Source organism: Pseudomonas sp. Fl4BN1, from assembly GCF_009908285.1.
In the GTDB taxonomy this organism is placed as follows: domain Bacteria; phylum Pseudomonadota; class Gammaproteobacteria; order Pseudomonadales; family Pseudomonadaceae; genus Aquipseudomonas.
Map to the genome: position 1 here is coordinate 1 of NZ_JAAARM010000039.1, position 51569 is coordinate 51569.

The following is a 51569-nucleotide window of genomic DNA, read 5'->3' on the forward strand; positions in this document are numbered from 1 at the left end:
GGGGGAGGGAGTTTGTTCGTGCTCGGCCGGGTTGCGGTCGTGAACCTGAGGCTTCAGGTTTCTTTAAGGAGAAGCGGTTTTGCAGTTGTTGGGGGGGAATGTGTAGATGTCCGTTGCTGCGGTCACTGGTGGTTTTGTTCTGGGTACATATCCGTTGCTGCGGTTATGGCGACGATTGGTTTCGCTCTTACAGCGACTCACTTTTGAACAGCGCAAAAGTAAGCAAAACGCTTTGCCCCTCCACTCGGTGCCTCGCCTAGGCTCGGCATGCCCTCTCTCCGGCATTGATCCGTGGGCCGCCGCCACAGGCCATCCATGGCCTGGGGCGGCTAACCCGGCATCCCTGCCGGGTTACCCACGGATCAATGCCTGCGTTCGGCCATCGTGTTTAAGGGGGCAGGCAGATCAAGATCAAAATCTGACGGCGGCCTATCGGCCGGCCTGGAGATTGGTGTGCGGACACCTCGATAGCTACATTCCGTTGCTTGGCTTTTGATCTTGATCTGGCTCTGGCTCTGGCTCTGGCTCTGGCTCTGGCTCTGGCTCTGGCTCTTGATCTTCTTGCCCTGTCAGGAGGCCAAGTGGAGGTGCTGCGCAGTGGCCAACTCAGCAGGGATGCCGAGTTGGCCGCCCCAGGCCATGGAGCAGGACCCGACGCTGGGGCAAGAGCCCTTTGGTTGCTTTGGGCTGGGCCGGTGTTTCGGGTTTTTCCAAAGTGACCCGCCGTCAGGGCGGAACCCTAAGTGGCCGTTACCACAGCAACCTCATCCCTTATCCCCAACCCCCAACTCCAGCAACTGCCCCCGGGTCTCTTCTGCTGACACGTGCTGAATCGCGTGCCACCCCAGCGCCCTGGCCGCCACAATATTCGGCGCATGATCATCAATGAACACCAGTTCATGGGGCGCAACATCCGGCAACTGCACGCGGATCCGGTTCAATGCCGTCTGATAAATCTCGGCATCAGGCTTGATCTGCCGCTCCTGCCCGGACACCACAATGTCGCGAAAACACCGCAGGAAAGGATAATTATCCCAGGCATAGGGAAAGGTCTCCTGGGACCAGTTGGTCAGTCCGAACAGTGGCATCTGCGCTTCATGCAACTCCTCCAGCAGCGCCACACCGCCGTCCAGCGGCCCCTTGAGCATTTCCGGCCAGCGTCCGTAGTAGGCCTCGATCAACGGCGTATGCTCGGGATGCTCGGCCACCAGGCTGCGGGTCGCTTCGGCCAGGGGCCGGCCGGCGTCTTGCAGGGTGTTCCAGGCCTGGGTGCAGACGGTGTCGAGGAACCATTGGCGGCGGTCGTCGTCGGGGATCAGTTGGCGGTACAGGTGGTGCGGGCTCCAGTCGAACAGCACGCCACCAAAATCGAACACCACGGCACGAATCGTCATGAACACTTCCTGTTGAGCGGTTGTGGGCCAGGGCGTCATCCTGCGACGCTGCGCTGCGCAGCGCAATGCAATTTGCCGGTGACCATTGGTCCGCTGGCCGGCACCCTTGGAACGGATCGCGATCCAACGCCTGTACCCGTCCTTTTGCGGGCTAGCACAGGAGCTGACCATGGCTGCCAAGAACCCCACGGGGCCGTGCTCGTCCGAGCACGCCTCGAATCATCATGACCCGGGTTTCGACCCCGATTCGCCAGACCTGGCCGACCCCCAGGTCGATCCGGTAGGCCCGGCCAGGGCACCCCTGGACCGCCCTGAACCCGAGCGCCGGCGCAAACGCTCGCGGGCCTACGATCCCCTGGCCAACCTGAGGAAATGACCGCGGCACGCCGACATGCGGCCGTCGCCGGGCCGTTCTGCGGGTGTAAGGTAAAACGGCCAAGCCCCAGGCACGCTGACAAAAAGGAGGTGTCCATGAGTACGCCGCTGCTGAACAAGTTGCAGATCAACGGTTATCAGGTATTGAGCGTCAACCACGGCCCCTGGAAGGTCTGCACAGCGGGTGACCGGCTCGCCACTTTCGGCACCCGGGAAGAAGCCCTGGCCTTTGCTGCCGCCTTGCCGGTGCGCAGGGCGTCACCGGCCACCCAGCATCGATAGCGTCCGGCAGAAAAAAGCCCCGATCGGTGCGGGGCTTTTTTGTGTCCGGGCTGCTGCCAGCGGCGGGTTAGTCGACAATCACCGGCTCGTTCGGATCATCGCTCAGGCACACGGTCAATTGCTCCCCGGCTTTGTTGAACGCGCAGCGGGGCAGGGATTGCTGCTTGATGAAGCTCAGCGGTGGCAGGATGAACGCCGCCGCCAGGACCAGCGCCCACAGGGTTTGCAGAAACAGCACATCGGCGCTGGTGGCGGCGGGCCGTGAGACGAGGCGTCGGCGCCAGTAGAAGTACAGGCCGCTGATAACGAACAGGCACACGATGCCCATCATGTAGTCCAGTTCCCAGTCCTGGGGGCTGAAGGAGCGGCTGCCATCTTCATCATCCGGGTAGGTGAGCCGCCACCAGGCCCCCAGCAGCAAGGGCACGAGCCCGGCCATCAGCCAGGCCATGCGCGCGCCGGGCATCCGGGTCAGCAGGGCCAGGACCAGGCCGATCAGGCACAGTACCCAGGCAAACAGGTACAGCTGAAAACCCATGGCGCCGCCGAACAACGTGCCGCTGACATCCCGCGGTTGCATCATTTGCACGTCGCACAACAGCATCACCGACAGCGGGATGGCGACGACGATCCAGCACAGGGGGCGGTACAGCCACAACCACAGGGTAAACAGGCGAGACATGGGCACACTCATCAAGGTCGAGAAAAGGAGGAATGAAGTCAGGGGGACGCTCAGTCGACAATCACCCGGGTGCCAGGGCCCAGGCATAGGCTCAACTGATTGCCGGCCCGGTCGAAGGCGCAATAGGGCAGGGGCTTGCGGGTGATGGCCTGCAGCGGTGGAAGGATGAAGGCCGCCCCCAGCACCAGGGCCCACAGGGTCCGTAACAACAGCGCATTGCGATTGGCGGGCGGGCGCGGCTTGAGCCGCTGCTGGCGCAACAGATGGACGCCGCTGTAGACCAGGGCAAAGCCGAAGACCATCACATAGTCCAGCTCCCGGGCCTGGATGCTGAAGATCAGGTTGCCGTCGTAATCATCCGGGTAGTTGATCCGCCACCACAGGCCCAGCAGCAGTTGCACCAGCCCGGCGACGATCCAGGCCAGGCGCGCGCCAGGTACCCGGGTCAGCAGAGCCAGCACCAGACCCAGGACGCTGAGGGCCCAGCCGCCCAGGTACATCAGAAAGCCGATGGAACCGCCGAACAGGGTGCCGCTGACATCCCGGGGGACGATCAGGTGCAGGTTGCAATGGATCATGGCGGCCAGCGGCGCGGCGACGGCGATCCAGCACAGCGGGTAGTAGAGCCGGGACCAGAAGGTGTTCAGGCGGGACATGGGCAAACTCGGCAAGGTGGAGAAAAGGCAGAAAAGGGTGGGGTGGCGCTCAGTCGACTATCACCCGTTCCTCCGGGGTGCCCAACAGGCACGCGCTCAGTTGCTCGCCGGCCTTGTTGAAGGCGCAGTGGGGCAGGGGCGGCTTGCTGGCATTGACCAGCGGCGGGATGAAGAAGCCCGCCAGCAGCAGCGCCCACAGAGTCCGCAGCGCCAGTTCATGGGCGTTGGCGTGGGGCCGCGGCTTGAACCGCTGCTGGCGCAACAGGTAGATGCCGCTGTAGGCCAGGGCGAAGCCGAACACCATCACATAGTCCAGTTCCCGGGCCTGGATGCTGAAGGTCAGGTTGCCGTCGAAATCGTCCGGGTAGTTGATCCGCCACCACAGGCCCAGCAGCAACTGCACCAGCCCGCCGATGATCCAGGCCAGGCGGGCGCCGGGCACCCGGGTCAGCACGGCCAGGCCCAGGCCGATGACGCTGAGGGCCCAGCCGCCCAGGTAGAGCATGAAGTCCATGGAGCCGCCGAACAGCGTACCGCCGACTTCCCGGGGCACGACCAGGTGCAGGTTGCAACGGATCATGCTGGCCAACTGTGCGGCCACGGCGATCCAGCACAGGGGGTAGTAGAGCCGGGACCAGAAGGTGTGCAGGCGGGACATGGGCAAACTCGAAGTGGGTGATTCGGCCCCGGGCCATGGCCGGAAGCTGCGGGATTCATGGGTGTCGGGCAGGGCCGGGGCCGCTGCGCAATGGGGGCCAGTCAGCTGAAAAGCAGCAGGGTGCCGGCACTGAACAGCACCAGCGCGATGCTGATGCCTGCCAGGGGAATGCGAAACCAGTAACGGATGGCCAGGACCCAGAGGCTGGCGAGAAACCCCAGGCCGATCAGCAGCAGGCCACGGGCTTCCTGCAGCAGCGCCGGGTGTAGCCAGGCCAGGTAGCCGTAGACCAGGCCGAACAGCATGGCCCCCAGGCTATGGCTGGCGTTGAAGCCGACCCAGGCCCGCCACAGGCTGGTCTGGCGGGTGATCATCGGCGACACCTGGCGCATGCGTTCGGCCAGGGCCGGATCACGGGGCTGGAATTTGTCGGTGGCGAAGGTGTAGATCAGGTGCAGGGTGCCGAGCAGCAGCACGATGGCTGAGCTGGCGATGATCAGGGCGGGGGCCAACACGTTTCTTCCTTGGGCGGTGTCCGGGTGCGCGGAGTATGCAGCGGCGCCCGAGGTTTTGCACCTGCGGGCGCGGCTTTTTTACCCGCCAGGGGCAGGGCGTTCGGGCGCCCCGCCCAGGGGTTCAGAAGTGTTCGGCGTCGAGGCCGAACAACGAGGAACTGCCGGCGCGGATGCTCTGTTCCAGACTGAGGACGCGCGGCAGCATGCGGCTGAAATAGAAGCGCGCGGTGGCCAGCTTGGCGCCGTAGAAACCGTCGTCCTCGGAGCGCTTGTGTTCGGCCACCTGAGCCATGCGCGCCCACAGATAGGCGTAGGCCACGTAGCCGAACAGCTGCAGGTATTCGACGCAGGCGCTGCCCACCGCATAGGGGTTCTGCGCCGCCTGCTCGCGCAGCCAGTCGCTGAGGTCTTCCAGGCGTTGCACTGCGTCCAGCAGCTCGGCGGCGTAGGCGGCGCCAGGCAGGTAGGCGTAGTCGCGGATCTCGCCGGTGAACAGGCGCAGGGCCACGCCGCCGTTGCCCACCACTTTGCGCCCCAAGAGGTCCAGGGCCTGGATGCCGTTGGTGCCTTCGTAGATCTGCGCGATGCGCACGTCGCGCACCAGTTGTTCCTGGCCCCATTCGCGAATGTAGCCGTGGCCGCCGAAGACCTGCTGGCCGAGCACGCAGCTGTCCAGGCCGGTGTCGGTGAAGAACGCCTTGGCCACCGGGGTCAGCAGCGCCACCAGGGCCTCGGCGTTTTGCCGTTCAAAGGGCTGGTCGGCGAACTTGGCCAGGTCCAACTGCTGGCCGACGTAGCTGGCGAAGGCGCGGCCGCCTTCGGTCATGGACTTCATGGACAGCAACATGCGCCGCACGTCGGGGTGAACGATGATCGGGTCGGCGATCTTGTCCTTGGCCATCGGGCCTGCGGGGGAGCGGCTCTGGGTGCGCTCGCGGGCGTAGGTGCGGGCGTTCTGGTAGGAGTTCTCGGCGCAGCCGATGCCCTGGATGCCGATGGACAGGCGCTCGTAGTTCATCATGGTGAACATCGCCGCCAGGCCCTTGTTGGCCTCGCCGATCAGCCAGCCGCTGGCGCCGTCGAAGTTCAGCACGCAGGTAGCCGAGGCCTTGATGCCCATCTTGTGCTCGATGGAGCCGCAGCTCACCGCGTTGGCCGCGCCCAGGTTGCCGTCGGCGTCGACATGAATTTTCGGCACCAGGAACAGCGAGATGCCCTTGGGCCCGGCCGGGGCGTCCGGCAGCTTGGCCAGCACCAGGTGGATGATGTTCTCGGTCAGGTCCTGCTCGCCGCCGGTGATGAAGATCTTGCTGCCGCTGATGCTATAGCTGCCGTCGGCCTGGGGTTCGGCGCGGGTGCGGATGATCCCCAGGTCAGTGCCGGCGTGGGCTTCGGTGAGGCACATGGAACCGGCCCAGCGACCTTCGTACATCGGCGGCAGGTACAGCTGCTTCAGCGCTTCGCTGGCGTGGGCGTCGATGGCCAGGCAGGCGCCGGAACTCAGGGCCGAATACAGGGCGAAGCTGGAATTGGCGGCGTAGAGCATTTCCTCGAACTGCACCGCGAGCATCTTCGGCATGCCCATGCCGCCGTAGGCCGGGTTGCCGCTCAGGCCGACCCAGCCGCCCTGGATATAGGTGCTGTAGGCCTCCTTGAAACCGGCCGGGGTGCGCACCTGCCCGGCGTGCCAGCTGGCGCCTTCCTCGTCGCCGCTGCGGTTGAGCGGGGCGATCAGGTTGGCGGTGACCTTGGCCGCTTCTTCGAGAATCGCCTCGGCGGTGTCGCCGTCCACGGTGTCGGCCAGGGCCGGCAGCCGCGCCCAGAGCTTGGGCGCGTTGAACACTTCATGCAGGACAAAGCGCATATCGCGCAGCGGAGCGTTGAATTCGGGCATTGTAGGAACCTCGGGCAAAAGGAGAGGTTGAGCGGCCGTGGCCGCATGAATCAACAACGAAAACCCCGCCACCCTGTAGGAGCCGGCTTGCCGGCGAAGAGGCCCGCAAGCCTGGCGTCGCATGGGCCGACGCCTTCGCTGGCAAGCCAGCTCCTACAAGGGCTGGGTAGGTGTATTCAGGCTAGAGGTTTTTCGCCATGTCGCGCAGGACGAATTTCTGGATCTTGCCGGTGGAAGTCTTGGGCAACTGGCTGAAGACCACAGTGCGCGGCACCTTGAAACCGGCCAGATGCTCGCGACAAAAGGCGATGATCTCGGCTTCGCGCACGTCCTGCTGGTCGGCCTTTAGAGTGACGAAGGCGCAAGGCGTTTCCCCCCATTTTTCGTCGGGCCGGGCCACCACGGCCGCTTCCAGCACCGCCGGGTGGCGATAGAGCACGCCTTCCAGTTCGATGGTGGAGATGTTCTCGCCGCCGGAAATGATGATGTCCTTGAGCCGGTCGCGGATCTCCACGTAGCCGTCCGGGTGGGTCACCCCCAGGTCGCCAGTATGGAACCAGCCGCCCTCGAAGGCTTCGGTGGTGGCGCTGGGATTCTTCAGGTAGCCCTTCATCACGGTGTTGCCGCGCATGAAGATCTCGCCGATGGTCTGGCCATCCCGGGGCGTCGGTTCGAGGGTTTTCGGGTCGGCCACCATCAGCCCTTCCAGGGTCGGGTAGCGCACCCCCTGGCGCGACTTGATCTGCGCCCGCTGCTCCAGCGGCAACTCATCCCAGGCCGCGTGCCAGGCGCACAGGGTCACCGGGCCGTAGACCTCGGTCAGGCCGTAGACGTGGGTCACCTTGATGCCCATTTCCTCCACGGCGCCGATCACCTTGGCCGGTGGCGCGGCCCCAGCCACCATGGCGGTGACCGGGTGGTCGATGGCCGCCTTGGCGGTGTCGGGCATGTTCACCAGGGCATTGAGCACGATGGGCGCGCCGCACAGGTGGCTGACCTGATGCTCGCGGATCAGGTTGAGGATCTTCTGCGGGTCGACCCGGCGCAGGAACACATGCACCCCGGCCAGGGCGGTGACGGTCCAGGGGTAGCACCAGCCGTTGCAGTGGAACATCGGCAGGGTCCACAGGTACACCGGGTGGTTGCCCATGGCCCAGGTCATCTGGTTGCCCAGGGCGTTGAGGTAGGCGCCGCGGTGGTGATAGACCACGCCCTTGGGGTTGCCGGTGGTGCCCGAGGTGTAGTTCAGGGCGATGGCCTGCCATTCATCCTCCGGCCACTGCCAGGGATACTGCGGGTCGCCCTCGGCGAGAAAAGCCTCGTAGTCCAGGTCGCTGACCGCCTGGCCTTCGCCGTATTCCGGGTCGTCGACATCGATCACCAGCGGCGGGTGATCAAGCATGGCCACAGCGGCGTGGATCACCTCGTGGAACTCGCGGTCGGCGATCAGCACCTTGGCTTCGCCGTGGGCCAGCATGAAGGCGATGGCCTCGGCGTCCAGGCGCACATTGAGGGCATTGAGCACGGCGCCGATCATCGGCACGCCGAAGTGTGCCTCAAGCATCGCCGGAATATTCGGCAGCATCACCGCCACCGTGTCGTTCTTGCCGATGCCGCGTCCGGCCAGGGCCGAGGCCAGGCGCCGGCAGCGGCTGTAGGTCTGGGCCCAGGTGCGACGGATCGAGCCGTGGATCACCGCCGGGTAATCGGGGTAAACCGCAGCGGTGCGTTCGATGAAGCTCAAGGGGGAGAGGGCGATATGGTTGACGGCAGACGGCGCCAGGCCTTGCTCGTAGATGGACATGGTTCGGGTACCCGGTGGCTGATTATTAGCTCTATTGGCCGAGGCTCGGGTGGCGTGTGCTGTGTACCTGGGGGCACCTACTGTAGGAGCCGGCTTGCCGGCGAAGGCGCTCTCAAGAACACCTGCGCCTGTAGGAGCCGGCTTGCCGGCGAAGGCGCTCTCAAGAACACCTGCGCTTGTAGGAGCCGGCTTGCCGGCGAAGGCGTTCTCAAGAACACCTGCGCCTGTAGGAGCCGGCTTGCCGGCGAAGGCGATCTCACGGGCCCCTTCGCTGGCAAGCCAGCTCCTACGCTCAGGTACGCAGCACACCCAGCGAAAGCTCGGTGACTTATCCGGGGTCTTTTATATACTGTTTGTCGATTGATATGGAAGTACTACCTGAGTTGTATAGTATTTATACTATATAAAGAGTCCGCCACTCCGGCCCCGAGATTGATCGACCATGTCCGACTCCACCCACCTGCGCCGCTGGTTGCGCTTGCAGCGCGAAGGCCGCTTGCCGGACTCGCCCTGGCTCGGCCACGACCCGCAACCGAGCCTGCTGCTGGATGCCCAGGCGCAGCCGCTGGACCTCAATCCGGCGCTGCGCCAGTGGCTCGATAGCGCCGCGTCGGGCGATCTGGCGGCGCTGCTGCCGGTCAACCACCCGGCGCTGGTGCGGGCCTGCCTTGCGCAGCAGCGCGCCATCGAACAGGTGGAAGCTCAATGGGGCGAACGCATCCTGCTCTGGAGCTTTATTCCCGATCCGCTCCAGCAGCGGGTGCTGGCGCGCTGCCAGGACGCCACCGCCCAGGTCCTGGCCGAGCGCGAGTCGGCCAAGGCCCGGCGCCTGTACCGGCTGATCACCGAGAACACCACCGACCTGATTTCCCGGCACACCCCGGACGGCAGTTTCCTCGACGCCTCGCCGGCCTCCTGGACCCTGCTTGGCTACTGGCCCGAACAACTGCGCGGCCTGCTGGCCCGCAGCCTGTTCCATAGCCAGGACCTGGCCGGGTTGATGCAGCGCACCCAGGATGCCCTGGAGCAGGACGGCTACCACACCATGACCTACCGCATCCGCCATCGCGACGGCCATTACCTGTGGTTCGAAACCGCCTGCCGGGCGATCCGCGACACCTACACCGGCACCGTGGTCGAAGTGGTGGCGGTGTCCCGGGACATCACCGCCCGGGTCCAGGCCGAAGAGAACAAGCGGCGGCTGGCGGAAGTGGTGGAAGCCAACCCCGACCCGGTGCTGTTCATCCAGCCCGGCGGCGCGGTGACCTACCTCAACCCGGCGGCGCAGCGCACCCTGGGGCTGACCGCCGGGCAGGCGCTGCCGCAGCTGGCGAGCATTCTCAGCGAGCCGGTGCTGTGCAGCCTGCAGCGCGAAGGCTGGGAGTGCGCCGAGCGCAGCGGCCGCTGGAGCATTGAAGCGCGCCTGCAACCACCGGCCGGCGGCGCCTCGGTGCCGGTGTCGCTGATGCTCCTGGCCCATCGCGCCGCCAGTGGCGAGCGCTTCTATTCCCTGGTGGCCCACGATCAGAGCGAGCGCGAACTGCGCGAAGCCCAGCAGCGCCACCACCAGGACGAACTGGCCCACAGCGCGCGGCTGGTGACCCTGGGCGAACTGGCCTCGGGGATCGCCCACGAGATCAACCAGCCGCTGGCGGCGGTGGTCAATTACGCCAACGCCAGCCAGCGCTATTTGCAGGCCCTGGACACTCAGCCCGAGGCCGCCCGCAAGGTTGCCCAGGGCCTGGAGCGGATCGCCGAACAGGCGACCCACGCCGCCGAAGTGATCAAGCGTCTACGGGCCTTCCTGCGCAAGGGCGGGCGCCGGGTGCAGGCCCTGGATATCGCCGAAGTGGCCCGGGAAACCGTGCGCCTGTGTGCCTGGGAAGCCCAGGCCAGCCAGGTGACGATCGACTTGCGCCTGGCGGATAATCTGCCGCCGGTGTACGCCGACCGGGTACTGCTGGAGCAGGTGTTGCTGAACCTGCTGCGCAACGCCATCGAGGCCAATCGCGAAGTGCATCCGCAACAGGGCTCGCACATTGTGCTGGCTGCCGAGGCGACGGCCGAAGGCGGGGTGCAGATCAGCGTCAGCGACCAGGGCCCCGGGGTCTGTGCCGAACAGCTGCCTCAGCTGTTCACCCCGTTCTACACCAGCAAGGCCAACGGCCTGGGGCTCGGGCTGTCCATGAGCCGCAGCATCGTCGAAGGCTTTGGCGGTGATTTGCAGGCCCAGCCCCAGGACCGTGGCTTGAAGATGTGCTGCCGGTGGCCGGCCACGGCCCCGGCCGATCCCGATGCAGCTTCCCAGCCGATAACAGGAGCAAGGCAATGACCCGTGAAGCGCAGCAGTTGGTGTACGTGGTCGACGACGACCCGGGCATGCTCGACTCCACCGTCTGGCTCCTGGAATCGGTGGGGCTCAAGGCCGTGCCGTTTACCAGCGGCCGGGAATTTCTCGAACACTGCGACCCCAGCCTCAATGCCTGCGTGCTGCTGGATGTGCGCATGCCTGGCATGGGCGGGCTGAATGTCCAGGAAGAACTGCGCCAGCGCGATATCCAGCTGCCGCTGATCTTTGTCAGTGGCCATGCCGACGTGCCCATCGTGGTCCGGGCGTTCAAGGCCGGAGCGGTGGATTTCATCGAGAAGCCCTACAACGAGCAGTTGCTGTTGGACAGCGTGCAGCAGGCCCTGAGCCGTGCCGACCGGCATCAGAGCCAGAGTGCCGGCCAGGCCGGTGTCCAGGCGTTGCTGGAGAGCCTGACGCCACGGGAGAAGGACGTGTTGCTGCCCCTGGTGCAGGGTTATACCAACCGCGAGATTGCCGAGCAGTTGGGAGTCAGCATCAAGACCATCGACCTGTATCGCTCACGGGTAATGAAGCGCATGCAGGCCGAGCACCTGCCGGAGCTGGTGGGCATGGCCATCGCCGTCGGCCTGGTGGACCCGTTGCAATTGCGCTGAGGCTCAGGCCACCGCGCTGTGCAACGGCGTGCCACCCAGCAGCCGCTCGATAGCGCCGCTCAGCAGGTTTTCCAGCAGGGCTTCCCGTTCACGTTCGGGCAGCGGTTGTTCACTGAACCAGCTGGGGGCGCTGTTCAGCAGGTTGGCCAGGGCATGGGCAGCGACGCGCTGCGCCTGCGGGCCGAGGCCGGGCGGGGTGCCCAGCAATTGCAGCAACTGGTGCTCGTAGCGTTCGCGCAATTGCCCAACCCGCAGTTGCTGGTCGGGATTGAGGCAGCCACTGTCGCGCTCCACCAATCGAAAATGCCGTGGCAATTCCCGGTGCAGCTTCAGGTGGGCGCGGATCAGCGCCGGCAGGCAATCGCCCTGCACCTTACGCCGTTGCAGGCGCTTGAGGGTGCTGTGCAGCTCATCGAAGAACTCTTCGATCAGGTCCAGCAACAGGTGCTGCTTGCTCGGGTAATGGTGGTACAGCGAGCCCGGGGTCAGCCCCAGATGGCTCGCCAGCTCACGCATGCCGACCTGGCCGAAGCCCTTGCTGGCAAACAGCTCCAGGGCCTTGTCGCGGCTTTCGGCAAAGCGTGAGCAGCGCTCAGCCATAGGTATGGAAACCCCGACCGATCTTGCGTCCCAGGTAGCCGGCGGCAACCATTTCCTTGAGCAGCGGCGCCGGGCGGTACTTGCTGTCGTTGAAGCCGTCGTAGAAGGCTTCGAGGATCGCCAGCAGGGTATCCAGGCCGATCAGGTCGGCCAGGGCCAGGGGGCCGATCGGCTGGTTGCAGCCCAGGCGCATGCCGGCATCGATGTCCTCGGCGCTGGCCAGGCCTTCCTGGAACACCAGGATCGCCTCGTTGATCATCGGCACCAGGATGCGGTTGACCACGAACCCCGGGCGGTTGCCGGCGGTGATCGCGGTCTTGCCCAGGCGCTCGGCCATGGTCATGGCCAGGGCGTGAGTGGCGTCGCTGGTCTGCAGGCCGCGGATCACTTCGATCAGGCCCATCACCGGCACCGGGTTGAAAAAATGCAGGCCGATAAAGCGCTCCGGGGCACTGACGCTGGCGGCCAGCTGGGTGATCGACAGCGACGAGGTGTTGGAGGCGATCACGCATTCACTGCTGACCTGGGCGGCGATCTGTTGCAGCACCTTGAGCTTGAGGTCGAGGTTCTCGGTGGCCGCTTCGATCACCAGCTGGGCATCCTTGAGCACGCCGTAGTCGGTGCTGATGCGGATCTTGCCCAGCGCGGCGAGCTTGTCGTCTTCGCTCAAGGTGCCCTTGCTCACCTGCCGGTCGAGGTTCTTGCCGATGGTCGCCATGGCCTTTTCCAGGGCGCCCTGGGCGATGTCCAGCAGGGTCACCTCGAAGCCCGCCTGGGCGCAGACCTGGGCAATGCCGTTGCCCATGGTGCCGGCGCCGATCACACCGATATTCGCAAGATTCATCTTCAGCTCTTCCTTTGTTCATTGCCTTCGCGGAGCATGGCGCGGTTGCCTTGCACTGCGGGTTTTCCAGCGCGAGTCTAGAGCCCGGCACGGTGGCCGGCCTATGCCGAAAGCGGTCAAGGGTGCTGGCGTTTTTTGCCATAGTTCCAGCTACGGGAGCACAGCCTCTACATGCGTGAAACCGATTCGGTCGCGGTCTACTTTGTCCAGGTGATGACCCATGCCCTGCGCGAGCAGCCGCTGCGCCTGGCGGCGCTGCTGAGCGAGGCCGGCATCGACCCGGGGTTGCTCGACCAGCCCCGGGCCCGGGTGCCCGGCAGCGCCTTTGCCGCGTTGTGGTTGATCCAGATCCGTGAACTGCAAGACGAATTCTTCCAGCTCGACTCTCGCGGCATGCCGCCGGGGGCCTTTGCCCTGATCTGCCGCGGGCTGATCCAGGAGCCCAATCTGGAAAAGGCCCTGCGCCAGTGCCTGAACAACTTCAGCCTGTTCCTGCGCGACGTCGGCGCCAGCCTCAGCGTGCGCGGCAAGCGCGCGGTGCTCAGCCTCGACAGCCGCGGTGACGATCCGCTGCGCAGCCATTACGCCGAGGAAACCTTGCTGGTGCTGATCATCAGCCTGCTGTGCTGGCTCGGCGGGCGACGGATTCCTATCGACCGCGCCGACTTTCGCCATTCACGCCTGAGCCTGAGCGACGACCCGCTGCTGTGGGGCAGCAACCTGACCTGGAACGCCGGGCGCACCGAGATCGAGTTCGCCAGCCGCTTCTTGCGCCTGCCGGTGGTCCAGGATTTGGCCTCGCTCAAGGTGTTCCTGCGCAGCGCCCCGCAATGGCTGGTGATCCGCTTTCGCAACCAGCACGGCCTGACCACCCAGGTGCACCAGCGATTGCGGGGCAGCCACTACAGCCAATGGCCGACCCTGGAAGCCTTTGCCAGGGAAGTGCAGATGAGCCCCAGCACCCTGCGCCGGCGCCTGGAGCGCGAGGGTGGCGCTTATCAAGAGATCAAGGACGAAGTGCGCCGGGGCGTGGCCGTGGAACTGCTGCGCCGCTCGGCGGCCAGCATCAGCGAGATAGCCGAACTGACCGGCTTCCAGGAGCCCAGCGCCTTCCACCGCGCGTTCAAGAAATGGACCGGCGAAAGCCCCGGGCGCTACCGTGCGCGTTTCCAGCCCGCTCCTGCCTGACGCCACGACCTCACGGCTCCTACGGATCTCGCCACAGCGCGCAGCCTTGTGTAGGAGCTGGCTTGCCAGCGAAGGCGTCCGCAAGATCGACGCCCCATCCGAAGGCCTCTTCGCCGGCAAGCCGGCTCCTACGGATCTCGCCACACCACGGAGCCTTGTGTAGGAGCTGGCTTGCCAGCGAAGGCGCCCGTAAGATCACCGCCCCATCCGAAGGCCTCTTCGCCGGCAAGCCGGCTCCTACGGATCTCGTCACACCGCGTAGCCTCGTGTAGGAGCTGGCTTGCCAGCGAAGGCGTCCGCAAGGTCGCCGCACAATCCAGGGGGCCCCTTCGCCGGCAAGCCGGCTCCTACGGATCGCGTCACACCGCGCAGCCTTGTGTAGGAGCTGGCTTGCCAGCGAAGGCGTCCGCAAGATCGCCGCCCCATCCGAAGGCCTCTTCGCCGGCAAGCCGGCTCCTACGGATCTCGTCACACCGCGGAGCCTTGTGTGGGAGCTGGCTTGCCAGCGAAGGCGCCCGCAAGATCGACGCACAATCCGAAGGCCTCTTCGCCGGCAAGCCGGCTCCTACGGATCTCGCCACACCGCGTAGCCTTGTGTAGGAGCTGGCTTGCCAGCGAAGGCGTCCGCAAGATCGCCGTCCCATTCAAGGGCCTCTTCGCCGGCAAGCCGGCTCCTACGGTCGGTGTGGGTTAGGTCGGGTTTCTGCCGGGCATCTGGATGCCGTGCTGCTGCACGCGGCGGTACAGGGTGGCGCGGGAGATGCCCAGGGACTTGGCCGCCGCCAGGGGTTTCCAGCGGTGACGCACCAGGGCATCCAGCAGGGCCTGGCGCTCGGGGCTGGTGGCGGTTTCCGGGGCGGGCAGGGCGTCTGGCGCTTCGCCGCCGCGCAGTTGCTCGGGCAAGTCATGCAGTTGGATCAAGGGCCCTTCACACACGGCGCAGGCGTAGCGCAAGACATGCCGCAATTGCCGCACATTGCCCGGCCAGCGGTAGCCCAGCAGGCATTCCAATGCCACATCACCCAGTTGCACCGGCGCGCCGCAGCGTTTGGATTCTTCCTCGACAATCCGGGTGATCAGCGCCAGCCGGTCGCTGCGTTCGCGCAGGGGCGGCAGTTGAAAGCGTGCGCCCCCCAGGCGGAAATACAGGTCTTCGCGAAAGCTGCCCGCAGCCACCAGCGCTTCCAGGTCGCGGTGGGTGGCGCAGATCACCTGGATATCCACCGACTGGCGCCGCGAGGCCCCCAGCGGTGCCACTTCACCCTCGGCCAACACCCGCAGCAGGCGGGTCTGCAAGGCCAGGGGCATGTCGCCGATTTCATCGAGGAACAGGGTGCCGCCATCGGCCTGTTGCAGCAGCCCCTGCATGCCCTTGTTCGAGGCCCCGGTAAAAGCCCCGGCGACATAGCCGAACAGTTCGCTCTCGATCAGGCTTTCCGGGATCGCCGCGCAGTTCACCGCGACAAAAGGCCGGTCGCTGCGTTGGCTGGCCTGGTGCAGTTGGCGGGCGAAGACTTCCTTGCCGGAACCGGTCTCGCCCTGGATCAGCACCGGCAAATGCCGGTCCTTGACCCGCACCGCCAGGCGTAGGCTTTGCTCCACCCGCGGGTCCAGCTGTTCCCCGGCGAGGCTCAGGCGCGGGCGACTCTGGGGCCGGCGCGGCGCCTGCAAGCGGCCATGCAGCTCGGCGGACAGCGGGCACAGGCCTTCGTCGCGGGCGCGCTGCAACCGTTGCGGGTCGAACACCTGGGCAATGTGTTGCGGCAGCCGGCCATGGCGCCGCAGCAGGTAATGGCGCGCCGCCGGATTCAGGGCCCGCAGGCAGCCGTCGTCGTCCCAGGCCAGCAGGTAATCGGGCTGGCTGTCGACATAGCCCGGGCTGGCGTGGGCCCGCAGCACCCAATAGCCCTGGGCGCTGTTCATGAAGAACGCCTGTTCGATCTCCCGCGCGCTCTGCACCACCATCTGCCGGATCAGGTGCTGGGAACGGCGGTCGTCCGGGGAGCGCACCGCCGACACATCCAGCACCCCCAGCAACTCGCCCTGGGGGTCGAACACCGGGGCGGCGGAGCAGGTCAGGCCGATGAACGCGGCGCGAAAGTGGTCGCGCTTGTGCACCGTGATCGGCGCGCGTGCGGTGAGCACCGCCGCCACGCCGCAGGTGCCTTCTTCACCCTCCGACCAGCAGGTACCCAGGTACAGCCCGGCCTTGCGGCAGTCGTTGCGCAGGGTGGACTCCACCCGGTAGTCGATGGTCTGGCCCTGGGCGTCGGTGAGCAGCACGCAGTAGTCGGCATCGCGCACCCGGCCATGCAGGCGGGCCACTTCTTCGCTGGCAATGCGCAGGAACAGCTCGGAACGTTCGCGGCATTCCTTGAGTACGTTCTCGGACAGGATGCGCGGCCCCTGCAGCGAGCCAGGGTCCAGTTGGTGCTGCTCCATCGAGCGGCGCCAGGAATCGAGGATCAGGCTTGGCACTGGCGCCTGGGGCAGGTGCGCGGCGTTTTTCAGGACCCGGCTGACGCAGTCCACATGGGCTTTTGAATGTGCGGAAAGCATGAAGGCCTCCGGTTGCAGCTTCTTATCGTTGTCGGCGCATTAAGCGCTGTTCCGCGAGCCTCGACAAGCACTGGCTGCCCGGACGGCGGGGGTGAGACGGAACGTCTCAAGGTCTCGCCAAGAGCCCGTGCCGCCTGACATGCAACGTCTCAGGCGGGCCTGTGAGCAAGCCTTGCAGTCACCCAAGAGAAGCGCTCTGGAACAGCGTTTTTCAGGCTTTTCAAGGCAACTGGCACCGGCCTTGCTCTAGGCCTTGGCAGCCAGCGACCGACCATTCGCCGCGACTGGCCCATCGAACAATAAGAACGAGGTGCTGTATGTCTTTCCCTGCCTGTGAACCGCCAGCGGTGAGCTCATGAGTCGCCCCTTGAGCGTCGGCATCATCGCCAACCCGGCTTCGGGCCGCGATGTGCGTCGCCTCACCGCCAACGCCGGTCTGTTCTCCAGCACCGACAAAGTCTCGGTGATCCAGCGCCTGTTGGCAGCCTTCGGTGCCACCGGCATCACCCAGGTGCTGATGCCCACCGACATGACCGGCATCGCCGCTGCGGTGCAGAAGAACAGCCGCAGCCGCCAGGCCCGGGAGCAGCACTGGCCGGCCCTGGAGTTCCTCGACCTGACCCTGCGCCAGAGCGTCGAAGACACCCGCCAGGCCGCGCGCTGGATGGTCGAGCGCGGGGTGGCGCTGATCGCCGTACTCGGCGGCGATGGCACCCACAAGGCGGTGGCCGCTGAGGTCGGCGACATCCCATTGCTGACCCTGTCCACCGGCACCAACAACGCCTTTCCGGAACTGCGCGAAGCCACCAGTGCGGGGCTGGCCGGTGGGCTCTACGCCAGCGGCCGGGTGCCCGCCGAGATTGCCCTGCGGCGCAACAAGCGGCTGCTGGTGCGCGAGCCGTCCCGCGGCCTGTGTGAAGTGGCCCTGGTGGATGTGGCGGTGTCGCCCCTGGCCTTTGTCGGCGCCCGGGCCATCAGCCGTGCTAGCGACCTGGCGCAGGTGTTCGTGACCTTCGCCGAGCCTCAGTCCATCGGCATTTCCGCCCTCTGCGGGTTGTGGCTGCCGGTCACCCGCCAGGAGCCCCACGGCGCCTGGATGCGCCTGGACCCGCACTCCCCCCAAGCGCTGCTGGTGCCCCTGGCCCCCGGCCTGTTGCAGGGCTGCGGCGTGCTGGACGCCGGCTACCTGCAACCCGAGGTGCCCCAGCCGCTGTGCCTGAACGCCGGCACCCTGGCCCTGGATGGCGAGCGCGAGATCGAATTCAACCCCCACGACCGGCCCACGGTCACCCTGGATGCCGGCGGCCCGCTGAGCATCGACGTCAACTCGGTGCTGGAACACGCGGCGCGCCAGCGCCTGCTGGCCATCGACCGCCATCACCGGCAACACCCCGTGAACCTTCAGTCCGAAGACACCCTGGAGAATAAAAATGTCGACACCCCTGACCACTGACCAGTTGCTTCACGCCTACCGGGTGATGCGCACCATCCGCGCATTCGAAGAACGCCTGCACGTGGAATTCGCCACCGGCGAGATCCCCGGTTTCGTCCACCTCTACGCCGGCGAAGAAGCCTCGGCCGCCGGGGTCATGGCCCACCTGCGCGACGATGACTGCATCGCCTCCAACCACCGTGGCCACGGCCATTGCATCGCCAAAGGCGTGGACGTCTACGGGATGATGGCGGAGATCTACGGCAAGAAGACCGGGGTCTGCCAGGGCAAGGGCGGCTCCATGCACATCGCCGATTTCGAGAAGGGCATGCTCGGCGCCAACGGCATTGTCGGCGCCGGTGCGCCGCTGGTGGTGGGCGCGGCCCTGGCCGCGCGGCTGCAAGGCACCGACGGCGTGTCGGTGGTGTTCTTCGGCGACGGCGGCTCCAACGAGGGCGCGGTGTTCGAGGCCATGAACATGGCCTCGGTGTGGAACCTGCCGTGCCTGTTCATCGCCGAGAACAACGGCTACGCCGAGGCCACGGCGTCCAACTGGTCGGTGGCCTGCGATCACATCGCCGACCGCGCCGCCGGCTTCGGCATGCCCGGGGTGACGGTGGACGGTTTTGACTTCTTCGCCGTGCACGAAGCCGCCGGCGCCGCCGTGGAGCGGGCCCGGGCCGGGGAGGGGCCGTCGCTGATCGAGGTCAAGCTGACCCGTTACTACGGCCACTTCGAGGGCGACGCCCAGACCTACCGCGCCCCGGACGAGGTCAAGCATTACCGCGAGCACAACGACTGCCTGATGCAGTTCCGGCAAAGCACCAGCCGTTCCGGGCGGGTGCAGGCCAGCCAGTTGGACCAGATCGATGCAGAGGTGGAAGCGCTGATCGAAGACGCGGTGTGCAAGGCCAAGTCCGACCCTAAACCGAGCCCCGCCGACCTGCTCAGCGACGTGTACGTCAGTTACCCGTAACGCCTCCTCCCAGAACAACAAGAGACCACCATCATGGCGAGAAAAATCAGTTACCAGCAGGCCATCAACGAAGCCCTGGCCCAGGAAATGCGCCGCGACCCCAGCGTGTTCATCATGGGTGAAGACGTGGCCGGCGGTGCCGGCGCCCCCGGCGACAACGACGCCTGGGGCGGCGTGCTCGGGGTGACCAAGGGCCTCTACCATCAATTCCCCGGGCGGGTGCTGGACACCCCGCTGTCGGAAATCGGCTACGTCGGCGCCGCAGTCGGTGCTGCTACCCGCGGCGTGCGCCCGGTGTGCGAGCTGATGTTCGTCGACTTCGCCGGCTGCTGCCTGGACCAGATCCTCAACCAGGCGGCGAAGTTTCGCTACATGTTCGGCGGCAAGGCCCAGACCCCGCTGGTGATCCGCACCATGGTCGGCGCCGGCCTGCGCGCCGCGGCCCAGCACTCGCAGATGCTCACCTCGCTGTGGACTCACATCCCCGGGCTGAAAGTGGTCTGCCCGTCGTCGCCCTACGACGCCAAGGGCCTGCTGATCCAGGCCATCCGCGACAACGACCCGGTGATTTTTTGCGAGCACAAAATGCTCTACAGCCTGCAGGGCGACGTGCCGGAGGAGTCCTACGCCATTCCGTTCGGCGAGGCCAACTTCCTGCGCGACGGCAAGGACGTGACCCTGGTGTCCTACGGGCGCACGGTGAACACCGCGCTGGAGGCGGCCCGTAGCCTGGCCGGGCGCGGCATCGACTGCGAGGTGATCGACCTGCGCACCACCAGCCCCCTGGACGAAGACAGCATCCTGGAAAGCGTGGAGAAGACCGGGCGCCTGGTGGTGATCGACGAAGCCAACCCGCGCTGCTCCATGGCCACCGACATCTCGGCCCTGGTGGCGCAGAAAGCCTTCGCCTCCCTCAAGGCGCCGATCGAAATGGTCACCGCGCCCCATACGCCAGTGCCGTTCTCCGACGCCCTGGAAGACCTGTACATCCCCGACGCGGCGAAGATCGAGAAAGCCGTGCTCACTGTGATCGAGTGGAGCCGCTGATGAGCCAGATCCATACCCTGACCATGCCCAAGTGGGGCCTGTCGATGACCGAGGGCCGGGTCGATGCCTGGCTCAAGGAAGAGGGGCAGAGCATCAGCAAGGGCGACGAAGTGCTGGACGTGGAGACCGACAAGATCTCCAGCAGCGTCGAGGCGCCGTTCTCCGGCATTCTGCGCCGGCAGATCGCCCGCCAGGACGAGACCCTGGCGGTGGGCGCGTTGCTGGGCATCGTGGTGGATGGCGAAGCCAGTGACGCCGAGATCGACGCGGTGATCGAGCAGTTCCAGGCCAGCTTCGTGCCCGGTGACAGCGCCGACGAAGACAGCGGCCCGGCGCCGCAAAAGGTGGAAATCGGCGGTCGGTTGATCCGCTATTTCGAGCGCGGTGAAGGCGCCACGCCAGTGCTGCTGGTGCACGGCTTTGGCGGCGACCTCAACAACTGGCTGTTCAACCACGAGGCCCTGGCCGCCGGGCGCCGGGTGATTGCCCTGGACCTGCCGGGCCACGGCGAATCGACCAAGGCCCTGCAACGGGGTGACCTCGACGAATTGAGCGAAGTGCTGCTGGCGCTGCTGGATCACCTGGAGATTCCCGCGGCCCATCTGGTGGGCCACTCCATGGGCGGCGCGGTGTCCCTCAACACCGCGCGGCTGGCGCCAGACCGCGTGCGTTCCCTGACCCTGATCGGCAGTGCCGGGCTGGGCCGCGAGATCAATGGCGACTACCTGCAAGGCTTTGTCGAGGCGGGCAACCGCAATGCGCTGAAGCCGCAGCTGGTGCAGCTGTTCTCCAATGCCGAGCTGGTGAACCGGCAGATGCTCGACGACATGCTCAAGTACAAGCGCCTGGAAGGGGTGCAGGCGGCCCTCGGGCAGCTTGCTAGCAACCTCTTCGCCGACGGCCGCCAGCAGGCCGACCTGCGCCCGGTGGTGCAGGACGGCCCGCAGCCGGTGCTGGTGATCTGGGGCAGCGACGACCGGATCATTCCAGTGAGCCACAGCGCCGATCTCAAGGCGCAGATCGAGGTGCTGCCGGGGCAGGGGCACATGCTGCAGATGGAAGCGGCGGAGCAGGTCAACCGCCTGATCCTCGACTTCATCCAGCAGCACTGAGGTGTTCTGCGGCGGCCAGGGGGCCGTCGCAGCTCGATAACAATAAGGAGAAGCCAAGATGAGTGTTTCCCTCAAGCCGGTTCCCAGCATGCGTGCCGCGGTCTGGCACGGCCGCCACGATATCCGCGTCGAAGACGTGCCACTGCCCGACGCGCCAGCGGCCGGCTGGGTGCAGATCCGCGTCGACTGGTGCGGCATCTGCGGTTCCGACCTGCACGAATACGTGGCCGGGCCGGTGTTCATTCCGGTGGCGGCGCCGCACCCGCTGACCGGGATCAAGGGCCAGTGCATCCTCGGCCACGAGTTCTGCGGCGAGATAGTCACTCTGGGCGAAGGGGTCCAGGGTTTCAGCGTTGGCCAGCCAGTGGCCGCCGACGCCTGCCAGCATTGCGGCACCTGCTACTACTGCACCCACGGCCTGTACAACATCTGTGAAAACCTGGCCTTTACCGGGCTGATGAACAACGGCGCCTTCGCCGAATTGGTCAACGTGCCGGCCAACCTGCTGTACGCCTTGCCGGCCAACTTTCCCGCCGAGGCCGGGGCGCTGATCGAGCCGCTGGCGGTGGGCATGCACGCGGTAAAAAAGGCCGGCAGCCTGCTGGGGCAGAACGTAGTGGTGGTCGGCGCCGGCACCATCGGCCTGTGCACCATCATGTGCGCCAAGGCTGCCGGCGCGGCCCAGGTGATCGCCCTGGAAATGTCCGGCGCGCGCAAGGCCAAGGCCCTGGAGGTGGGCGCGACCCACGTGCTCGATCCCAAGGAATGCGACGCCCTGGCCGAGGTCAAGCGCCTGACCGGCGGCCTGGGGGCCGATGTCAGCTTTGAATGCATTGGTAACAAGCACACCGCCAAGCTGGCCATCGACCTGATCCGCAAGGCCGGCAAGTGCGTGCTGGTGGGCATTTTCGAAGAGCCCAGCGAGTTCAACTTCTTCGAGCTGGTGGCCACCGAGAAGCAGGTGCTGGGGGCCCTGGCCTACAACGGTGAGTTCGCCGATGTGATCGCCTTTATCGCCGACGGCCGCCTGGATATTTCGCCCCTGGTGACCGGGCGGATTCAGCTGGAACAGATCGTTGGCCAGGGCTTCGAAGAGCTGGTCAACAACAAGGAACACAACGTCAAGATCATCGTTTCGCCGGGACCGTTGCGACGCTCGTAAACGAGCGATTTGGCGATGGCCGGCAGCGGCCATCGCACTTTTTTACAGTTTTGCGTTCTATCACCAGGCCTGGCTACGCCGATCCCCGTCGCAGCCCGTGAATTCCGACCCGGTGCCGATGGCCTACGCTCCCTCTTCTTGCATGATGCAAAACCGCTTTCAGCGCCTGCTTCTGGCAGGGCTGCTGATGCTCAGCGCCACTGCCTGCACCCAGCAGCAAGGGCGCGATATCGCCAAACAGTTTCGTGAAGGCAAGCCTGACGAATTTTTCCAGACCAGCGTTGATCGCATGGCCACCATCGGCATGCGTGACAACCTGCAGAGCCTGTACCTGCTGATGGGCAAGCTCTATCTGCGCAACCCCAGCCAGTGGCGCAAGTCGGGGTTTGCCGATGGCACCACAGCCCAGCGGGAGATCCGCAATGCCATTGAACAACGCCAGCCATTGCCAGCCTTGGGCGATCGCCGCGACCTGGTGGCCCTGAGTTATTCCCTGAGCCCGGAGTTTCAGGGCGATCGGGTCGGGGCCTTCATCTATGCCATTGGCAGCATGCTGGTGACGGCCCACGGCGGGCGTACCGAGTTCTACATGACCGACAGCATCGATCCGCAGTTCATCAGCAACGCCGCGCGCAATATCGAGAAGGCCACCTGGCTGCTGAGCCAGCGTCAGGATGCCAACGGCGTGCTGTTGCTGTTCTCCAATGAGATTTCCGAGGAGGGCAGCAACCTGAGTTTTGCCGTGGAGTTCGGCAAGATCGTGGCGCGCCTGGATTTGCTGACGCAGATTCTGGATGAGCGTTATCGGCGGGTGGGGCTCAATTACGCGCAGAGCTTGTTGCTGATGAATTTCTTGCCGGTGCAGTAGCCGACAAGCGCCGCTACCGAAGGCTGCGATAAGGTCCGACGTCGAAGGGCTGGTGCTGTGAGGCGCGTACCGCGCAAAATACCGGGCGAGTGTGTGAAGCCTTGGCCAGGGCGGTTACTGGCAGCGCCGGGAACGCTGCGGATAGGGTCTTGGCTTTACGAAAAATGCGCCGGCACTGCGCTGGCGAAACAATCAACGTGTTGCCATAAGGAATAGCATCATGGTTGTTTTTGATGCCGCTGAATTTCACCGCCGAGTTGTCGCGGCCTCTCGTCAGGCGATAGCGAAATTTACAATGCAAATGCCCGAGTCTGAAGTGTGCGGCTTTGCGTTGTACTCCGACGCGGACGCAACCTCCCTGTCTGTATCGCTCAACTGCAAAACCCACCTGGCGAAGATGCAGGCCAAGTACCCTGAAGATCCCGTCTATTTCAAGTGGAGTCCCGGCGAATGGAGTCATGAGGGCTTTGGCGAGGAGTTTTTTGCGGACATATCCGAGGATATGCGGCGCTCCTGTGAGTCGGTCTCGGAAGGGCCCGACTTCAAACAGCATTGCGATGCTGTTTTTGGCCTCTGCGTCGACGCCCTTAAAGAGTTGCGCCAGACCGAGTTGGCTGGGGTCATTTTCGCTTTCTCGGTGACCGATACTCTCGACCCGGAGACGGAAATCCATTGGATCAGGGACACCAATTGCCCTTCGCAGGCGGCCGAGTTTGAGCGCTGGATTGTCCAGCAATAATGTCAAATGTTCCGGTCCAGGTATCGCACGGGTATCGAACAGGAACGCCTGCTCAAGCAACTGGTGTTGTTGCCGGTCGGCCTCAACGGTGAAGGTATTCACGGCCCGACCGATGATGTGGGATTTGGCGACAACGGCAAGCACATGACCTGCTGGCACCATGAGCACAGTCTCGATCATCAAAGGCTGGTGTTTTCCGATGATCAGACCGACTGCCCGATCTTTGGGGATGTGAAGCAGTCATCAGGTGCGGATTTGATACGGATATTAAAAGGAGTCGATGGATGCTGGATCACATTCAGGAAATCAAATCGATCATATTTTGTGAAAAGTATGAATCAATAGTGAATGCCATTAAGTCCGCTGCAGGGATTGAGATTTTTCAAGAGTATGAAGATGTAATGGTTGCAATAGACGCCAGAAGGATCGCCTTGTCTGGCGTGTCGTATAAAGAAATACAGGAAGCTTTGAATGATGGAGAGGGTTTATTGAAATTCTCAATCAATAAACTTGCCAAAAAAGACCAGGATGTGGAGCAGGAAGGCTATGAGCCCAGCGTGCTGGTCAAGTGTCACGGGTATTCAAAAGCCTTTCTCTTGATCAATCTTGTGGACCTCATAGTGGCTAGGCGGGGGAGTAAGGAACTTGAACAGTACTTTAAGTCCTCCCGTATTCCTGATTGGAAGAACTATGCGAAAGAGGTTTTGAACTTTGTGCCTTGAGGGTTTTTGATCCTGCGAAAGCCACCTGATCCATGCCCGGACCTGGCACACCGCAGGACATGACCGAGGTCGAAGGGCATAGCGTGTGGTGCGCTTACTGTAAGGTGCAGTGTTAAGCGTATTGAAATGTAGGTGGTGTATGAGTCTTGAAAATAGAGCGATATTTGAGCGGAAATTGCTTGAGAAATTGAAGGAGATTGAGCTTTCCAACTCAATGATAAAAGCCTCAAAAAACAAACTAAAATTCAAGAGTGGAAATAAATTTGTCGCGGAGCTGTATATTCAACACCTGGCCCGAGTTGACAGCTACTACCTTGGTGGGACTGTTTACGGGGGCGCGATTTTTGAGGGTTTGTCCAGCATTGAACCGCCCTACAAAAGTAATGTGTTCAATGACTCCTGTTGCTCATTTACGACGCTTGGTCAGGAGGATAAAAAATTCAGTCTGGAACTTGGAGGGGCCATAAAAACTCCCTCACTTGCTGACGTGGAAGCTGTTTGCGGGCATATTAAGAAAGTCCTTGAAGATCACTATGTGCCGAAAATCATCGCCTGCATCATTCCCGGCCAAAGAACCATTCGTGATGTGTTGGAGTCTCCAGACGAATACTCTTTTCCAGCGCCATTCATTTATTGTGCAATAAAAAATGACGCGAAAATTGTCGAGTGCGGCATGTTGGATAAGGTGCGCCAGAGTAAGCGGGTTATAAAAAATAAAGAATTTGATTTAAAACTGTTTGAAGGCTTTTAGCCCATGGGCAATACGCTGGCAGGTGTTTAAGGTGGTAGCCCGACTCTTTCCACGGCGCGCCGATGGCACGTCGCAGGAGTTGAGTAATGTCCAAGGGCATGTGGTGTAGCAACGGCAGCAGGAGGATAGATCATGATGGCCGCTATTCTGGATTCTAAAGGGCCTATTGCCCACGGCCCCGGGGGCAATCTTGTATTAATCAGATTGGACAATAACTCCCCGGAGATATTCTTCTGGGATCATGAGACCGAGGCAGATGAAGGTGAGGAGCCCAGCGCAAGCAATATGTACATGATCAGTGATGGTCTTCCAGGGTTTTTCACGGGTCTCTATAAACAAGCTATTTAACAATAAATGCCAGAGGTGTTTATTAATTGCCGGTTGCCCTGCGTTTTCATGGCCGCCCCTCTTGGGTGGAAGTGTCGCGCCACTGCAAGCGTTAGAGCTGATCGAGAGCCGGTTCAAGGAGATGGGCTGAGATGATGGGGCTGAGTGAAATACTCTCCAGGATAAATGACGGTGTTTTTCTTGAGCTGATTTTCCAGGAGAACACTGACTGGGATGCCAGGTTGGATTCACGGGATGGCATCGAGTTTGCCAGCGCGTGGAGCGCTAGCTATGAACAAGTGCTTTCGTCATGTCCGCCTGAAGATGAATCCATCAGGCAAGTCAGAGAGGCTGCCTTCAAGAAGGTCTATCAGATCACTGGCAATCCGGATCTTGCAGGCTATGTGTCGGATGATTTTGGCCTGATCGTGCAGGCATTCATGCACCAGGTCGATAGCGGTTTTATACACCGCCTTTGGCAGGCTTACGCTCAAGGAACATTTCCCCATTAAAGAGTCAGCGCACTCTTTCATCCGTCTGCGTGTGTTGAATGTCAGCTGGGGCATCAGTCCTGCACGGTGAAGTCCGTTACCACTACGCCGCCCTTGGGTGACGGAGTGGCAAGAACCTCAGCCGATGCATCCAGCCTCACTGCAACTTGAGTTTTCTCCCCGCCATCAAAATTGCACCAATACTCAAACAGGCTGCCAGCATCAGATAAAAACTGGGTGCCAGTTGCGAGCCGGTGAGGGCGATCAATCCGGTGGCGATCACCGGGGCGAAACCGCCGAAAATCGTCACCCCCAGGTTGTAGCTCAAGGACATGCCGGTGACCCGGGTGCGCACGGGGAAGATGTCCGCCATCAGCGACGGCAGCGGGGCGAAGTACACCGCCTTGATCAGCGCCATCATCGCGACCACCAGCAGCAGGGAGCTGGCGCTCGGACGGCTGTTGAGCCAGAAGAACGCCGGCAGGATCGCCACGGCGTAGACCACGGCCGCTGCCAGCATGATTTTCAGGCGCCCGACATGGCCGGACAGGTAGCCGACGATGGGCGTGACTATGGTCAGGATCAGGCCGCCGGTGAGGGTCGCCAGAAAGCCCGAGGACTGGGAAATGTTCAGGCTGGTGGCGGCATAGGACGGCATGTACTGGATCATGTAGTTCGAGGCAGTGGACACCACCAGGGTGCCCATGGCGATCAACAGCAGGGTCTTCTGGGTCACCAGCACTTCGCGCAGGGGGCGTTCCCCCGGCTCGCTGGCCTTGAAGTCCGGCGATTCGTCGACGGTGCGGCGGATGTACAGGCCCACCGGGCCCAGCAGCAGGCCGAAGAAGAACGGCACGCGCCAGCCCCAGTCAAGCATCTGCTGGGGATCGAGGTGCTTGGTCAGGAAGTAGCCGAAGGTCGAGGCGATGACCACGCCAAAACCCTGGCTGGCGAACTGCAGGCTGGCGACAAAGTGCCGGGTGCGCGGCGGCGCGTGTTCCAGCATGAAGGCGGTGGAGGTGCCGAACTCGCCACCGGCGGAGAAGCCCTGCAGCAGCCGCGCCAGGAGAATGCCGATGGGCGCGGCGATACCCAGGGTGGCGTAGCTGGGCATGATGGCGATCAGCAGGGTGCCCGCCAGCATGATCAGGATCGACAGGGTCAGGGCTTTCTTGCGCCCCCGGCGGTCGGCGTAGGAACCCAGTACCGCCGCGCCCAGGGGGCGGATCAGGAACGAGATGCCGAAGGTGGCAAAGGCCAGCAGCAGGGAGAAGGTCGGGTCGGCGGTGGGAAAGAACACCTGGCTGATGGTCAGCGCGAAGTAGGCGTAGATCGACAGGTCGAACCACTCCAGGGTGTTGCCGATCAGGGCGGCGCCTATGGGTTTGTACAGGGCTTTGGGTTCGACCCGGATCGCGGTCGAGGTGGCGGCTAATTCTGTCATACAGGACGCTCCTGCTTATTGTTGGATTTTGAGCGACAGGTGCCCGACGTGAGCCGGGCGGGGCAGCGACGGCCTCAGGCCCGGGGCAGGTCCCCCAGGTCCCAGAACAAGGCCGTCATGATCTCCAGGCCCTGGCGAATCACCGGCAGCAGCAGGTGTTCGTCCGGGGCGTGCTGCGAGCAGCCGGGGTAGGAGTGGGGAATCCACAGGGTCGGCAGCCCCAGTACTTCGGCAAAGATGTCGTTGGGCAGGGTGCCCGCCAGGTTCGGCAACAGGGCCAGGCGCTGGGAGCTGCTGTTGGCGATGGAGGTCTTGGCGAACCTGACCCAGGGGTTGTCCGGGTCCAGGCGAGTGGCTGGGGAGCAGCGCTCCATGACGATCTCGACCTGGCTGAAGCCTTCGCGGTCCAGGTGCGCCCGCAGCAGGCTTTCCAGCTCTTGCCAGGGGGTGCCGAGGACAAAGCGCAATTGGCAGAAAGCCACGGCCCGGGGCGGAATGGCGTTCACCGGTTTTTGTGGGTTGCCGGTGCTGAAGGCGAGGATTTCCAGGGTGTTCCAGGCGAACAGGCGCTCGCCCAGGGTCAGCCCCGGTTCGCCCCAGTCTTCGTCCAGGGGCCGGCCCAGGGAGTCGCGATCAATCTCCAGGTCGGCGATGGCGGCGCGCACATTCTCGGGAATGCTCGCCGGCACCAGTTCGCGGCAGCGGATGCGCCCGTTGCGGTCCACCAGGCTGGCCAGGGCGTTGGCCAGCACCACGCCGGGGTTGCTCATGACCCCGCCCCAGTTGCCCGAGTGCAGGCCCTTGTCCCGGGTGTTGAGCTCCAGGCGGAACTGCGCCGAGCCCCGGGAGCCGAGGAACAGCGTCGGCCGGGCCTGATTCAGGCGCGGGCCGTCGGAGGCGATGAACACATCGGCCCGCAGCCGTTCGCGGTGTTCCTGGCACAGCTGGCGCAGCCCCGGGGAGCCGGCTTCCTCGCCCATCTCGAACAGCAGCTTGAGGTTGAAGCCCAGGCGCCCGTCGCGGGCCTTGAGCACCTGCTCCAGGGCCGCCAGGTTGATGCTGTGCTGGCCCTTGTTGTCGGCGGTGCCACGGCCGTACCAGCGTTCGCCTTCCACGGTCAGTTGCCAGGGGTCGAGGCCCGCGCGCCACTGCTCGGCATGGCCGGGTACCACGTCGCCATGGCCGTAGCTGAGCACCGTGTGCAGCGCCGGGTCTTCCAGGCGCGTGGCAATCAGGAACGGGCCGCCGGTTTCGGGGTTGGCCAGCATCTGGCAGTCGAAGCCCAGGCGTTGCAGCAGCGGCTGGATCTCTTCCAGCAGGTAGCGCGGCAACTCGCTGGCGTGGGCGGGGTCCTGGCTGTCACTGCGAAACGCCACCCGGCGCCGCAGGTCCTGTTCAAAGTGGCCGTCGTCCAGGTACTGGCGCACGCCAGTGAGGGCAGCTTGCTTGGTCATTGCGACTCCGGTCGGGCAAGGGGAACAGGCCCATGGTGGAGTGGGTCAAGGCATCTGTATATTGCTGTTTTTTGAAGGCATGATTCTAAAAATTGGATGCCTTGCAAGGGGACGCAGATGGACTATCGGTATTTTCTGGCGGTGATCGATGCCGGCTCCCTGGCGGCGGCGGGGGAGCGTTTGCATATCGCCCCCAGTGCGGTAAGCCGGCAGATCGCCCTGCTGGAAGAGAGCGTCGGGGTGGCGCTGTTCGAGCGGCGCCCGCGGGGCATGCAACTCACCGCCGCCGGCGAAGCCCTGGCCGAACACGCCCGGCGTACCTGGCTGGAGCAGGAAAATATCCTCGCCGAACTGCGCGGCGAGGGCTATCCGGGGGCCAAGGTCATTCGGCTGGTGTCTACCGAGGGGCTGTCGCGGTACTTCCTGCCGCGGGTGCTGCTGGAGCATTACCGCCTGCGGCCCGGGGCCGAGTACCGCCTGGAGGTGATCTCGCCCCATGAGTGTGTGCAGCGTATTCGCCGGGGCGAGGCGGATGTGGGGCTGACCTTCAGCACTGAGCCGGTGGAGGGGGTGAATGTGTGTTACTCGATCCGCTCGCCGATTCGCGCCCTGATGCGCGCCGGGCATCCGTTGGCCAGCGCCGGGCTGCTGTCATTGGCGCAGGTGCAGGGGTATCCGGTGGCGTTGACGCCCAAGGGCACCACCCAGCGGCAGTTGCTGGACCTGGTGTGCCAGATGGATGGCTTGAGCTTTGATCAGGTGATGACCTGCAACTTTTCCGGGGCCCTGCATGAGTTTGTCCGGCAGTCGGATACGGTGGCGTTTGCCAGTGCCATCAGCGGCGAGGGGCAGGGCATGGATGGGCTGGTGTCGGTGCCGTTGTCCAACCCGCGCTTGGGCGATCGGGATATCCAGGTGCTGACCATGCCCAAGCGGGTGCTGCCGCAGAGCCTGGAATTTTTTATCCAGACCTTGATCGCCGGGTTGCAGCGGGAGGGCTGAGGGGGCTTGCCGGGTTACCCACGGATCAATGCCTGCATTCGGCCATCGTGGTTAACGGGGCCTTGGAGATCAAAAGCCAAAGCCAGAGCAAACGGCGGCCTTGCGGCTGGTCTGATTCTTCTTTGTAGGAGCTGGCTTGCCAGCGAAGGCGTCGGCTGGATCAATGCATGGCTTGCGGGCCTCTTCGCCGGCAAGCCGGCTCCTACGGACGTGGGTAAAACCCGTGGGGTGTTTGATCTTCCTGCCTCTTGCCGTCACTTTTTCAGCGCTTTGCCCTGGCTGGGAATGTGCAGGTACGACATCACGCTTTCCGTCAGTTCGGTGGCCAGTTTCACCGCTTTTTCATTGCGCGCCATCACTCCGGCGACCAGGCCTTCGATCAAGGCCAGCACGGCGATGTTGGAGCTGGTCAGCACCGGGTGATCGCAAGGCGCAAACAGCGTGTGCTCGGCAATCGCGGTGAGCGGCGAGGCGGGCGAGTCGGTAATCGCCAGCACCGTTGCCCCGCGTTCATTGGCGAAGCGTGCCAGTTGCAGGGTGTCGAGGGAGTAGCGCGGCAGGGAGATCGCCAGCAACACATCCTGAGCGGTGATCGCGGCCAGCCGGTACGCGGCATTTTCATTGCCACCTTCCATGCTGATGGCCGTGGCTTCGGCGCAGAAGGGCATCAGGGTCGCGGCGGCGAGCCCGGCCAGGTAGACGCTGTTGCCGAACCCCAGGATGTAGACCTTGCGGGCCGTGGTCAGGCGGGTGATGAAGGCTTCAAAACTGTCGGCGTGGTTGTTGCTGGCGGCGGTGGCCAGGTTGCTGCTGGCGCTCTGCAATTGCTCGTGCAGGCCGAAGGCACCGCCCGGGCGCTGGGCCAGTTCGTTGCGCAGCTTGTCCACCGGCGACACCATCTGCTGCAAGGTAGCCACCAGTTCGGCCTTCATGCCGCTGTAGCCCCCCAGGTCCAGGGCTTTGGCCAGGCGGTTGACGGCGGCGGGCGAGGTCAATGTTGCGTGAGCCATCTCCTCGATGGTCAGCGTCGCGGCCTTGAGCGGGTGACGCAGGATGAAGTCCGCCACCTTGCGCAGTGATGGCGGCAGCTCGGCAACGATTTCCGTGAGTTTGCGCATGACCGGCGCGGCGTAGACGGTGGTGTCTTTGGATGGGCTTGGCATATCCGGCTCAACAGTGGCTGAAGGTGAGAGAAGGGCTGTGCCTGGTGCCCTGACGAGATCGGCTGGAGTGTATCCGAGGCCGACCACGTCAGGGTTGCGTTGAGCGGTGGCGCAGCGATCTTATTTCAAACTTCCCGCAAGAAACTGCTGGAGGCGTTCGGACTGCGGATTGGCCAGTACTTCGCGAGGGGCGCCGCGCTCTTCGACCAGGCCCTGGTGAAGGAACACCAGTTGGTTGGACACCTCTCGGGCAAAGCCCATTTCGTGGGTCACCACCACCATGGTGCGGCCTTCCTGCGCCAGATCCTGCATGACCTTCAGCACTTCACCCACCAGTTCGGGGTCGAGCGCCGAGGTCGGCTCGTCAAACAGCATCACCTGCGGCTCCATCGCCAGGGCGCGGGCAATCGCCACGCGCTGCTGTTCGCCACCGGACATGTGCCCCGGCCAGGCGCTCATGCGCTGTGCCACCCCGACTTTTTCCAGGTAGTGCTCGGCCCGTTCCCGCGCCTCCTGCTTGCTCAGGCCGAGCACCTGCACCGGGGCTTCCATGACGTTTTCCAGGGCGCTCATGTGCGACCAGAGGTTGAAGTGTTGAAACACCATCGACAGCTGCGAACGCATGCGTTGCAACTGCTTGGGCTCGGCGGCCTTCAGCCCGCCCTGCCGGTTGGCCACCAGCTTCAGCGCTTCGCCATTGAGCAAGATGCTGCCCGCATTGGGTTGCTCCAGCAGGTTGATGCACCGCAGGAAGGTACTCTTGCCCGAGCCGCTGGAGCCGATCAGGCTGATCACGTCACCGGCCTGTGCCTGCAGGGATACGCCCTTGAGCACCTGGTGCGTGCCGTAGCTTTTGTGCAGGTCCTGAACTTCAAGTTTGTACATGCTGTGAACTCTCTGGAATCAGTCGCTGAGCAAGCGACCCTGGCGAATGGGGGTAGCACCTGCCACCTTGGCTAACCACAATCCGGGCTGGGCAAAGCGCAGCCGTTCGCGGGCATAGAGAATGCCGTCGACGCTGGCGCGGACCAGGCTGTGGCGGTCGGTTACAGGGTCGATGACTTCGAACAGCGGGTCACCGATCTTGACCTCTGCGCCCAGCGGTTGCAGAAAACTCACCACCCCCGGATGCGGCGCACAGGCGTACTGCGCGCCGGCAAAGGGCAGTGCCTGGCAATGGCTCGGCGGCGCCGCGGGCCAGTCGCCGCTGATCAGGCCTTGCTCGGCGAGGTAGCCGAGAATGGCTTCGGCGCTGTCGGTGCATTGCTCGCGCTCGGTGTCTGCCATGCCGCGCAGTTCGATGGTGGTGGCCGCACACGCCAGGGGAATGTTGGCTTCGGGAAAGCGCTCCGCCAGGCGCAGCCAGGCAATCGCACAGGCTTCGTCGAAGGCACTGCCGCCGGCATCTTCGGCCAGCAACGTGACCCCGGTGCCGAGGCGCGCAGCCAGTGACTGCAGGCGCGGCCAGTGTTGCGGCATGGCGTACAGCAACATGATCGATTCGAAATCGCAGTGCAGGTCCAGCACCAGATCGGCGTTGCACGCATGCTGCAGCAGCAGGCGGCGCAGGCCGTCGAGTTCCGAGGCGGGGGCCGGCATGGCCGCGAGGGTCTCGGCCATGGTGCGGCGGATCAGCGCGACATTGGCCTCGGCGTCGGAGCCCAATTGCCCTTGCAGCTCTGCTGCAACCGGCTCGAACAGTTCCGGGAAGTCGCGATTGAAGTTCTTGCCGCTGGAGAACTCGAAGCGCCCCTGGTGGGTGGCCTGGAACATCTGGGCGATGCCGATCGGATTGGCCATCGGCACCAACTCGATCACCCCGGTCAGGCGGCCTTGTGTTTCCAGCTCCAGAAGCCGGCGCTTGAGTTCGACGGCGACGCGCATTCCCGGCAGCTCGTCGGCATGCAACGACGCCTGGATATAGGCTTTGCGGGTGCCGCTGCCAAAACGAAACAGCGTCAGCGTGCGTTCGGTGCCCGAGGCACTCCACGGCAATCGGTATTGAATGTGCTCCATGGCAGCTCCTTAGTGCTTGCGCGGTGCCAGGTACGCCAGCCAGCGGCGCTCGGCCAGCTTGAACAGACGCACCAGAATGAAAGTCAGGACCAGGTAGATGAGACCGGCGGTGATGAACGCCTCGAACGGCAGGTAGAACCGCGAGCTGACCGTGCGCGCCGCCCCGGTGATGTCGACCAGGGTGACGATGGAAGCCAGGCTGGTGGTTTGCAGCATCATCAGCACTTCGTTGCTGTACTGCGGCAGTGCCCGGCGCAAGGCCGACGGCAGGAGAATGCGCCGGTACAGGGTCAGGCGTGACATGCCCATGGCCTTGGCAGCTTCGATCTCGCCCGGGGGCGTGGATTTCAAACTGCCGGCCAGCAGCTCGGCGCTATAGGCGCTGGTGTTGATCGCGAAGGCCAGGCAGGCGCAAAAGGTCGCGCTGGACAGGTAAGGCCAGAACAGGCTTTGACGCACGGCTTCGAATTGCGCCAGGCCGTAGTAGATCAGGAACAATTGCACCAGCATCGGCGTGCCGCGAATCACGTAGGTATAGAGCCAGGCCGGCGCGTTGATCAGCGGCGAACGCGACACCCGCATCAGCGCCAGTGGCACTGCCAGCACCAAGCCCAGGGCCAGGGAAATAAGCAGGACCTTGAGGGTCACCAGGGCGCCGTTGAGGTACAGCGGCAGGTTTTCCCAGATCAGTTGGTAGTCGAGAATCATCGATCGTTCCCCCTCACAGTTCGGCGGCTTTGATGCCGACCGAGTAGTGTTTTTCCAGACAGCGCAGCACCAGCAACGACAGGCTGGTGAGCATCAGATACAGCGCCGCCACCGCGAGGAAAAAGGTAAAGGGCTGGTGGGTGGCATCCGCTGCGTTCTTGGCCTTGAACATCATGTCCTGCAAGCCGATCACCGAGATCAGCGCAGTGGACTTGGTCAGCACCAGCCAATTGTTGGTGAACCCGGGAATGGCGAAACGCACCATCTGCGGCACCAGAATCCGCCAGAACACCTGCGCACCGCTCATGCCATAGGCCATGCCTGCCTCGGCCTGGCCCTTGGGAATGGCCATGAAGGCACCGCGAAAGGTCTCCGAGAGGTAGGCGCCAAAAATGAAGCCCATGGTGCAGACCCCAGCGATAAAGGGGTTGATGTCGATGTAGCGGGCGTAGCCGAGCGCCAGGGCCAGGCGGTTCACCAGATCCTGGCCGCCATAGAAAATCAGCAGGATCAGCACCAGGTCGGGAATCCCGCGAATCAGGGTGGTGTAGCTTTCCCCGAGCAGCGCCAGCCATTTCATGGGTGACAGGCGCAAGGCCGCGCCGATCAGGCCCAGGGCAATCGCCAGGGACATGGACGTCAGGGCCAGGTTGATGGTCAGCCAGGCGCCATCGAGAATGCTCGATCCGTAGCCTTGGAGCATGATGAAGTTCCTCAAGCGAGCGCCGCGAGGCGCGCAACACAAGCCCCGGGAGACGCCTGCAACAGGCCGGCGCCGGGGCTCAGGGACAGGCTTACTCGCCGTAGATATCGAACGCGAAGTACTTGGCCATCACGCGCTGGTATTTGCCATTGGCGCGAATGGCGTCAATCGCCGCATTCAGCCGCGCGACGTTGGCGCCGTCGCCTTTGCGCACGGCGATCCCGGCGCCCCGGCCAAAGTATTTCGGGTCGTTGATGTCCGGCCCGGTGAGGGCGAAACCCTGGCCTGCGGCGGTCTTGATGAAGCTCTCGTTGGTGTTGACGATATCCGCCAGGGTGGCGTCCAGGCGGCCTGAGGCCAGATCGAGGAAGGCTTCGTTCTGTGAGCCGTAGCGCACCACGACCACACCGGCCGGCTCCAGTTGCTCGGTGGCAAAACGATCGTAGGTCGAGGCGCGTTGCACGCCGACTTTCTTGCCCTTGAGGTCCACCAACGGGTCATTGATCAGGTTGCCGGCCTTCATCGCGAACTTGCCCGGCGTGTGGTAGTACTTTTTGCTGAAGTCCACGGACTTCATCCGGTCTTCGGTGATCGACATCGACGACAGCACGGCATCGATCTTGCGCACCTTGAGCGACGGGATCATGCCGTCGAACTCCTGGATGACCCACTCGCACTTGACCTTCATTTCTTCGCACAAGGCGTTGCCGATGTCGTAATCGAAGCCGCTGACATTGCCCTCGGGGGTCTTGAAGGAGAAGGGCGGGTAGGCGGCTTCGATACCGATGCGCAGGCTGTCTTCGTCGGCATGGGCCAGCAAGCTGGACGCGCAGAGCAGCAGAGCACCTAGAAGTTCGGTCTTGTTCATATTGTTGACTCCTTGCAGGGCATTGGGGGAAACGGGTGCCCGCCATCCGGGGTGGCGCGGTGGATCAGTCCCGTGATCGGCGAGGCTATAAATGACACAATAAAAATCTATCTGCAACAGTATTGAAAAAAATCATATCAGTCTGGGTCGTGAGAAATGGCCCAGAGTCCGGTCGCTGCGGGCATTGAGTCCGAGATCGTGTGGGGCGTGCGGAGGCCTTTATCGGCCGTTTTTTTCCAGCGCCGCATCCGTCAGACAAGATGGCCGGCGCTTGAGGGTGTGCTTGTGCAAGCAGCGATCGATCTGCCGAAGCACCTGGCCTGGCAAGGTCACGTCGACCTTCTTGGTTCTACCCAGGCAAGGCGCAATTGGAAGTCGGGTTTGACATGGTGCGTACGGGTGGGCCTGGGTGTTGTGCGCCGGACGCTGATAAAAACTCCGGCGCAGAGGTGTCTGGGCTGTTTTATTTGTACGAATACTTCAGATAAATATCGGTGTCCTGACTGCCCCTGGCTTTTCCATTGAGGATGTACTTAGCCATCGAGCTGATGTCGTCAAGGTCAAAGCCGTGAAGGGTTCTGCCCAGCAAAAAAGATACGGTGTAATCTTCCCAGCCAGTTCCAAGTCGGCGGGCAATATCGACAGCATCGTGGATAAATGCCCAGGTCTCTTGTTCGCTCAGATAACCCGCCCAATAACACCATCTGGCCAATGACACCGCTCTCATGGTGTCCCAGGCAAAAGTGGACCGGGTGCGTTCTACTGTCGCCAGTGATATTCCCAGTTCTTTTGCAATGCTTTTCTGCACGGCTTTAATCTCTGGATTAAGCGCACTTTCAATGTATTGATCGATGTCTTTGCTCTTGGAGAGCTTGATCAGTTCACCCAGTGTTTCTTTCGCAGTATCGGGGCTCTCGATTTCCCATTCGTGTTTGAGTCCTGCGATGTATTTGTTCAAGTCATCTTCTGGGAAGATGCTGAGAATTTTTTCAAATCGATTACTGAACAGGATTCCGCCAAACGCCAAGGCGTTTTTTTGCTTTTCATCGAGCGAAGTGCCGGAGTGGCGAGATTTGAATTCGGTGAGTTGAGCTGTTTTTTTGCGCTTCATGAAGATGAGAAGTATGGCCAGGTAAACAGCAAAGGCACATCCAACTAAGATGACTGTATTCATTGTGAAAATTCTATAAGAGTGGTGGTGCTGATGGTGCGGCACGTATGTTTGGTTATACGTGCCTATCGGGTTACTTGCTGGCTGGCATCTTGCTCATGGCTTGTTTCATCATGTCAGATGCTTGCTTGCATGCCGGCTCTTGAACCGTGCTCGGCATTTCTTTCATTTGTTTTTTTGTTAGCTCGTATTGCGACTTCATTGATTCGCCCTGAGGGTTGGCCGCTACGAATTCATCAATTTGCTGGAAGTATTCGGTGCACGAGGGGCCGAGGTCGGCGGCCAGGGTGGCGCTGGATAAGGCGAGTGCGGAAATTGATGCGAATGCTGCGAGAGCTTTTTTCATGATTTATTTCTCAGTGATGTGTTTTTAGTTGCGCGCATAACCTGAGGGCGGGGAGGGATTTTAGATATGAGAAGAGTCTTAATCGGTTTGCGGGCTTTTCCGAGTTTGTTTCTGAACAAATTGGCTGGGGTGGTGTGGCAGGGGGGCGGGGTGGTTGTGTCCTGCGCAGGCTTTGGCTGTTGCTCTAAAGTCGTTCCTGGTTGTACCGGCCGATATGAGAGAGCTTGCGCCCGGAAGCGGATACTCGGAATGTGCTCGCTTTTCCGACGTTCTGGAGGCGGCGGCATGGGGTCACTCCAGCGTGTCTTGAGCAAGAGCGGCTAGGCGCGGTCATGCCGATTTCGTCGACCCTTTGCCTACCGTAATTCCCGGAGTCTTTGCCCAGTGTCTGACATGCCGATCAACGCCGCCTACGCGAAACGCTTCAATGCTGTACTCGCCTATATCGATGCCAATCTTGAAGGCGACCTTTCGGTGAGGACGTTGAGTCATGTGGCGAACTTTTCGGCGTTTCACTTCCATCGGCAATTCACCGCATTCGTGGGCGTGCCGGTTTCACGTTATGTGCAACTGATGCGGTTACGCGATGCGGCGCATCGTCTGGCGTCCCAGGCGGATTACTCGGTGCTGGAAGCCGCACTTGGTGCGGGTTTCGAAAGTCCCGAGGCATTTTCCAGGGCGTTCAGGCGGGCGTTCGGCATGACGCCGAGTGTGTTTCGGAAGCAGCCGAACTGGCAGGTCTGGAATGCGGTGTTCGCTATCCCTCATTTTTCCAGGAGCATCATCATGCAGGTACGAATCGTGGACTTTGCCGAGATCCGGGTCGCAGCGCTGGAGCACTGCGGGCCTGCCGGGCTGGTCGATGAAAGTGTGCGCAGGTTTATCGATTGGCGCATGCAGAGTGGGCAGTCGCCGGTGGCGTCGAGCCGCAGTTTCGGTATTCCCTACGGCAATCCGGATACCACGCCGCCGCAGGCGTTTCGCTTTGCCATCTGCGGTGAGATTCGGGAGGCGGTGGCTCCGAATGAGTCTGGTGTCCGGGAGATTGTCATTGCGGGTGGACGCTGTGCAGTGGTGCGGCATGTAGGGTCGCCGGATCATATCGGTGAAACGATCTACCCGGTTTATCGCGATTGGCTTCCGGGCAGTGGGGAGGAACTGCGGGATCAGCCGCTGTTTTTTGAGTATTTGAGTGTTTATCCGGAGACTGCGCAGGAGCTGTGGTTGACGGATGTTTATGTGCCGTTGCAGTAGTGGGCGGACGTGTCGACTGGCGCGGCTAACCTGGCATCCTTGCCGGGTTAGCCGCGGCTCAATGCCTGCGTTCGGCCATCGTGATTAATGGGGCAAGCAGATCAAGATCAAAAGCCAAATCAAGAGCAAGATGGCGGCCTGTCGGTTGGCCTGGAGTTGGCGGGGAGACAGCCGCTAGTCTATGTAGCGGTGCTGACGCACCCCGGTACAGGTGCTGATTTAGCCAGCCGCTGACTTTGATCTGAAGTTCATCTCCCGCGAAGAGGGTACATTGCTGATGAGTGATCTGGGTTCGAAGGTTGTCAAGAGCGTTGAGTGGTGCGGTGGTAGTTCCGGAGTTCGCTCTCGGTTAAGCTCTTATTTGTAAAACAAGGTTGTATGAGAAATGAAAATAAAAATACTGTTCAGCGCTTCGCTAGGGATTCTATCGCTGATTCAAACATCACTATCCCTTGCGGATAATGCCAGTGGGAAAAATCTCTATTTACAGCGATGCGCCATGTGCCATGGAGTCGATATCAAGGCAACCGGACCACTGGCTCATAAAAGCAATCCTCCTACACCGGACCTGACAACAGCCGCTTTCAAGAAACGGCTGAATGATTACCCGGGCGTTATCGTCTCATCGGTAATACTGCGTCCAAATGGCGACTTGATTCCAAGGACGTTGCGAGAGAATGGTGTAAAGGTTGCGCCACACGCTTGGAGTGTTCAGGATTTTCGCGATTTAAATCAATACATGAGTGGCGTGATTTCAAGAAGTCGATGATTTGAGATGTGGGGCGCATCGCTAATCAACAATCTCGGATAACGCCCGCCCAGGCGTTGTCGGCAGATTTGAGAGAGTGCTTTCCAGTAGACGCGGGCAGTCAGGAGCAAAGCGGGGATCGGCCAAATCCCGGATCTGCATCGCGATGCAAAAGTGACCTATGAGTGCAGGAATTCAAGCGTTGAACAAGCTGAAGAAATTTACCGTGCATGGAACCGCCGTTGACAGCGACACAAGCATCCAGCTGGATGAGATTTCGATTCTCGCCGAGCCGGAGACACTCAGGGAGCTGGGTATTTTCCTGATCAATGCTTCGTACGAAATGGCAGTAAACGGGCGGGAGCATGTGCATCTGCAAGACGTGATCGAGAGTTTTTCGCACAAGGAACATGTGGACTTCATCGTACTCAACCAGAAGTTGATCAAGCCCGCATGAGGCATCCCTGCGGTCTGCTCGAGCGCCAACCACGCAGGCTGCGGGCTACATGTTGCGAATTCTTTCGTAAACTTTAAGCTCAAACTCGAAGCCGATACCCACGTCATGGAGCATCTCGGTAACGCGTTCAATGAAACACTTGGCTTGCTCCGGGAGTTCATACAATCCCAGGACACGGATGATGGGGTACTTGCCGTAAGCACCGGGAATCTCGGTGTAGATCTCGCCACTTTCGATAAAGGCGATGTAGGCGTTGATCTTCTCTTGAAGCAGGAGCAGGTGTTCGCCTTGTGCCGCTTTGTCTCCCCATTCCAGGTGGTCGGTGATAATCAATAGCACGCTGTTGGACTCATCCTTGGGAGTTGCGCAGATATCGATGACTCTGGGGTTGGTGATGGACATGTCTGATCCTTCAGGAGGTCGAGTGGAAAGCATTGTATGACGAGGCTGGCGGTTGCTTTGGGGCGCAGTAGTGGGTGGCGGCTCTGGGTTTGGCTGACCAGGTTCTCGGAAAAATGCTGAGCTGCTCCTGCTGTCGTAAAACCCTCTGCAGCGCAGCTTCTGGCTGCTTTCGAAGAAAGCCCCCAAGGCATTCATAGAAAAGTCCCGGCTTTTCACTGCAGGAAAAAATGCTCCCTGATCGAGTCCAGCAGCAGTGATTTGACCACTTGCAGCGTGTTGTCATGTTTGCTGCCCACTCGTATACCCAGCTCCAGTTCATAGGACGGCATCGGCACGGGGCAGGGAAAGATGTGCAGCGAGGTGATCTTTTCCATTGCCCGTGCGGCATGGGTGGGCACGGTGGTGATCAGCTTTGAGCCAATCAGCAAAAAAGGAACCGCGGCAAAGTGTGAAGTGGAGGCCTTGATGGTGCGGGTCAGACCGGCATTGTTCAGCCCTTCGTCAACAATGCCCACATAACCCCCGGATGAAACCAGCAGGTGCGGGCGTTGCGCATAATCTTCGGCGGTCAGCGGAATGGGGTTGTCGGCATCTGCGATGCATAGGTAGTTGCCTCGTCCGAGGCGGATCCGGGTGATCAGTTGCGACGACAAGCCGCCTGCGGAGATGGCAATGTCTATCTTCTGGCCCATGAGCATGTCTTGTACGACGCCGCTGTGGGTTTGTCGGAAGATGATGCGCAGCCCGGGCAGGCGTTCTTCCACAGCCGAAAGAATCTTCTGCCCGAGTGCTATTTCACTGTCATCAGAGAGCCCGATGGTGATAGTGCGGCCCTTCACTTGCTGGCCGCCGGATGACATGGCAAGGGCCAGTCTGCAGCGGTTAATCGCCTCTTCGATCAGCGGGTACAACTCGTTCGCCCGCATGGTTGGCCTCAGGCCACGGCCCGTCCGCTCAAACAACGGGTCGCCATAGATGTCCCTCAAGCGCCCCAGGGAAGCACTGACCGCCGGCTGGGTGACGCCGAGCCGGATCGCCGCACGGCTGGCACCGCCTTCTTCTATCAGGGCCACAAAGACTCTCAACAGGTTGAGGTCCACGGTTTCGATATCAATATGATTCATATCAGATAGCTTGGATGAGGTGTTGATCTATATTGTATCAGCCGTAAAAATGGCCTGCCAAAACAAATTGCAGGTCGCACTAGAGAGCTGATGAGGATGTTTGTTGTTCCTGGAAAGTATCTGTTAGTGCGGTTTTTTCAGCGGCAACTTGGGGCTTGGCGGTTGGATGAAAAGCTTGAAACCCGAGGTTGAAGTATGACGCGCCACTCCAGGTATTTCGGGCTCATCGTGCTCTTTGGCTGCGCTTTTGAAACCCCCGCGGGTTTGCTGGGGGCTCCAGTCACTACGGACGATGCCGCACCGATTGAAGTGCAACGATGTGGGTCGGTCGATAGCCACTACTGGGTGCAAGCCCCCCATTCACCCTTGGCTGCAGAGGTGATCGGCACGCTGCAACGGGCGCTGGCAGAGCGCAATTATTATCAAGGAGCAGTGGACGGCGTGGCAGGAGAGCAAACCGCAGAGGCCATCTTCCTGTTCCAGATGGACTGCGAACTGCCATTAACGGGCAGCATCAATGCAGAGATCCTGAAGAGGCTGAATATAAGGTCTCCCTTATGGTTATCGGAATAAGTGCGTGGCTTGAAGGGCCCGTAAAAGGAAGCGTTGTCCTGTCAGTGTCCAAGGTTACCGGTTGGAAAGTGGTTTTATTATTATGGCTTTGACCCGGGCGACTTCACCTCGCTATCCGTGGCGATTCAGGCTGGCGGTTTTTCTCGTAGCAGCAATGTCCCTTATTGTTTGTGCACGGATTATCCAACTGCAAATAACCGACAAGGCATTTCTGATCAGGCAAGGCGATGCCCGAAGTTTGCGATACGTCGCTTTGCCGGCGTATCGGGGTTTGATCACCGATCGAAATGGGCAGCCTTTATCCGTGAGTACGCCGGTGACAACGGTCTGGCTGAACCCCAGGGAGCTGCTGGCTGAAAAGCCCAATTGGACAGCGCTGGCCCAGGCGCTGGACGTTCCAGAGAGTGGCTTGAGTTCAATCATTCTGCGTAACCAGAACAAGGAATTTGCCTACCTGCACCGACGCATTCCGCCGCAGGTGGCGGAGCGGATGATGCAGGCGGTGCATCAGCTCAACAGCGCGGGTGTTTATACGCTGCAGGAATCCCGCAGGTTTTACCCGGCGGGCTCAATCGCCGCTCATGTCACCGGCTTTACCGATATCGATAACCGCGGCAGCGAAGGGGTCGAGTTGGCGTATGAGAATGTGCTTCGCGGGCGTGATGGCAAGCAGCGGGTGGTCAAGGATCGGCGCGGTCAACTGATCCAGGACCTGGGGGTTTCACACCCGGCCAAGCCCGGGCAGACGCTGCAGCTATCCCTGGATCTGCGGCTGCAATATGTCGCCAGCCGGGAGTTGCTCAAAGGCGTTGAGCAAAATGCGGCGGAGGCTGGCAGCGTCGTGATCCTGGATGTCAAGAGCGGTGAGATTCTGGCGCTGGCCAATCACCCTTCATACAACCCCAACAATCGCTCGCAGCTCACGCCATCGATGATGCGCAACCGTGCGGTGGTCGATGTCTTTGAGCCAGCGTCCACCATGAAGCCGTTTTCCGTGGCGGCGGCGCTGGAAACCGGGCGTTGGCAACCTGCGGATACGGTGCATGTGGAGACCGGTACTTTGAAGATCGGCAGGTATACGATTCGGGACGCTTCCAGGACGGCGGGCGAGACGCTGGACATGACCGGCATCCTGGTGCGCTCGAGCAACGTGGCCATCAGCAAAGTGGCTTTTGATATTGGCGGACAGAAGGTTTACGAGCTGTTGCGCCGGGTCGGTCTGGGTCAGGCGACGGGCATCGGTTTTCCCGGTGAGCAGAGCGGGGTGCTCACTCGGCGTCCTGAATGGCGCCCCAGCGAAACCGCGACCTTGTCCTATGGCTATGGTGTGTCGGTCACTGCGCTGCAGTTGGCCAGAGCGTATGCCACGTTGGTCAACGGCGGTGTCAGCGTTCCAACTTCGCTGCTGCGAGTGTCTACAGCACCCAATGGCACTCAGGTCATTCCCGCCAGTGTGGCCAACACCGTGAAAGACATGCTTGTGCAAGTTGTTGAAGGGCCCAGGGGTATCTATCGCGCGAAAGTGCCCGGTTATCACGTTGGCGGTAAAAGCGGAACGGCGAGAAAGACCAGCGTCGGGGCAAAGGGGTACCTGGCTAACTCCTACCGCGCCATGTTCGCCGGCTTCGCGCCAGCGACAAACCCCAGGTATGTAATTGTCGTGGTAGTGGATAACCCCAGGGCCCAGGGCTTTTTCGGTGGGCTGGTATCGGCGCCCTTGTTCAGTCGCATCATGGCGCACACCCTGCGGCTGAATCATGTAGTCCCGGACAACATCTGACACCGGCACGTTTACCGTCACTGAACAGATTCACGGCTGTCCGCTGTGGGCCTGCCTGTGGCTGAGGTTATCCAGAGTTGGCGGTTGCCCGGTGCAACTGTGCTCCAGGTTTAAAGCGTTCCTTTCAATGAGTGTTTGGCCGCCGTTTTGGCTGCCCGTCATTCCTGTGCAGTAAGAGTGACCAATGGCGGATTTGATCAACCTGAAGGACCCACACACAGAAGCTGGAATCATAACCGGGAGGATAATCGCCAGCGCTGTACTGGTGGTGTTGCTGACCGCTGCGCTGATTGTCCGGCTCTATGTTCTGCAAGTGACGCAGCATGAATATCAGGTTTCCGTGGCGGAGAAAAACAGGGTCCATATACGGCCGATTCCGCCGGAGCGCGGGGTTATTTACGACCGCAATAAAGTGCTCCTGGCCAATAATGTGCCGGCCTTCAATCTGATGTTGACCCGTGAACGGGCCGGGGATACCGGCTGGGTGGTGAGTAACCTGGTGAGGATCCTGGACCTGTCGCTGGCCGAAAAAAGCCGCATCGAGAACGACCTGCGCCGCGCCAGAAGGGCCTTCGAGCCGGTTACGCTGATGTTCGACCTGAGCGAAAAACAGATCGCCCTGGTGGCGGTGAATCAGTTCCTCTTGCCGGGTGTGGAGGTGCAGGCCCAGTTCTTGAGGGAGTACCCTCTGGGCGACCATTTTGCCCACTCGGTCGGTTATGTCGGGCGCATCAACGAGCAGGAGTATCGCCGCCTTGATCCGGCGAAATACCTGAGAAGCCAGCTGATCGGCAAGACCGGAATCGAGCGCTTTTATGAACAGGCGTTGCACGGCCAGATGGGCTTTGAAGAAGTCGAGACCAATGCCCAGGGCAGGGTGATGCGTGTGTTGCGCCGGCACAACCCGGTTCAGGGGCAGGACATCGTGCTGACCCTCGATGTGCAACTGCAAAGCGCGGCCGAGGATGCCCTGGGCGACCGGCGCGGCGCGGTAGTGGCGTTGGACCCGGCCACCGGGCAAGTGTTGGCCATGGTCAGCCGGCCCAGTTTCGATCCCAATCCCTTTGTCAAAGGCATCTCGACCCAACGCTACGCCGCCTTGCGCGACTCCGCCGATATGCCGCTGTTCAACCGGGTTCTGCGCGGGCTCTACCCACCGGGCTCGACCATCAAGCCCATGGTGGTAGTGGCCGGGCTCGACAGTGGCGTCACAACGGCCAGCAGCCGGGTGTTCGACCGGGGTTATTACGAGCTTCCAAACTACAAGCACAAATACCGCAACTGGAACCGCGGTGGCGACGGTTGGGTGGACATGTACGACGCCATCATGCGCTCCAATGACACCTACTTTTATGACCTGGCCCACAAGTTGGGCGTCAGGCGGCTGCACAGCTACCTCAGTGAGTTTGGCCTGGGGCAGAAGGTCTCGATGGACCTGTTCGAAGAGGCCGCGGGGTTGATGCCATCCCCTGAGTGGAAGCGCGCAACCCGTCGCCAAGAGTGGTACCCCGGGGAAACGCTGATCCTGGGCATCGGCCAGGGCTACATGCAGGTCACCCCCCTGCAACTGGCCCAGGCCACCAGCCTGATTGCCAATCGCGGGGTCTGGCAACGGCCGCACCTGGCGTTATCGGTGGGGGGGCGCCAGCCGGTGGACCCAAACCCCATGGCCAACATCGTGCTGAACGATGCGCATATCTGGGATCAGGTCATCGACGGCATGCAGAGGGTGATGCACAACCCCCGTGGTGTCGGCCGAGGCGCCGCCAAGGGCGCGCAATACCGCATCGCTGGAAAGAGCGGCACGGCGCAGGTGGTGGCGATCAAGCAGGGCGAGCGCTACAACCGCAACAAGACCCATGAACGGCACCGCGACAACGCGCTGTTTGTCGGCTTCGCCCCGGCCGAACATCCGGCCATCGTGGTGGCGGTGATGATCGAGAACGGCGAGGCCGGGGCCCGGGTGGCCGGCCCGGTGGTGAGGAAGGTCATGGATGCCTGGCTGCTGGATGGCAATGGCCATCTCAAGGCGCAGTTCGCCGAGCCGGCATCGTTCGACAAACCCGCAAGCACGCTGACGCTGAACGCCAGCTAAGCGCGCAGAAACCTTTGCCCATGGCCATCGCGGCAAGCGCGATGCCGCCGGCATGCACATTCAACACGGTCACTGAGGACACAACGGGTGCGATTCATCAACTATCTGGGCTGGAGCCTGCTGGCACTGGTCAGCGTGCTGCTGCTCGCCGCTAGCGGTACCTACCTTTATCTGCAACCCCAACTGCCCGATGTCGCGGCCCTCAGGGACGTGCATCTGCAGGAGCCGCTGCAGGTCTTCACCCGGGATGGCAAGCTGATCGCCGAGTTCGGCGAAGTGCGCCGTGTACCCATTGCCAGCGCGGACATTCCGCCGGACTTTCGCTCGGCCCTGATGGCCGCCGAGGATGGCAACTTCTATCACCACGCCGGGGTCGATCCGGCCGGCCTGCTGCGGGCCGCGCTGCAACTGCTCAAGAGCGGCCACGTGCGCTCCGGGGGCAGCACCATCACCATGCAAGTGGCGAAGAACTTCTTCCTCAGCCGCGAGCGAACCCTGTCGCGCAAGTTGACCGAGATCCTCCTGGCCCTGCAGATCGAGCGCAGCCTGAGCAAGGAGGAAATCTTCAACCTGTATGTGAACAAGATCTACCTGGGCAAGCGTGCCTACGGAATAGTGGCGGCGGCCAACGTCTATTACGGCAAGCCGGTATCGCAACTGACCCTGGCCCAGGTGGCGATGATTGCCGGGCTGCCCAAGGCGCCATCGCGCTACAACCCGATCAATAACCCGGCCCGGGCCCAGCAGCGTCGCGACTGGATCCTGGGGCGCATGTACGAGCTGGGCAGCATTGATCGGCAGCGCTATCAAGCTGCATTGGCTGAAGAGGTGGACGCCAGCTACCACGCCCCGGAACCCGAGATCGATGCCCCCTACATCGCCGAAATGGCCAGGGCGGACATGCTCCGCCGCTTTGGCGATGCGGCCTACACCCAAGGCTTGCGGGTGGTGACCACGGTGCCCAGCCAGTTGCAGGCGTCGGCCACCTCGGCGTTGCGCAACGGCTTGAAGGTCTACGACAAGCGCCACGGTTACCGCGGCCCTGAAGGCCATTTCGCCGGCAAGGTCAGCGATCAATGGCCCGAGCAACTCAAGCGCTATCCGGCCTATGGCGGCTTGCCAGCGATGGCGGTGACCCAGGTCTTCGAACAGAGCATCAGCCTGGTGGACGCCAGCGGCCAGGCACACTCCGTGCCCTGGAGCAGCATGAAGTGGGCGCGCCCCTACCTTGGCCACAGCGCCCTGGGGCGCGCGCCGGTGCGGCCGGCCGATGTGGTCAAGGTCGGGGATGTGGTGCGCGTCGACCCGCAGAACGACTCGCTGCTGGGCTTCAGCCAGGTGCCCAGGGCCCAGGGCGCCCTGGTGTCAATCGCCCCTGAAGACGGCGCGATACAAGCGCTGGTGGGCGGCTTCGATTTTCAGCAAAGCAGCTTCAACCGGGTGCTGCAGGCCAAGCGTCAACCCGGGTCGAGTTTCAAGCCCTTCATCTACTGCGCGGCCCTCGACAGCGGCTACACCCCGGCGACCCTGGTCAACGACGCCCCCATTGTCGTGGGCGGCGGCGACGCCGGGCCGGTGTGGCGCCCGCAAAATGAGAACCGCACCTTCCTGGGGCCGATTCGCCTGCGCGAAGCCCTCAACCGTTCACGCAACATGGTCTCCATCCGCCTGCTGCAAGCCATGGGGGTGGAGCGAACCATCGACTACATCACGCGTTTTGGTTTCGACCGCGAGGACCTGCCCCACAACCTGTCCCTGGCCCTGGGCACCGCTTCGGTCACCCCCATGGAAGTGGTGGCCGGCTGGAGTACTTTTGCCAACGGCGGCTACAAGATCAGCCCGTACTTCATCGAGCGGATTGAAGACCGCAAGGGCGCGATCCTGTTCCAGGCTCGCCCGCCAGCGGCGCCCACCCCGCAGCAGCCGGCCCCCGAGACGTCGGCGGAACAGATCGTCGACAGCCGCACCACCTACCTGCTCACCAGCCTGCTGCAGGGCGTGGTCCAGCGTGGCACCGGCCGCGCCGCCGCGGCCATGCATCGCCCGGACATCGGCGGCAAGACCGGCACCACCAACGAGGCCAAGGACTCCTGGTTCACCGGTTACAACGGCCACAACGTCACCAGCGTCTGGGCCGGCTTCGACCAACCGCAGAGCCTGGGACGGCGCGAATGGGGCGTGACCATCGCGCTGCCGATCTGGATGGAGTTCATGACGGCCGCGCTTGAGGGCACGGCGCCTTATTCCCAGGCGGAGCCGGCTGGCATCGTGACCCGGCGCATCAACCTGGAGGACGGCACGGCGGCCAGTGCGGATTCTTCCCGCACCGCGATGGAGGTGTTCAGGAGTGACAATGCGCCGCCGGTGGGCGCAGGTGAGGGGGCATCTGTCGACGGCGCCGCGGACATGCAGCGCACGCTGCAGGAACTCTTCTAGTGGCCGGGCAGGGCCCTGATGGCGAGAACCGACCCAGCGATTTTCCAGCAACCATTGCGTAATGAATATTTGGCCATAGGATGTGCGCGTTGCCGATGATGATCGGGCCCCCATCGTCGTGATCCTTTACTCAGTTTCAAGGTTGATGCATGAATCCGGATGACTTCAAGAAATTCAATATCGGTTCAATTATTCGGGCCACTGAAAGCTCTGCTGCGCTCAAACACCAGCTCGGATTCCTGATCAAGGTTCTGGAAGAACTGGAGATCAAGTTCTCTGGCTGCGAGCAGGATCCTTTGCGGCTGGCGAAAGCCTATGTTGCCGGGGAAATTCCTGTTGAGCGCTGCAAGGCGCAGGCTGCAGTCTGGTGGGCAAAAATCGATGAGCAAGGAGCAATACGAGAGCTCAAGGATCGGGACGTGTTGCAGGCACGACTGGCCATTTGTCTGCTGGCGAATGATGAGGACGATATTTCCGTGTTGGGAGATAACCTCTCGTGGTTTCTTGAGGTGTTGGGTTTCTTGAATGTGGAACCGATGAAGCCCATTGCAATGATGAGAGAGTATTTCGAGTTCAAATAGAATTTCATTCGCGCCCGGCTCACTCTCGGTGCCCTGGCCGGCAGCCTGACAATAGGCAAGCCCCCATGCGGTTTGCTGGCTCCACCCGTCACGCGGGCGGGGTGCTCGAACTGCACTGATTGCGCGGTTGCAGAAGGAGGGGGGAGGGAGCACTGATGACGGTGGAGCGAGCCTGTTGCCGACCGCCCGCACCGGCAAGAGGTGATCGAGGGTTTTCCCATGAGCAGCATGTGGATTTCATTGCGCTTGATCGGGCGCTGATCCTGCCGGCATAAGGTATTCCTGCGCGCAGCTCAATCGGGGAGCGCGCAGGGAGCGAGCTACAGGCTGGGAGCTTCTTCGTTCACTTTCAGCTCGAAATCGAAGCCAATGCCGCGATCGTTGAGGATCTCGGTAATGCGTTTGAAAAACCAATCGACCTGCTCTGGCACTTCGTGCAAACCCAGCACTCGGAAAATCAGGTGCTTGCCACAGGCATCGGGAATTTCGCTGTAGATCTCGTCACTTTCGATAAAGGTGATGTAGGTGTTGATCTTCTCTTGCAGCAGGAGCAGGTGTTCGCTGTGTGCCGCTTCGTCACCCCATTCGAGGGGGTCGACCATGATCAACAGCAGGCTGTCGGGCGCGGATTTGGGGATTGCCCAGATATCGATGACTTTTGGGTTGGTGATGGACATTGCTGATCCTTCAGAACGTGGGGGGCGGCATTATAGGCCGTAGCGGTTGGTTTCTTCAGTGGGCAGTTGCTGGTCGTCGTTCTGGCACGTGGGCGAGGCCAGGGTGGGCTGCCGGGTCTTGCTCCGTTCAGGCGCAACCTGGTCGAACGGCGTCGAGCGGTTTTCAAGAGCTGTCGGATCGACGGTAGTGACGAAATGCCATTATCTGCTACGGCTTGTTAGGCCCAGCGGTGGATAGACGCCGGGCTTCAGGTGCCACTCCCCAGAAGAGTCGAGACGGCGCGGGCCGCGTTATTCGACTTAACTGATGCTCACCCGCCAAGGGGTGGTTCAGGGGCGCAGGAGGACGGAGTGGGGCCTGCGATCCCGATAGGTCTGGATAGACCCGAGTGAGTATCGACGTTGCCGTGCCGGGTGGGCCGCTAACCCAGTCGTCGGCTTGTTTGCAGCTCTCTGACACTCAGTCGATAGCGTGGAGTGACAGCAGGGAAGTACCGACCATTCTCTTAGAGAGATAAAAAATGAACGTCAGGGCAATGAACCTCGCTCCAAGGTCTGCGGCTTTTTTCTCACTCATTGTCCTGGTGGTTTTGGCCCTGGGGATTGTCGCTGTCCTGCAAATGGGCAAGCTGCGAGACTCCGAGCAGGACGTCGAGACCAACTGGATGGCCAGCATCCGCGAGATCGGCAAGATGAAGACCGGCGTCTTGCGCCTGCGTCTGGAAAGCATCCGCATCACCGTGACCACCGACGAACAACAGCGCCAGACTCGCATCGCCTCGTTGAGCGGTTATCGATCCACCCTGCAGAACACCATCAGCCAGTACGAACCTCTGATTACCGGGCCGGCGGAGCGTGAGCTGTACCAGGCGGTGGCGACCGATGTGCAGGCCTATTTCAAGCTGGTGGACGAGCTGGAGCCGCTGCTGCGCAGCGGTGACAACGCCGCGGCCATCACCTTGATCAACACCCGCATCAGCCCCATGACCAACGCCATGCAGGAGAAGATGGACAAGCTCTCGGACTTCAATGACGAGGGCGCGAGGCAGGCGGGGATCACCTCCTCGTCGGTTTACAGCAGCGGCCTGACGCTGGTGCTGGTGTTGATGGGGGTGACGGTGGTGCTCACCGTGGTGCTGGCCACCGTACTGACCCGCAGCATCACCGCGCCCATCGGCGATGCCCTGGCGGTGGCCGAGCGCATTGCCGGCAGCGACCTGTCCCGGGAGATCGGCGTCAGTGGCCGCGATGAAGCCGGCCGCCTGCTGGCCGCCCTGGCGCAGATGCAGGGCAACTTGCGGGAAACCATTGCCCACATCGCCGACTCTTCAACCCAACTGGCCTCGGCTTCGGAAGAAATGACCGCGGTGACCGAAGACGCCAGCCGCGGGCTGGTGCGGCAGAACGACGAGGTCAATCAGGCGGCCACGGCGGTGACCGAAATGAGCGCCGCGGTGGACGAGGTGGCGCGCAATGCCGACGCTGCTGCCCAGTCCTCCCGCGAGTCCATGGAGTTCACCCGTTCCGGCATCGACAACGTGGCCCAGACCCTGAAAGCCATCGAAGGCCTGGCCAGCAACGTCGCCAGCACCGGCGAGCAGGTCAAGGCGCTGTCCGGCAGGGCTCAGGACATCAGCAAAGTGGTGGAAGTGATTCGCGCGATTGCTGAGCAGACCAACCTGCTGGCCCTCAACGCGGCCATTGAAGCCGCCCGCGCCGGTGAGCAGGGCCGCGGCTTTGCGGTGGTGGCCGATGAAGTGCGGGCCCTGGCCCACCGCACCCAGCAGTCGACCCAGGAAATCGAACAGATGATCACCGCGATCCAGGCCGATTCGACCCAGGCGGTGAGTGCCATGAACGTCAGCGTGGAGATGGCCAACGGCTCGATTGCCGTGGCGCAGAACGCCGACCTGTCCCTCAAGCAGATCGCCCAGGCGATTACCCAGATCAACGAACGCAACCTGCTGATTGCCACCGCCTCGGAAGAGCAGGCGCAGGTGGCGCGTGAAGCGGACCAGAACCTGACCAGTATTCGCGAGCTGTCGATTCAGAGCTCGGCGGGGGCCAGCCAGACGGCCAGTGCTTGTGGGGAGATGGCCAATCTGGCGATCGAGTTGAACCGGTTGGTGGCGCGGTTCAAGGTTTGAGCGCGGTTTTCTTGCCCTACGATGGCCTGTCCCCTCCGTAGGAGCTGGCTTGCCAGCGAAGGCGCCCGTCCAGGCGCAGCATGGCTTACGGACCTCTTCGCCGGCAAGCCGGCTCCTACAGAGATATGTGGTGGTTGGGCCACCGTAGGAGCTGGCTTGCCAGCGAAGGCGCCCGTCCAGGCACTGCATGGCCTACGGACCTCTTCGCCGGCAAGCCGGCTCCTACAGAGATGTGTGCTGGTTGGGCCACCGTAGGAGCTGGCTTGTAGTGGTCCAGTTTTTTTGGACCATCCTGTAGGAGTATTAGGCCGCCAGCCTTTCAAAAGCAGCTGGCGGCAGGTTGTTCGAGGCAGAGTGACAACGCCGATGGTTGTAATG

Annotated in this window: 49 protein-coding genes and 1 pseudogene; 27 read left to right on the forward strand and 23 right to left on the reverse strand. The window is 62.3% G+C overall.

Features of this window, described 5'->3' with window-relative positions; genetic code table 11:
* Nucleotides 1-764: 764 nt before the first annotated feature.
* On the reverse strand, nt 765-1394 hold the full coding sequence (locus GV818_RS28610) for an HAD family hydrolase (protein ID WP_161778145.1): 630 nt from the start codon (nt 1392-1394) through the stop codon (nt 765-767).
* A gap of 169 nt (nt 1395-1563) precedes the next feature.
* On the opposite strand from GV818_RS28610, the gene GV818_RS28615 reads away from it, so the two are divergent.
* Entirely contained in the window at nt 1564-1770 is a 207-nt protein-coding gene (locus GV818_RS28615) for a DUF6021 family protein (protein ID WP_161778146.1), read from the forward strand.
* A 95-nt stretch (nt 1771-1865) separates the two neighbouring features.
* A complete protein-coding gene (locus tag GV818_RS28620) occupies nt 1866-2051 on the forward strand; it encodes a hypothetical protein (RefSeq protein WP_025130118.1) in 186 nt (61 codons plus the stop codon).
* Between the two features lie 67 nt (nt 2052-2118).
* Here the strand turns inward: GV818_RS28620 and GV818_RS28625 are convergent, their stop codons facing one another.
* The 6 genes from GV818_RS28625 to GV818_RS28650 form a co-directional block, all read right to left on the reverse strand.
* Nucleotides 2119-2733 (reverse strand): hypothetical protein, encoded by a 615-nt coding sequence (locus tag GV818_RS28625; RefSeq protein WP_161778147.1) that lies wholly within the window; start codon nt 2731-2733, stop codon nt 2119-2121.
* Between the two features lie 50 nt (nt 2734-2783).
* Nucleotides 2784-3389 (reverse strand): hypothetical protein, encoded by a 606-nt coding sequence (locus GV818_RS28630; RefSeq protein ID WP_161759919.1) that lies wholly within the window; start codon nt 3387-3389, stop codon nt 2784-2786.
* 49 nt (nt 3390-3438) lie between these two features.
* Entirely contained in the window at nt 3439-4047 is a 609-nt protein-coding gene (locus GV818_RS28635; protein ID WP_161759920.1) for a hypothetical protein, read from the reverse strand.
* A 101-nt stretch (nt 4048-4148) separates the two neighbouring features.
* Nucleotides 4149-4562 carry an LIC_13387 family protein gene (locus GV818_RS28640; protein WP_161778148.1) on the reverse strand — a complete coding sequence of 138 codons (414 nt, stop codon included), beginning with the start codon at nt 4560-4562 and terminating at the stop codon, nt 4149-4151.
* A 121-nt stretch (nt 4563-4683) separates the two neighbouring features.
* The gene (locus GV818_RS28645; RefSeq protein WP_161759922.1) at nt 4684-6456 is read right to left on the reverse strand and encodes an acyl-CoA dehydrogenase C-terminal domain-containing protein; all 1773 of its coding nucleotides are present in this window, start codon (nt 6454-6456) and stop codon (nt 4684-4686) included.
* Nucleotides 6457-6637: 181 nt separating this feature from the next.
* The gene (locus GV818_RS28650) at nt 6638-8260 is read right to left on the reverse strand and encodes an acyl-CoA synthetase (protein ID WP_161778149.1); all 1623 of its coding nucleotides are present in this window, start codon (nt 8258-8260) and stop codon (nt 6638-6640) included.
* 442 nt (nt 8261-8702) lie between these two features.
* Between GV818_RS28650 and GV818_RS28655 the strand changes: the two genes are divergently transcribed.
* Nucleotides 8703-10592, forward strand: a complete 1890-nt coding sequence (locus tag GV818_RS28655) for a PAS domain-containing sensor histidine kinase (protein WP_161778150.1) — start codon at nt 8703-8705, stop codon at nt 10590-10592.
* On the forward strand, nt 10589-11224 hold the full coding sequence (locus GV818_RS28660; RefSeq protein ID WP_161778151.1) for a response regulator transcription factor: 636 nt from the start codon (nt 10589-10591) through the stop codon (nt 11222-11224). The genes GV818_RS28655 and GV818_RS28660 overlap by 4 nt, the downstream gene beginning before the upstream one ends.
* A gap of 3 nt (nt 11225-11227) precedes the next feature.
* On the opposite strand, the gene GV818_RS28665 is transcribed toward GV818_RS28660, so the two are convergent.
* Nucleotides 11228-11824, reverse strand: coding sequence for a TetR/AcrR family transcriptional regulator (locus GV818_RS28665; RefSeq protein WP_161759926.1), 597 nt, complete (start codon nt 11822-11824; stop codon nt 11228-11230).
* Nucleotides 11817-12668, reverse strand: coding sequence for a 3-hydroxybutyryl-CoA dehydrogenase (locus GV818_RS28670; RefSeq protein WP_161778152.1), 852 nt, complete (start codon nt 12666-12668; stop codon nt 11817-11819). The genes GV818_RS28665 and GV818_RS28670 overlap by 8 nt, the downstream gene beginning before the upstream one ends.
* A 171-nt stretch (nt 12669-12839) precedes the next feature.
* Here GV818_RS28670 and GV818_RS28675 point away from each other — a divergent pair, with 171 nt between their 5' ends.
* Complete coding sequence (locus GV818_RS28675) at nt 12840-13856, forward strand: AraC family transcriptional regulator (RefSeq protein WP_161778153.1); 1017 nt, start codon at nt 12840-12842, stop codon at nt 13854-13856.
* A 690-nt stretch (nt 13857-14546) separates the two neighbouring features.
* On the opposite strand, the gene GV818_RS28680 is transcribed toward GV818_RS28675, so the two are convergent.
* Entirely contained in the window at nt 14547-16415 is a 1869-nt protein-coding gene (locus GV818_RS28680) for a sigma-54-dependent Fis family transcriptional regulator (RefSeq protein WP_161778154.1), read from the reverse strand.
* Nucleotides 16416-16770: 355 nt separating this feature from the next.
* Here GV818_RS28680 and GV818_RS28685 point away from each other — a divergent pair, with 355 nt between their 5' ends.
* The 11 genes from GV818_RS28685 (at nt 16771) to GV818_RS28735 (ending at nt 26063) form a co-directional block, all read left to right on the forward strand.
* Complete coding sequence (locus tag GV818_RS28685) at nt 16771-17868, forward strand: ATP-NAD kinase family protein (protein WP_161778155.1); 1098 nt, start codon at nt 16771-16773, stop codon at nt 17866-17868.
* Nucleotides 17846-18823 (forward strand): thiamine pyrophosphate-dependent dehydrogenase E1 component subunit alpha, encoded by a 978-nt coding sequence (locus GV818_RS28690; RefSeq protein ID WP_161778156.1) that lies wholly within the window; start codon nt 17846-17848, stop codon nt 18821-18823. The genes GV818_RS28685 and GV818_RS28690 overlap by 23 nt, the downstream gene beginning before the upstream one ends.
* A 33-nt stretch (nt 18824-18856) precedes the next feature.
* A complete protein-coding gene (locus tag GV818_RS28695) occupies nt 18857-19870 on the forward strand; it encodes an alpha-ketoacid dehydrogenase subunit beta (RefSeq protein ID WP_161778157.1) in 1014 nt (337 codons plus the stop codon).
* Nucleotides 19870-20982 carry an acetoin dehydrogenase dihydrolipoyllysine-residue acetyltransferase subunit gene (locus GV818_RS28700; protein WP_161778158.1) on the forward strand — a complete coding sequence of 371 codons (1113 nt, stop codon included), beginning with the start codon at nt 19870-19872 and terminating at the stop codon, nt 20980-20982. Before GV818_RS28695 ends, GV818_RS28700 begins: the two co-directional genes overlap by 1 nt.
* 88 nt (nt 20983-21070) lie before the next feature.
* Nucleotides 21071-22144 (forward strand): 2,3-butanediol dehydrogenase, encoded by a 1074-nt coding sequence (locus GV818_RS28705; RefSeq protein ID WP_256679549.1) that lies wholly within the window; start codon nt 21071-21073, stop codon nt 22142-22144.
* A gap of 142 nt (nt 22145-22286) precedes the next feature.
* Nucleotides 22287-23012 carry a hypothetical protein gene (locus tag GV818_RS28710; RefSeq protein ID WP_178125166.1) on the forward strand — a complete coding sequence of 242 codons (726 nt, stop codon included), beginning with the start codon at nt 22287-22289 and terminating at the stop codon, nt 23010-23012.
* A 301-nt stretch (nt 23013-23313) separates the two neighbouring features.
* Entirely contained in the window at nt 23314-23751 is a 438-nt protein-coding gene (locus GV818_RS35185; protein ID WP_368668961.1) for a DUF4303 domain-containing protein, read from the forward strand.
* Between the two features lie 284 nt (nt 23752-24035).
* Nucleotides 24036-24473, forward strand: coding sequence for a hypothetical protein (locus GV818_RS28720; protein WP_161778161.1), 438 nt, complete (start codon nt 24036-24038; stop codon nt 24471-24473).
* A gap of 139 nt (nt 24474-24612) precedes the next feature.
* The gene (locus GV818_RS28725) at nt 24613-25224 is read left to right on the forward strand and encodes a hypothetical protein (protein ID WP_161778162.1); all 612 of its coding nucleotides are present in this window, start codon (nt 24613-24615) and stop codon (nt 25222-25224) included.
* A gap of 132 nt (nt 25225-25356) precedes the next feature.
* Nucleotides 25357-25572: an SMI1/KNR4 family protein gene (locus GV818_RS28730; protein ID WP_161778163.1), complete on the forward strand. Its 216-nt coding sequence runs from the start codon at nt 25357-25359 to the stop codon at nt 25570-25572.
* 131 nt (nt 25573-25703) lie between these two features.
* Nucleotides 25704-26063: a hypothetical protein gene (locus GV818_RS28735; RefSeq protein ID WP_161778164.1), complete on the forward strand. Its 360-nt coding sequence runs from the start codon at nt 25704-25706 to the stop codon at nt 26061-26063.
* A 136-nt stretch (nt 26064-26199) separates the two neighbouring features.
* Here the strand turns inward: GV818_RS28735 and GV818_RS28740 are convergent, their stop codons facing one another.
* Nucleotides 26200-27486 (reverse strand): MFS transporter, encoded by a 1287-nt coding sequence (locus tag GV818_RS28740; protein WP_161759941.1) that lies wholly within the window; start codon nt 27484-27486, stop codon nt 26200-26202.
* 74 nt (nt 27487-27560) lie between these two features.
* Nucleotides 27561-28940, reverse strand: a complete 1380-nt coding sequence (locus GV818_RS28745) for a M20 family metallopeptidase (RefSeq protein WP_161778165.1) — start codon at nt 28938-28940, stop codon at nt 27561-27563.
* Between the two features lie 117 nt (nt 28941-29057).
* Here GV818_RS28745 and GV818_RS28750 point away from each other — a divergent pair, with 117 nt between their 5' ends.
* Nucleotides 29058-29942: a LysR family transcriptional regulator gene (locus GV818_RS28750; RefSeq protein WP_161778166.1), complete on the forward strand. Its 885-nt coding sequence runs from the start codon at nt 29058-29060 to the stop codon at nt 29940-29942.
* Between the two features lie 254 nt (nt 29943-30196).
* Here GV818_RS28750 and GV818_RS28755 read toward each other — a convergent pair whose 3' ends face one another.
* The 8 genes from GV818_RS28755 to GV818_RS28790 all read right to left on the reverse strand — a co-directional run bounded on the left by GV818_RS28755 (nt 30197) and on the right by GV818_RS28790 (nt 36917).
* Nucleotides 30197-31105, reverse strand: a complete 909-nt coding sequence (locus GV818_RS28755) for a MurR/RpiR family transcriptional regulator (protein ID WP_161778167.1) — start codon at nt 31103-31105, stop codon at nt 30197-30199.
* Nucleotides 31106-31225: 120 nt separating this feature from the next.
* Nucleotides 31226-31990: an ABC transporter ATP-binding protein gene (locus GV818_RS28760; RefSeq protein ID WP_161778168.1), complete on the reverse strand. Its 765-nt coding sequence runs from the start codon at nt 31988-31990 to the stop codon at nt 31226-31228.
* 18 nt (nt 31991-32008) lie between these two features.
* Entirely contained in the window at nt 32009-33121 is a 1113-nt protein-coding gene (locus GV818_RS28765) for a succinylglutamate desuccinylase/aspartoacylase family protein (RefSeq protein WP_161778169.1), read from the reverse strand.
* Between the two features lie 9 nt (nt 33122-33130).
* A complete protein-coding gene (locus GV818_RS28770; RefSeq protein WP_161778170.1) occupies nt 33131-33829 on the reverse strand; it encodes an ABC transporter permease in 699 nt (232 codons plus the stop codon).
* Nucleotides 33830-33842: 13 nt separating this feature from the next.
* Nucleotides 33843-34532 carry an ABC transporter permease gene (locus GV818_RS28775; RefSeq protein WP_161778171.1) on the reverse strand — a complete coding sequence of 230 codons (690 nt, stop codon included), beginning with the start codon at nt 34530-34532 and terminating at the stop codon, nt 33843-33845.
* A gap of 91 nt (nt 34533-34623) precedes the next feature.
* Nucleotides 34624-35400 (reverse strand): ABC transporter substrate-binding protein, encoded by a 777-nt coding sequence (locus tag GV818_RS28780; RefSeq protein WP_161778172.1) that lies wholly within the window; start codon nt 35398-35400, stop codon nt 34624-34626.
* 463 nt (nt 35401-35863) lie between these two features.
* Nucleotides 35864-36574: a DUF1266 domain-containing protein gene (locus GV818_RS28785; RefSeq protein WP_178125167.1), complete on the reverse strand. Its 711-nt coding sequence runs from the start codon at nt 36572-36574 to the stop codon at nt 35864-35866.
* A gap of 70 nt (nt 36575-36644) precedes the next feature.
* The gene (locus GV818_RS28790; RefSeq protein ID WP_256679548.1) at nt 36645-36917 is read right to left on the reverse strand and encodes a DUF5339 family protein; all 273 of its coding nucleotides are present in this window, start codon (nt 36915-36917) and stop codon (nt 36645-36647) included.
* A 384-nt stretch (nt 36918-37301) separates the two neighbouring features.
* Between GV818_RS28790 and GV818_RS28795 the strand changes: the two genes are divergently transcribed.
* The 3 genes from GV818_RS28795 (at nt 37302) to GV818_RS28805 (ending at nt 39376) form a co-directional block, all read left to right on the forward strand.
* Nucleotides 37302-38171, forward strand: coding sequence for an AraC family transcriptional regulator (locus tag GV818_RS28795; protein ID WP_161760053.1), 870 nt, complete (start codon nt 37302-37304; stop codon nt 38169-38171).
* A gap of 385 nt (nt 38172-38556) precedes the next feature.
* Nucleotides 38557-38940: a c-type cytochrome gene (locus GV818_RS28800; RefSeq protein ID WP_161760052.1), complete on the forward strand. Its 384-nt coding sequence runs from the start codon at nt 38557-38559 to the stop codon at nt 38938-38940.
* Between the two features lie 181 nt (nt 38941-39121).
* Nucleotides 39122-39376 (forward strand): Imm32 family immunity protein, encoded by a 255-nt coding sequence (locus GV818_RS28805; RefSeq protein WP_161778173.1) that lies wholly within the window; start codon nt 39122-39124, stop codon nt 39374-39376.
* Nucleotides 39377-39421: 45 nt separating this feature from the next.
* Here GV818_RS28805 and GV818_RS28810 read toward each other — a convergent pair whose 3' ends face one another.
* Together GV818_RS28810 and GV818_RS28815 are read right to left on the reverse strand one after the other, a co-directional pair.
* Nucleotides 39422-39778 (reverse strand): DUF6572 domain-containing protein, encoded by a 357-nt coding sequence (locus GV818_RS28810; RefSeq protein WP_161778174.1) that lies wholly within the window; start codon nt 39776-39778, stop codon nt 39422-39424.
* A 212-nt stretch (nt 39779-39990) separates the two neighbouring features.
* A complete protein-coding gene (locus GV818_RS28815) occupies nt 39991-40902 on the reverse strand; it encodes a LysR family transcriptional regulator (RefSeq protein WP_161760049.1) in 912 nt (303 codons plus the stop codon).
* A 195-nt stretch (nt 40903-41097) separates the two neighbouring features.
* On the opposite strand from GV818_RS28815, the gene GV818_RS28820 reads away from it, so the two are divergent.
* The 5 genes from GV818_RS28820 (at nt 41098) to GV818_RS28840 (ending at nt 48367) form a co-directional block, all read left to right on the forward strand.
* Nucleotides 41098-41475: a peptidoglycan-binding domain-containing protein gene (locus tag GV818_RS28820; RefSeq protein WP_161778175.1), complete on the forward strand. Its 378-nt coding sequence runs from the start codon at nt 41098-41100 to the stop codon at nt 41473-41475.
* 88 nt (nt 41476-41563) lie between these two features.
* Nucleotides 41564-43255: a peptidoglycan D,D-transpeptidase FtsI family protein gene (locus GV818_RS28825; RefSeq protein WP_372242129.1), complete on the forward strand. Its 1692-nt coding sequence runs from the start codon at nt 41564-41566 to the stop codon at nt 43253-43255.
* Nucleotides 43256-43439: 184 nt separating this feature from the next.
* Nucleotides 43440-45350: a penicillin-binding protein 2 gene (mrdA, locus tag GV818_RS28830; protein ID WP_161778176.1), complete on the forward strand. Its 1911-nt coding sequence runs from the start codon at nt 43440-43442 to the stop codon at nt 45348-45350.
* Between the two features lie 87 nt (nt 45351-45437).
* Nucleotides 45438-47786, forward strand: coding sequence for a penicillin-binding protein 1A (locus tag GV818_RS28835; protein WP_161778177.1), 2349 nt, complete (start codon nt 45438-45440; stop codon nt 47784-47786).
* 149 nt (nt 47787-47935) lie between these two features.
* Nucleotides 47936-48367 (forward strand): SRR1 family protein, encoded by a 432-nt coding sequence (locus tag GV818_RS28840; RefSeq protein WP_161778178.1) that lies wholly within the window; start codon nt 47936-47938, stop codon nt 48365-48367.
* A gap of 320 nt (nt 48368-48687) precedes the next feature.
* Here GV818_RS28840 and GV818_RS28845 read toward each other — a convergent pair whose 3' ends face one another.
* Nucleotides 48688-49044: a DUF6572 domain-containing protein gene (locus tag GV818_RS28845; protein WP_161778179.1), complete on the reverse strand. Its 357-nt coding sequence runs from the start codon at nt 49042-49044 to the stop codon at nt 48688-48690.
* 536 nt (nt 49045-49580) lie between these two features.
* Between GV818_RS28845 and GV818_RS35190 the strand changes: the two are divergent.
* A pseudogene (locus GV818_RS35190) lies at nt 49581-50336 on the forward strand (MCP four helix bundle domain-containing protein); the annotation flags it as partial.
* 66 nt (nt 50337-50402) lie between these two features.
* On the forward strand, nt 50403-51191 hold the full coding sequence (locus GV818_RS35195) for a methyl-accepting chemotaxis protein (RefSeq protein WP_372242130.1): 789 nt from the start codon (nt 50403-50405) through the stop codon (nt 51189-51191).
* Nucleotides 51192-51569: the final 378 nt, after the last annotated feature.

What these genes read in the sequence shown, in the direction of transcription:
- GV818_RS28780 (WP_161778172.1), bottom strand. Translation starts at nt 35,400, where the DNA reads ATGAACAAGACCGAACTTCTAGGTGCTCTGCTGCTCTGCGCGTCCAGC.
- GV818_RS28845 (WP_161778179.1), bottom strand. Translation starts at nt 49,044, where the DNA reads ATGTCCATCACCAACCCAAAAGTCATCGATATCTGGGCAATCCCCAAA.
- GV818_RS28680 (WP_161778154.1), bottom strand. Translation starts at nt 16,415, where the DNA reads ATGCTTTCCGCACATTCAAAAGCCCATGTGGACTGCGTCAGCCGGGTC.
- GV818_RS28650 (WP_161778149.1), bottom strand. Translation starts at nt 8,260, where the DNA reads ATGTCCATCTACGAGCAAGGCCTGGCGCCGTCTGCCGTCAACCATATC.
- GV818_RS28710 (WP_178125166.1), top strand. Translation starts at nt 22,287, where the DNA reads ATGATGCAAAACCGCTTTCAGCGCCTGCTTCTGGCAGGGCTGCTGATG.
- GV818_RS28815 (WP_161760049.1), bottom strand. Translation starts at nt 40,902, where the DNA reads ATGAATCATATTGATATCGAAACCGTGGACCTCAACCTGTTGAGAGTC.
- GV818_RS28725 (WP_161778162.1), top strand. Translation starts at nt 24,613, where the DNA reads ATGAGTCTTGAAAATAGAGCGATATTTGAGCGGAAATTGCTTGAGAAA.
- GV818_RS28700 (WP_161778158.1), top strand. Translation starts at nt 19,870, where the DNA reads ATGAGCCAGATCCATACCCTGACCATGCCCAAGTGGGGCCTGTCGATG.
- GV818_RS28760 (WP_161778168.1), bottom strand. Translation starts at nt 31,990, where the DNA reads ATGTACAAACTTGAAGTTCAGGACCTGCACAAAAGCTACGGCACGCAC.
- GV818_RS28660 (WP_161778151.1), top strand. Translation starts at nt 10,589, where the DNA reads ATGACCCGTGAAGCGCAGCAGTTGGTGTACGTGGTCGACGACGACCCG.
- GV818_RS28615 (WP_161778146.1), top strand. Translation starts at nt 1,564, where the DNA reads ATGGCTGCCAAGAACCCCACGGGGCCGTGCTCGTCCGAGCACGCCTCG.
- GV818_RS28735 (WP_161778164.1), top strand. Translation starts at nt 25,704, where the DNA reads ATGATGGGGCTGAGTGAAATACTCTCCAGGATAAATGACGGTGTTTTT.
- GV818_RS28800 (WP_161760052.1), top strand. Translation starts at nt 38,557, where the DNA reads ATGAAAATAAAAATACTGTTCAGCGCTTCGCTAGGGATTCTATCGCTG.
- GV818_RS28790 (WP_256679548.1), bottom strand. Translation starts at nt 36,917, where the DNA reads ATGAAAAAAGCTCTCGCAGCATTCGCATCAATTTCCGCACTCGCCTTA.
- GV818_RS35185 (WP_368668961.1), top strand. Translation starts at nt 23,314, where the DNA reads ATGCCCGAGTCTGAAGTGTGCGGCTTTGCGTTGTACTCCGACGCGGAC.
- GV818_RS28630 (WP_161759919.1), bottom strand. Translation starts at nt 3,389, where the DNA reads ATGTCCCGCCTGAACACCTTCTGGTCCCGGCTCTACTACCCGCTGTGC.
- GV818_RS28635 (WP_161759920.1), bottom strand. Translation starts at nt 4,047, where the DNA reads ATGTCCCGCCTGCACACCTTCTGGTCCCGGCTCTACTACCCCCTGTGC.
- GV818_RS28665 (WP_161759926.1), bottom strand. Translation starts at nt 11,824, where the DNA reads ATGGCTGAGCGCTGCTCACGCTTTGCCGAAAGCCGCGACAAGGCCCTG.
- GV818_RS28740 (WP_161759941.1), bottom strand. Translation starts at nt 27,486, where the DNA reads ATGACAGAATTAGCCGCCACCTCGACCGCGATCCGGGTCGAACCCAAA.
- GV818_RS28670 (WP_161778152.1), bottom strand. Translation starts at nt 12,668, where the DNA reads ATGAATCTTGCGAATATCGGTGTGATCGGCGCCGGCACCATGGGCAAC.
- GV818_RS28745 (WP_161778165.1), bottom strand. Translation starts at nt 28,940, where the DNA reads ATGACCAAGCAAGCTGCCCTCACTGGCGTGCGCCAGTACCTGGACGAC.
- GV818_RS28775 (WP_161778171.1), bottom strand. Translation starts at nt 34,532, where the DNA reads ATGCTCCAAGGCTACGGATCGAGCATTCTCGATGGCGCCTGGCTGACC.
- GV818_RS28695 (WP_161778157.1), top strand. Translation starts at nt 18,857, where the DNA reads ATGGCGAGAAAAATCAGTTACCAGCAGGCCATCAACGAAGCCCTGGCC.
- GV818_RS28720 (WP_161778161.1), top strand. Translation starts at nt 24,036, where the DNA reads ATGCTGGATCACATTCAGGAAATCAAATCGATCATATTTTGTGAAAAG.
- GV818_RS28730 (WP_161778163.1), top strand. Translation starts at nt 25,357, where the DNA reads ATGATGGCCGCTATTCTGGATTCTAAAGGGCCTATTGCCCACGGCCCC.
- GV818_RS28750 (WP_161778166.1), top strand. Translation starts at nt 29,058, where the DNA reads ATGGACTATCGGTATTTTCTGGCGGTGATCGATGCCGGCTCCCTGGCG.
- GV818_RS28785 (WP_178125167.1), bottom strand. Translation starts at nt 36,574, where the DNA reads ATGAATACAGTCATCTTAGTTGGATGTGCCTTTGCTGTTTACCTGGCC.
- GV818_RS28655 (WP_161778150.1), top strand. Translation starts at nt 8,703, where the DNA reads ATGTCCGACTCCACCCACCTGCGCCGCTGGTTGCGCTTGCAGCGCGAA.
- GV818_RS28765 (WP_161778169.1), bottom strand. Translation starts at nt 33,121, where the DNA reads ATGGAGCACATTCAATACCGATTGCCGTGGAGTGCCTCGGGCACCGAA.
- GV818_RS28705 (WP_256679549.1), top strand. Translation starts at nt 21,071, where the DNA reads ATGCGTGCCGCGGTCTGGCACGGCCGCCACGATATCCGCGTCGAAGAC.
- GV818_RS28645 (WP_161759922.1), bottom strand. Translation starts at nt 6,456, where the DNA reads ATGCCCGAATTCAACGCTCCGCTGCGCGATATGCGCTTTGTCCTGCAT.
- GV818_RS28620 (WP_025130118.1), top strand. Translation starts at nt 1,866, where the DNA reads ATGAGTACGCCGCTGCTGAACAAGTTGCAGATCAACGGTTATCAGGTA.
- GV818_RS28685 (WP_161778155.1), top strand. Translation starts at nt 16,771, where the DNA reads ATGAGTCGCCCCTTGAGCGTCGGCATCATCGCCAACCCGGCTTCGGGC.
- GV818_RS28810 (WP_161778174.1), bottom strand. Translation starts at nt 39,778, where the DNA reads ATGTCCATCACCAACCCCAGAGTCATCGATATCTGCGCAACTCCCAAG.
- GV818_RS28820 (WP_161778175.1), top strand. Translation starts at nt 41,098, where the DNA reads ATGACGCGCCACTCCAGGTATTTCGGGCTCATCGTGCTCTTTGGCTGC.
- GV818_RS28690 (WP_161778156.1), top strand. Translation starts at nt 17,846, where the DNA reads ATGTCGACACCCCTGACCACTGACCAGTTGCTTCACGCCTACCGGGTG.
- mrdA (WP_161778176.1), top strand. Translation starts at nt 43,440, where the DNA reads ATGGCGGATTTGATCAACCTGAAGGACCCACACACAGAAGCTGGAATC.
- GV818_RS28840 (WP_161778178.1), top strand. Translation starts at nt 47,936, where the DNA reads ATGAATCCGGATGACTTCAAGAAATTCAATATCGGTTCAATTATTCGG.
- GV818_RS35195 (WP_372242130.1), top strand. Translation starts at nt 50,403, where the DNA reads ATGACCGCGGTGACCGAAGACGCCAGCCGCGGGCTGGTGCGGCAGAAC.
- GV818_RS28675 (WP_161778153.1), top strand. Translation starts at nt 12,840, where the DNA reads ATGCGTGAAACCGATTCGGTCGCGGTCTACTTTGTCCAGGTGATGACC.
- GV818_RS28770 (WP_161778170.1), bottom strand. Translation starts at nt 33,829, where the DNA reads ATGATTCTCGACTACCAACTGATCTGGGAAAACCTGCCGCTGTACCTC.
- GV818_RS28755 (WP_161778167.1), bottom strand. Translation starts at nt 31,105, where the DNA reads ATGCCAAGCCCATCCAAAGACACCACCGTCTACGCCGCGCCGGTCATG.
- GV818_RS28625 (WP_161778147.1), bottom strand. Translation starts at nt 2,733, where the DNA reads ATGTCTCGCCTGTTTACCCTGTGGTTGTGGCTGTACCGCCCCCTGTGC.
- GV818_RS28610 (WP_161778145.1), bottom strand. Translation starts at nt 1,394, where the DNA reads ATGACGATTCGTGCCGTGGTGTTCGATTTTGGTGGCGTGCTGTTCGAC.